We start from the raw sequence: 57671 nt of genomic DNA, 5'->3' as shown, positions 1-57671 counted from the left end.
TCGAACACCACCTGCGTGGCGCCGGCCGCGAGTGGGCCGTAGGCCACATAGGTGTGGCCGGTGATCCAGCCGATGTCGGCGGTACACCAGAACACGTCTTCAGGCTTGATGTCGAAGGTCCAGTCCATCGTCATCTTCGCCCATAGCAGGTAGCCGCCGGTGGCGTGCTGCACGCCCTTGGGCTTGCCGGTGGAGCCCGAGGTGTAGAGGATGAAAAGCGGATGCTCGGCGTTCACCGGCACGGGCGGGCAGTCGGTGCTCTGGCCCTTCAGCGCCTCGGCAAAGGTCTTGTCGCGGCCTTCGACGCGGTTCCATGCGGATGGCGTGCGCTCGTACACGAACACGGTCTTGATCGACTCGCAACCGCCCATCGCAATGCCGTCGTCCACGATGGCCTTGAGCGGCAGTTCCTTGCCCCCGCGCAGCTGGTAGTTGGCGGTAATGACGGCCACCGCACCCGCGTCGATGATGCGTTCCTGCAGCGCCTTGGCCGAGAAGCCGCCGAACACCACGCTGTGCGTGGCGCCGATGCGCGCGCACGCCTGCATGGCGATCACGCCCTCGATCGTCATCGGCATGTAGATGATGACGCGGTCGCCCTTCTGGATGCCCGCGGCCTTGAGCGCGTTGGCGAACTGGCTCACACGGCCGAGCAGTTCCTTGTAGGTGACATTGGTAACGGTGCCGTCGTCGGCCTCGAAGACGATGGCGGTCTTGTTCTCGACCGGCGTGCCGATGTGCTTGTCGAGGCAGTTGGCACTGGCATTGAGCTCGCCGTCGCCGAACCATTCGTAGAACGGAGCCTTCGATTCGTCGAGCGTGCGGGTGAAGGGCTTGGTCCAGGTCAGGTTGGCCTGGGCCTGGCGGGTCCAGAAACCTTCGAAATCCTGCTCGGCTTCCTTGCACAGCGCATCGTAGGCGGCCATGCTGGCAATGCGGGCGCCTTCGGTGGCGCGGGTGTCGGGCGGGAACACACGGTTCTCGACCAGAACGGATTCGATGTTCTTGGATGCGCTGCTGCTCATTCTTGTCTCCTGGGTAGGTGCGGCCGTAATGTCGGCGGACCCACTTACGGGTCACTGACGGATCGCTGATGGTCCGATATTAGTTCGCAGGGTTATCACGAGTCGGACATGGGGGCACCCTAGAATCGCCGGTCGTTCCCAATCTCCCTCCCGATGTCCGCTCCAGACCCTTTCGATACCCGGAACCCGCCCGTACCAGCCCGTGGCTCGCCGCTTCGGCCGCTGCCCAAGCTGATTTTTGCCAGCCGCTGGCTGCAGCTGCCGCTGTACCTGGGCCTGATCGTGGCGCAGGCGGTGTACGTGGTGCACTTCCTGGTCGAGCTGCTGCACCTTGTCGAAGCCGCCTTCGGCAACAAGGAGGCGCTGCAGGCGCTGATCACCAGCATCGGCTACAAGACCGCCGCGCCGGTGGGCACGCTCAACGAAACGGTGATCATGCTGGTGGTGCTGGCGCTGATCGACGTGGTGATGATCTCCAACCTGCTCATCATGGTGATCGTGGGCGGCTACGAGACCTTCGTGAGCCGCATGGACCTGCAAGGCCACCGCGACCAGCCCGAATGGCTGAGCCACGTGAACGCCTCGGTGCTCAAGGTGAAGCTGGCCACGGCCATCATCGGCATCAGCTCGATCCACCTGCTGAAGACTTTCATCAACGCGGACAACTACACCGACCGCGTGCTGATTGCGCAGACGGTGATCCACATCACCTTCCTGCTGTCGGCCATCGCCATCGCCTATACCGACAAGCTGATGACCGGAAACGCCTCCAAGCCCGGCGCTCCCCACTGAAGAACAGGCCCGCGCCCTACCCGGCGCGCGGCGCGTCCCAGGCCGGCACCTCGGTGAATCGCCCGGCCAGAAAATCGAGCATCGTGCGCAGCGTGGCCGGCATGTGCTTGCGCGAGGCGTACACCGCATACATGCCCACCACCTGCGGCTCGAATTCCGGAAACAACCGAACCAGTTCGCCTGACTTCAAAAGGCATGACGTCAGGTAGGTCGGCAACATCGTGATGCCCGCCCCTGCCCGCGCAAGCTGCATCAGGCTCGCGGCATCGTTGGTCGACACGTTGCCGCCGACGGCCACCGCGACCGGCGTGCCGTCGTCCTTGCGCGTGAAGTTCCAGAGGCTGCGTCCGAAGTACGAATGCGTGAGGCAGTTGCGCTGGGCCAGTTCCTCCACGCGCAGCGGTTCGCCGTGCTCCTTCAGATAGGCCGGCGAGGCGCACACCACCGAGCGGCAATCGGTGAGCCGCCGCGCGATGAGATTGGGATCGAGCTCTACCGCCACCCGAATCGCGAGGTCGATGCGCTCGTCCACCAGGTTCACCGCCCGGTCCAGCAGCACCAAGTCGACCGCCACGCCCGGATAGAGGCGCACGTAGTCGGCCACGGCATCGGCCAACTGCGCCTGTGCGAACGAGGTGCTCGCCGTGATGCGCAACTGGCCGCGCGGCGCCTCGGCCGGGTGCCGCACCGCCGCCTGCATGTCGCCCGCCAGTTCGAGCACCTGGCGGCAGCGCGGCAGCAGTTCCTCGCCCGCCGCCGTCAGGCTCAGCCGGCGCGTGGTGCGGTGCAAGAGGCGTGCGCCGGTCCATTGCTCGAGCTCGGCCACGTAGCGCGTCACCACCGGCCGGGAGAGGTCGAGCTTGTCGGCTGCAGCCGAAAGGCTGCCCGAGTCCACCACGGTCACGAAGACCCGCATTGCGTTCAAACGATCCATTTGAACGATTTTAGGAATAAAGAAGCGCGGAAATCGAGGTATTTCTTTCGAAACCAGAAACCTAAGATGCGTTTCATCGCCTCAACCATTCAGGAGCATTCATGAGCCACATCGCCATCATCGGCGCCACCGGACGCGCCGGCGGCCGCCTTCTCGAAGAAGCATTGCGCCGCGGCCACACGGTAACGGGCATTGCGCGCAAGGCCAGCGAAAAGCTGTCGGGCCGCGCCAATGTGAAGGCTGTCGACGTGGACGTGCTCGACGCGCCCGCGCTCGAAAAGGCACTGGCCGGCCATGACGCCGTGTTCAGCGCCGCCCACTTCTCCACCGTGCCGCCCGCAGCGATCGTCGAGCCCGTCAAGCGCGCAGGCGTGAAGCGCCTGCTGGTGGTCGGCGGCGCCGGCAGCCTGTTCGCGGCACCCGGCCTGAAGGTGATCGACACGCCGAACTTCCCCGATGCCTATCGGGCCGAAGCCACGGCCGGCGGCGTGTTCCTCGACGCGCTGCGCAATGAGAAGGAACTCGACTGGACCTTTCTCTCGCCCTCCGCCGAGTTCGTCGAAGGCGAGCGCACCGGCAAATTCCGCCTCGGCAAGGACGACCTGCTGGTGAGCGCCGAAGGCCGCAGTTGGATCACCTTCGAGGACTACGCGATCGCGTTCATCGACGAGCTCGAAAAGCCCGCGCACTCACGCCAGCGCTACACCATCGGCTACTGAAAACAAAAAGGACCCTCGGGTCCTTTTTTCATGGGGCGGCCCAAATCAATGGCCCGTCATGTTTTCCGGAATCACCCACTGGTCGAACTGTTCGGCCGTGAGGTGCCCCGAAGCAATCGCGGCTTCCCGCAGGCTCGTGCCCTCCTTGTGCGCCTTCTTCGCGATGTAGGCCGACTTGTCGTAGCCGATGTGCGTGTTGAGCGCCGTCACCAGCATCAGCGAGCGCTGCACCAGCTCCGTGATGCGCTCGCGGTTCGGCTCGATGCCCACCGCGCAGTGGTCGTTGAAGCTCACCATGCCGTCGGCCAGGAGGCGCACGCTCTGCAGAAAGTTGTGCGCCACCATCGGGCGGAACACATTCAGCTCGAAGTTGCCAGAAGCGCCGCCGATGTTGATGGCCACGTCGTTGCCGAACACCTGCGCGGCCAGCATCGTGACGGCTTCGCTCTGGGTCGGGTTGACCTTGCCCGGCATGATCGACGAGCCGGGCTCGTTCTCGGGAATGCTCAGTTCGCCGATGCCGCTGCGCGGGCCGCTCGCGAGCCAGCGCACGTCGTTGGCGATCTTGTTCATGCTGGCGGCGAGCGTCTTGAGCGCGCCGTGGGCGTGCACCAGCGCATCGACGCTGGCCATGGCTTCGAACTTGTTCGGAGCGGTGACGAACGGCAGGCCCGTGATCTTCGCCAGTTCGGCGGCCACCTGCTCCGCATAGCCCTTCGGCGCGTTGAGGCCGGTGCCCACGGCCGTTCCGCCCAGCGCCAGTTCGCTCAGGTGCGGCAGCGCGGCGCGCACATGCGCCTCGCCGTGCGCCAGTTGCGCCACGTAGCCCGAGAACTCCTGGCCCAGCGTGAGGGGCGTGGCGTCTTGCAAGTGGGTGCGGCCGATCTTCACGATGTCGGCGAAGTCCTTCGACTTCTGTTCCAGCGTGCCGCGCAGCTTGGCAATGGCCGGCAGCAGCTTGTGCGTGATGGCCTCGACGGCCGCCACGTGCATGGCGGTGGGGAACACGTCATTGCTCGACTGGCTGCGGTTCACGTCGTCGTTCGGGTGCACGAGGCGCCCTTCCCCGCGCTCGCCGCCGAGCAGTTCGCTCGCGCGGTTGGCCAGCACCTCGTTGACGTTCATGTTGGTCTGCGTGCCCGAGCCGGTCTGCCACACCACCAGCGGAAACTCGCCCGGGTGCTTGCCCGCGATGACTTCATCGGCCGCAGCCACGATGGCCTTGGTTTTCTTCTCGTCCTGCAGGCCCAGGGCATGGTTGACCACGGCCGAAGCGCGCTTGACCTGCGCCAGCGCCTTGATGATCTCGCGCGGCTGCTGCTCGCCGGAGATGTCGAAGTTTTGCAGCGAACGCTGGGTCTGCGCACCCCACAGCTTGTCGGCCGGCACGTCGATCGGTCCGAAGGTGTCGCGCTCGGCGCGCGTGGCATTGGTGGTCATGCGGTTGCTGTGTCGGAGTACAAGGAGCCGGCAGTATGGCCTAGATGAGAGGCACTATCATTTGGGTGGAATTCGGCGCACCTGGGAGGAAGGACGCAAGAGGACGCAAGCCGACGCGCCAAAGAATTAAATCCAAAGAAAACAAATATTCGAATAAATTAAATACAAATATTTAATTTCGAAATTCCCGAACCTTTAGCCTTCCCGAGTCCTGCTCCGAATCGTTAAAGATTGTGGCAAAGTGCGCCGGAAAAGCAGCGCTTTGATTGCCAATTCGAGGTTGACAGGGAGGATCGCAATGACTCGAAGTTTCGTCGCCCATAGCGCGATGAACGACCGTCTTTTGTTCCGTGCCATGAGCGGCGAGGAACGGATTTCCACACTTTTCGAATACAGGGTCCGCTTGGTCGGCGACGCCGCCGTTTCCGCCAAGGCCATGCTCGGCCAGGACATGAGCGTCGAAGTGAACCTGGCCAGTGCGTCGGGCGACTCGGGCGCGCGATTCGTCAGCGGACAGGTCACTCAATTCAGCTACGTCGGCAAGGACGACGGCGACATGCATGTGCACGAGGCCGTGCTGCGCCCCTGGCTCTGGTACGCAAGCCGCCGGTCCAACTTCAAGATCTTCCAGTTCAGGACGGTGCCGGAAATCCTGCAGGAAGTGCTGGCGCCCTACGGTTTCGACATCGACGTGAAGCTCGTCGGCAGCTACCGCAACTGGGACTACTGCGTGCAGTACGGGGAGACCGACTTCAACTTCGTCAGCCGCCTGATGGAGCTCGAGGGCATTTACTACTTCTTCTCGCACCGCAAGGGCAGCCACAGCCTCGTTTTGTGCGACGCCATGGATTCGCATGCCAACCTGCCTGCCGGGCCTGCGCGCATCCCTTATCACGCGGGTGTGCTGGCCGCGCAGATTCCGGAGCAGGACTTCATCGACACCCTGAGCCACAGCGAGGACATCGCCTCGGGTCATTTCGCGGCCGACGACTACGACTTCATGAAGCCGAACGCCGAGATCGACACGCTGCGGCAGTCGCCCGCCGGCCACAGCCGCGACAGCTACGAGATGTACGAATGGCCCGGCGGTTACACCGAGGTGGGCGACGGCGAAAACTACGCCCGCGTGCGGGTCGAGCAGCAAGCCGCCCGGCGCGAACTGCTGCAGGGCCGTGGCAACCTGCGCCACATGGCGCCCGGCTATTTTTTCGAACTCACCCGCCACCCGCTCGAAGCGGAAAACCGGCGCCACCTGATCGAAGCCGTCACTTGCGACTTCCAGGAAAACGCGCTGCGCACCGATGGAGCCGACGGCGCCGCCTATGCGGAAGCCACCGGCAACACCAGCTACCGCCAGACCTTCGAAGTGCTGCCCGACAGCGCCATTTACCGCACCCCGCGCGTAACGCCCAAGCCGCGCACCACCGGCCCGCAAACCGCCGTGGTCGTCGGGCCCGCGGGAGAAGAGATCTACACCGACCAGTACGGCCGCATCAAGGTGCAGTTCCAGTGGGACCGCTACGGCAAGATGGACGAGAACTCGTCCTGCTGGATCCGCGTGTCGCAAACCTGGGCGGGCGGCAACTTCGGAACGATGCACGTGCCGCGCATCGGGCAGGAGGTGATCGTCGATTTCATCAACGGCGACCCCGACCGCCCCATCGTCACCGGCCGCGTCTACAACGCCATGCAGATGCCGCCGTGGGACCTGCCCGCCAACAAGACGCAGAGCGGCACCCTCACCCGCTCTTCGCAGGGCGGCTCGCCGGACGCTGCCAACGCGATCCGCTTCGAGGACAAGGCCGGTGCCGAGCAACTGTGGCTGCATGCGCAGAAAGACCAGCTCACCGAGGTCGAGAACGACGAGACCAAGTGGGTCGGCAACGACCGCACCAAGACCATCGACGGCAACGAGACCAGCACCATCCACAAGAACCGGACCGAAACGGTGGACATGGCCGAGACCATCACCATCGGCGGCAGCCGCACACGCACCGTGAAGGGCAGCGACACCGTGCTGGTGGGCGCGAGCAAGTCCGACTCGGCCACCACCACCTACACCATGGAGGCGGGCCAGCAGATCCGCCTGGTGTGCGGCGAGAGCGTGATCGAGCTCAACGCGAGCGGCCAGGTCAACCTGACGTGCAAGGCCTTCAACATCACGGCCTCCGAGAGCGGGCAGATCAACACGCTCGCGCAGATCCTCGACCTGAACATGCCCGGCGGCGGCGCAGGCACCGCACCCGGCGGCGAAGGCCAGCAAGGAACGATCCGCGGCAAGGTCGACGCCCAGTTTCCGCCGGAGGCCTGAGCCATGGACTACCTCACCCACGATTTCCGCGTCGCGCTGCCCGACACCGGGCACCAGGACATGACGGTCAACATCGTCAAGTTTCCCGCCCTCGCGAGCACGCTCGTCATCACGCGCGGCGCGCTCGAGGCGAGCACGCTCGAGCAGAGCTTCGACCAGCAGATGAAGCGGCTGTCGCAACAGGTCAAGAACTTTCACTTTCACGACCGGCAGGCTGTCACGGTCGGGCCCGATTCGGACATCCCGGGCATCGAGATTCGCAACCAGTTCGTGCGTGGGCCCGAGAAGGTCTTCCAGTACCAGCTGGCCTGCACCCTGCCGGGCACGGCGGTGATGCTGGCGCTGAGCTACGTGAAGGCCGAGCCGCTCACCAACGCCGACCTGGCGCACTGGACGGCGATCAAGGCGAGCCTGGTCTTCACCGCGCCCGAACCCACTGCCGCCTGAAGCGATGAGCGACGCACTCTGGGCGGCGCGCGAAGGCGATCCGCTGCTGCACACGAGCTTCTGGGCCGACCTGGTCTCGGGAGCGCTCGAATTCACCGCCTACGCCGCCGCAGGCGCATTGGCCTGCGCGATCACCGGCCTGACCTGCGGGGTCGGTGCGGTCGTGCTCGGCGCCGTCGTGGGGGCGGCGCTCGCCTACGGCGCGGGCGACCAGATCACAGCCGTCTGCGACGACATAGGCAACGCGCTCTTCCCACCCTCCGAGCAGGCGTGGATACGCACCGGCTCGCCCGACACCCACACCAACGACAAGCCGGCCGCGCGCGCCGCCGGCATGATCGACCACAGCGCCAGCGTGGAGCCCTCGCCCGCGCCGGAGCCGGGCTTTCTGGACAAGGTCGGCAACTTCTTCTCGCAGATGTGGAAGCCCACGGTCGCCGCGCCCGACCCGCGCGCCGTGCCCTGCGACGACGACAAGATCGACTGCGAGAAGCATCCGCCGATGGAGGAGCAGTACCTCGCGGAAGGCTCCAGCAAGGTCTACATTAACAGCCAGCCCGCGGTGCGCAGCAAGGACCGCAGCACCTGCGAGGCCACCGTGAGCGACAACGCCGCCGGGCGGCGCGTGTCGCACAACGTGCGCATTGGCGGACCGCCGGTGGTGGTGCGCGAGATCCGCAGCGGCAAGACGCCCGGCGTCGCGCTGGCCATCACCGCGCTCATGCTCCTGCGCGGCAATCCGCGCAACCTGCTCAGGCAACTGCCCTGCATGGCCCTTGGCATGGGGGCGTCGGTGGTGGCGGGCCAGGCGATGAATGCGGCTTTCGGGTCGCCGCGGCCGGTGCATGCGCCCACCGGCGCGAAGGTGCTGGGCGAGGAAGACGATCTCGACTTCAGCCTGCCGGGCGTGCTGCCCATCGAGTGGCAACGCTTCTACAACAGCCGCGACGCGCGCACAGGCGGGCTCTTCGGCGCGGGCTGGAGCGTGCCGTTCGAAGTCGAAATCGTGCTGGACGCGCACCCCGACGGCGGCCAGCAGCTTGTCTACGTTGACGAGCAGGGCCGACGCCTGGGACTGGGCCCGGTCGCCGCGCCCGACGCCTTCTTCAACGCCGGCGAGGGCCTCGCGTTCCGCCGCGCGGAAGACGGCCGCATGGTGGTCGAGAGCATGGACGGCCTCTACCGCCTGTTCGAACAGGACCCGCACGACACCGCGCGCCTGCGCCTGGCGATGCTGGGGGACCGCAACGAGAACATCCTGCACCTGCGGTATGACGAACAGGGGCGGCTGTGCGGCATCGAGGAGCAGGAAGGCCCGACGCGCATCGCCCTCTTTCACTCCGCCGTCCACCCGCAGCGCGTGGAACGTATCGAGCGCGTCGAGACGGCGCAGCACGAGCGCGCGGTGCTTGCGCGCTACGCGTACGACGCCGCGGGCGACCTTGCGCAGGTCATCGACGCCACCGGCCAGGTGGTGCGTCGCTTCGCCTACGACAGCGGCCGCCGCATGGTGATGCACGAGTTGCCTACCGGCCTTCAGAGCCACTACGCGTGGAGCGAGCTCATCGGGCCGAGGGGCACCGAGTGGCGCGTGACGCGCTACCGCAGCGATCTCGGCGACGAATACCGCTTCGACTACGACCTGGCCGCCGGCCTCACCGTCGCCATCGACGGCCTGGGCCGCCGCGTCGAACGCGAATGGGACGCCGGCTACCAGGTCACCCGCCACACCGATGCGCTCGGCCACACCTGGCGCTTCGAGTGGAACGATGACGGGCAAGTGCTGGGCGCCGTCGACCCGAAAGGCGGCATCTGGCGCTGCAGCTACGACGCCTCGGGCAATCTGGCGGGCGAGACCGATCCGCTGGGCCTCACCGCGTCGACCACTTGGCTCGAGTTCGCGGCGCTGCCGCTCGCCGAAGTGGACGCCGCCGGCCGCGCCTGGCGCTACGTGTACGACGCGCACGGCAACTGCGTGGCCGAAGTCGACCCGCTGGGCCAGCGCACCGTGTACGCGCACGGCACGCGCGGCGAAATCGTGCGCATCACCGACGCCACCGGCAAGCACAAGCACCTGCGCTGGGACGAACGCGGCCTGCTGCGGGAACACATCGATTGCTCCGGCCAGCGCACCCGCTTCGCCTGGGACGCCATGGGCCACATGCAGTCGGTGACCGACGCCCTCGGCGAAAGCACGCACTACCGGCACGACGCGCGTGGCCGCCTGTTGCAGGTGCAGTTGCCCGACGGCCGCACCGAAAGCTACGCGCGCGACCGTGCGGGCCTCCTGCAAGCCTTCACCAACCCCGCCGGGCAGAGCACCGCCTACCAGCGCGACGCCGGCGGCGAGGTGCGCGAACGCCGCGACCCGATGGGCCGGCACGTGCGCTTCGACTACGACGCCTACGGCCGGCTCACCGCCCTGCACAACGAGAACGGCCAGGCCTACCGCTTCGACTGGGACGAGGGCGACCGGCTGCGCGCGCAGACCGATATCGACGGCGGCGCGCGCCGCTATGGGTACGACGCATTGGGCGAAGTCACCGAGGTGGCCTGGGTCCCGGCACCGGCCGATGCGGCCGATGAACCGCCGACCGGATCCGGCGCCGCCAACGAAGCGCTGGCCGCGCCTGGCGATGACGCGCCCATCGTCCACCGCCTCGAGCGCGACGCCGTCGGCCGCCTGCTCGCCAAGAACACCGGCGACGCCACCACCCGCTACCAATGGGACGCGGCGGACCAGTTGCTGGCCATCGAGCGCACCGATGCGCAAGGCGCCCGGCAGCGCCTCGCCTTCACGTACGACGCCGTGGGCCGGCTTACGCAGGAAAGCAATGCAGGCGGCGCGCTGCAGCATGCCTACGACGAACTCGGCAACCTGCTGAGCACCCGCCTGCCGGACGGCCGCCGCATCAACCGGCTGTACTACGGCTCGGGCCACCTGCACCAGATCAACCTCGACGGCGAGGTCGTCAGCGACTTCGAGCGCGACGGCCTGCACCGCGAGGTCTTGCGCAGCCAGGGCCGCATTGCCACCGCCACCGGGTACGACCGCGCCGGCCGCCTCACCCACCGCCGGCAGCGGCTGACCGGCAATGCCAACGGACGGGCCCCGGCCAGCGGCTTGCTCGACAAGACCTACAGCTACGACTTCGCCGACAACCTGATCGTGCGCGCCCGCAGCCGCCACGGCGGCCATGCAGGCCTGGTCGACCTGCAGGGCCGCGGCGTGGGCGCCGGCGGCACCCTGCCCCCCGAGCGCCGCCAGTCGCTGCGCTACGACGCCACCGGTCGCATCCTGCAGGCCCAGTACCACCAGGCCAACCCCGGCGTGCCTGCCGAGACCTTCCGCTACGACCAGGCCGCAAACCTGCTCGACGGCGACGGTTCCACCGCCACGGGCGAAGGCGGCAGCGCCGGCTACGTGCAAAACAACCGCCTGCGCGTCTATCAGGACAAGCGCTTCGACTGGGACCGCTTCGGCCGCCTGCGCTGCAAGCGCATCGGGCACCACACAGTGCAGCGCTTCCGCTACGACAGCGAGCACCGGCTGGTGGCGGTCGACATCCAGGACCGCAACGGCGCGAGCACCGTGCGCTTCGACTACGACCCGATCGGCCGACGCATCGGCAAGACGCACGTGCGCGCCGACGGCCGCATCGTGGGCACAACAGAGTTTCTCTGGGACGGCATGCGCCTCGCGGGGGAGCGCAGCGCGAGCCAGCAGAGCCTGTACCTTTACGTCGACGAAGACAGCTACGAGCCTCTTGCGCGGGTGGACGGCATCGGCGCGCACCAGCACATCCTGCACTTCCATGTCGACGCCAACGGCGCACCGGAGGAAATGACCGACGCACAGGGCCAGCTGCTATGGCAAGCGCGCTACCGGGTGTGGGGCAATACGGTTCAGGAGGAATACCACCCGGCGCAGCTGGCGCCGCAGAACCTGCGGTTCCAGGGGCAGTACCTTGATCGCGAGACAGGGTTGCACTACAACACCTTTCGGTTCTTTGATCCGGATGTGGGGAGGTTTACGACAACCGATCCCATTGGATTGAGTGGCAGCTCTAATCTATATCAGTACGCACCCAACCCCATTGGATGGACGGATCCGTGGGGCTGGGTCTGCGGGAAGGCATTTAATCGGCGAAATGGCATAGCCAAGCGATGGGTCAAAACGCTCAGTGGAAAGAAGCCGAATCAGGTCGATGCCTATTTGCGTCAGAAGGGCTTCACACCAAATGTGCACAGGACCAGCCCCAATGCGACACCCCATACTCGATATACGCGTATGACCAAGAGCGGAAACAAGGATGTCCTTGATTACCACCCAGGTGGCCCCAACGCGACTCATAAGTCAGACTACTGGAAAGTGTATAGGAACGGCGAAGTTCAAGGACGAATCGGCCACGGCGGCTTTACGAAATACGACAAAATCGTTGACAGCCCAGTATATGTCGACGGCGTACTTATGAATTCACCTATTTAGATCATAAAATGAAATTGACACCCGAAATCATCCCCGGAAAATCTCTCGGAGGAATCCTGCTGAACACCTCCGTTGATCAAGTTATTTCGAAATTCTCCTCGGACTATACTGTGGATTTCTCAGATAACATCGTGACGCTTGATGCCGGACTCATCACCATCGGTCATGATGAAAATCGGCTGATCTATTCCGTAATGTGCAATTCCAAATTTAAAGGAAGTTATCTTGACAAACTCTGGGCTGGCATGACGGTGAGGGATGTACTCAAGCACTCCAGCACCCAGATCGCATGGGGTGGTGCGGTGGTTGTGGATGGGATCGAGGGAATTGGTTTACCACTCCCAGACGGTTTCGATGATTTCGATCAACTCACGGATTACTTGCAACTGGATCACGTCTTCGAACATCTTTCGGTCTTCCTGATTTGAAGAAATCAGCCTCCAATGACTCGAGCCCATCTGATCGAATTACAAAAAAAACTCTGGAGTGCGCGGGTTGGTCCGCTACTAGGCATTCAAATGAGGATGAACTTTTCTTCGTGGAAGAAGAGAAAATCATCTGGAAATTGCTGCACGCAAAGCAGGCGCTGCACGTAGAGTTGTTGTTTTTTCTATTCGATCACCTCGGACGAAGAACAGAGAAATTGGCAGATATTTCCCGAGTGGATGCGACACAAAAAGGCATCGGCCTTCATTTCGGCAAAATAAATTCGCAGGAATGGAAATTGGACTTGAAGGATTTCGTGCAAAAACTGCGATGTCTCCGGTCGAAATTCATCGAATCAGCCATGCGAAAATATGGAAACCACCTCGTCCTGCACGATATGTTTTCGACGATGACCGACCCACTCGACCAGTGGCGTCCCAGGACGCTCGAGGACACCTATACCGCGATCGATCTCAGCATCGGAATGAGCGATGGGGAAAAAGGCTCGAACCTTTTCTATGTGAAGGTCGCAACGCCTGAAGCCTTGCGACGCAGGGCAAAGGGCTTCTTGATCGTGGACCGTCGGGTCATGGTTATCGAGAAATTCGACTACGAGCTTCTAAGAAGCAGCATCGAGGGCATTCTCGAGAAATGCGACCGAGATAACTGGGACGATTCGTGCCTCGCATTGCAGCGCTATTTCGCCTGGGAATACGAAGACTACATTCATGAGAATTCATGAGCGCACTTCTTTCCTGATTGATCCTGAAATCTTCAGAGGTCTCAAGACCCTGCGATAGGAATGAATGCCGCCAACCCTTCCGTAAATCGCTGAAATTCGCAGGGTTGTCAGTTCTCCCGCCGATTCCATTGCAGATGGCAGGCTTGACCCCTTCATACCAAAAAGTTATAATCCAAAGCTAACGACGATCAGCAAGTCATGATGACTTCGCAGATCTGACCTGCACTACTCGCGGATCTCCGAATCCCGTCGCGGTGCAGGGTTGCCTCGCCGGGCCCTGCCCGGCCAACCGGCCGGATCTTTCCGGTCCCACTGCCACGCCACCATTCGGCGGGCACTGGTTTCGTCGCCACGTCGTCTTCAGTGCCTGTCGGCAGCCCCGAAGGCTCGCCGGGCCATTGCACGCGTTTTTCTCGCGCTCTGTGTTCAGCCTGCCCATCGGCTGATGGCGTGGCCGTTGCCGCTCTTCGGGGCGGCGCTGTGTCCAACCATCACACAAGGAGCCCCGGCGTATGGCCAAAGGAATTCTCATCGACCATGTTTTCAAGGTGTTCGGCGATTCGCCCGAGCAGGCGCTCGAGCTGGTCCGGCAAGGTTTTTCGAAGAAGGAAATCCTTGCGCAAACGGGCCAGTCGATCGGCGTGTTCGATGCCACCTTCGAGATCCAGGCTGGCGAGATTTTCGTCATCATGGGTCTCTCGGGGTCGGGCAAGTCGACGCTGGTGCGTTTGCTGAACCGGCTGATCGAGCCGACCGCGGGCCGGATCGTGATCGACGGCGCCGACATCAACGAGCACTCCGACGCCAAGCTGCGCGCGCTGCGCCGCAAGGACATCAGCATGGTGTTCCAGTCGTTCGCGCTGATGCCGCACATGACGGTGCGCGAGAACACCGCGTTCGGCCTCGAACTGTCGGGCACGAACAAGAAGGAGCGTCTCGCGCAGGCCGACCTGGCGCTCGCGCAGGTGGGCCTCGCGGGCTGGGGCGACAGCTACCCCGACGAGCTCTCCGGCGGCATGCAGCAGCGTGTGGGCCTGGCCCGCGCGCTGGCCTCCGACCCGTCGATCCTCTTGATGGACGAGGCCTTCTCGGCGCTCGACCCGATCATCCGCACCGAGATGCAGTCGGAGCTGTTGCGGCTGCAGCAGGAACAGCGCCGCACCATCGTCTTCATCTCGCACGACCTCGACGAAGCCATGCGCATCGGCGACCGCATCGCGATCATGAAAGACGGCCAGGTGATCCAGGTCGGCACGCCCGACGAGATTCTGCGCAGCCCCGCCGACGACTACGTGCGCAGCTTCGTGCGCGGCGTGGATGCGGCGGCCGTGTTCAAGGCGGCGGACATCGCGCGCAAGTCGCTCACCGTCGTGTGCGAGCACCCCGAGCGCGGTGCGCGCGCGGCACTCAAGGTGCTGGAAGACCAGGACCGCGACTTCGCCTATGTCACCAGCCCGAACAAGCGCTACCTGGGCACCGTGTCGGCCGACACGCTGCGCGCGGCGCTCGACGGGCATTCGGGCCCGCTGGGCCTGCGCCACGCGTACCTGAGCGACCTGGGCGTGATCGAAGCCGATGCGCCCGTGGCCGGGCTGATCGGCCAAGTGGGCCAGGCACCGTGCGCGGTGCCGGTGGTGGCCGGCGACGGCCGCTTTTGCGGTGCGATCAGCAAGACGACGCTGCTGAAGTTCCTCGACCGCGACACGCCGCCGATCGACCCGACTCACCAGCCTCAGCAACCCATCCCTGCTGCGGCCGTCGTGGCCGTTGCCTGACCGATTTCGAAGGATCCATTGATGAACGACACCGCACTGCCCTCCGAATTCACGCCCTTGAACGATGCCGCCACCGCAGTGGCCCCGCAGGCGACCGCGCCGGTCGACCCGTGGGCCGCACTGTCCGCCGCACCCGACGCCTCCGCAACGAGCGCCTGGCTCGACGCGCCCGTCGACGTAACCCACCAGCTCGCCGGATCGGGCGACGCCACCACCAGCGGCCTCCAGCTGCACCGCCTCTGGGACGGTTCCCTGCCCGTCGAATCCTGGATCAACCAGGGTCTCGGCTGGGTGGTCGCGCATTTCCGCCCGTTCTTCCAGACCGTGCGCCTGCCCATCGACAGCACGCTGAACTGGGTGCAGAGCCTGCTGACCGGCCTGCCGACGCTGGCCATGATCGCCCTCATCGGCCTGTTCGCCTGGCAGTTCGCCGGCCGCGCGCTCGCCATCGGCACCACGGTGGCGCTGCTGCTCGTGGCCATGCTGGGCATCTGGCCCGAGGCCATGGTGACCTTGTCGCTGGTGCTGACCTCGCTCGTGTTCTGCATGGTCATCGGCCTGCCGCTCGGCGTGCTGCTGGCCAGCAGCGACCGCGCCCAGCGCCTCACGCGCCCGGTGCTCGATGCGATGCAGACCACGCCGGCCTTCGTCTACCTCGTGCCGGTGGTGATGCTGTTCGGCATCGGCAACGTGCCGGGCGTGATCGTGACGATCATCTTCGCGCTGGCACCGCTGGTGCGGCTGACCAACCTGGGCCTGCGCCAGGTGCGGCCCGACCTGATCGAGGCCGCGCGCGCCTACGGAGCCTCGCCCTGGCAGATGCTCGTGAAGGTGCAGCTTCCGCTGGCCATGCCGTCGATCATGGCGGGCATCAACCAGGCGCTGATGCTGTCGCTGTCGATGGTGGTGATCGCCTCGATGATCGCCGTGGGCGGCCTCGGCCAGATGGTGCTGCGCGGCATCGGGCGCCTCGACATGGGCCTGGCGACCGTGGGCGGACTGGGCATCGTGCTGCTGGCGATCTCGCTCGACCGGCTGACGCAGGCGATGGGCAAGTCGCGCCGCAGCGCCGGGCGGCGCTGGTGGCACACCGGTCCGGCCGGCTTTGCGCTGCATCTGTTGCAGCGCCTGGTGAGCTCGCCGTCGCACAACGCGAACGAGCCCGTACCTGCCCTGTCCACCCAAGCGCAATGAGCGCCCACGAAGGAATCCAACGCATGAAGAAAACCCCTCTCATCGCACGAAGTCTTCTGGCCCTCGGTTTCGTGGCCTGCGGCATGGCCGCGCAGGCGGCCAACGACCTGCCCGGCAAGGGCGTGACCGTGCAGCCGCTCAAGAGCTCGCTCGCCGAAGAGGCGTTCCAGACACTGCTGGTGATGCGCGCGCTCGAAAAGCTCGGCTACACCGCTCTGCCCATGAAAGACCTGGAGCCCGCCACCGAGCACCTGGCCATCGCCAACGGCGACGCCACTTTCATGGCCAACCACTGGAGCCTGCTGCACGCCGATTTCTACAAGAACAGCGGCGGCGACGCCAAGCTCTCGCGCAAGGGCGTGTACTCGGACGGCGCCGTGCAGGGCTACCTCATCGACCGCAAGACGGCCGAGCAATACAACATCACGAACATCGCACAGCTGAAGGACCCGGCCATCGCCAAGCTGTTCGACGCAGACGGCGACGGCAAGGCCGACCTGACGGGCTGCAACCCCGGCTGGGGCTGCGAGCTGGCCATCGAGAACCACCTGGCGGCCTACCAGCTGCGCGAAACCGTCACCCACAAGCAGGGCAGCTACGCCGCGCTGATGGCCGACACCATCGCCCGCTTCAAGCAGGACAAGCCGGTGCTGTACTACACGTGGACGCCGTACTGGGTGAGCGCCGTGCTGCGCCCGGGCAAGGACGTGGTGTGGCTGCAGGTGCCCTTCTCGTCCTCCCAGGGCGGAAACGCGGACACGCAGCTCCCCAACGGCAGGAACTACGGCTTCCAGGCCAACCAGGAGCAGATCGTCGCCAACAAGGCCTTCGTCGAGAAAAACCCGGCCGCGGGGAGGCTGTTCGAGGTGATGAAACTGCCGATCGGCGACATCAACGCCCAGAACCTGCGCATGAGCCAGGGCGCCAACACCCAGCAAGACCTGGAACGCCACACCGACGGCTGGATCCGGGTGCACCGGCCGCTGTTCGACGGCTGGATCGAGGAAGCCCGGGCCGCCGCAAGGTAGAACGCGGCGGCTGAGATAATCGGGGGGCGTTTCCACACTCCAGAAAACACCCCCCACCATGACGACCACGATCCAGCAGGCCGACCTGATCGAATCGATCAGCGCCGCGCTGCAGTACATCAGCTACTACCACCCCGCCGACTACATTGCCCACCTGGCCCGTGCCTACGAGCGCGAGCAGAGTCCCGCCGCCAAGGACGCCATTGCGCAGATCCTCACCAACAGCAAGATGAGCGCCACGGGCCACCGCCCGATCTGCCAGGACACCGGCATCGTCAACGTGTTCCTCAAGGTAGGCATGGACGTGCGCTGGGGCGGCTTTACCGGCTCGCTGGACGACGCCATCAACGAAGGCGTGCGCCGCGGCTACAACCACCCCGACAACACGCTGCGCGCCTCGGTCGTGGCCGACCCGCAGTTCGACCGCAAGAACACCAAGGACAATACGCCCGCGGTGATCTTCACCGAAATCGTTCCGGGCAACACCGTCGAAGTGACCGTCGCGGCCAAGGGCGGCGGCAGCGAGAACAAGAGCAAGCTCGTGATGCTAAACCCCGGCGACAGCGTGGTCGACTGGGTGCTCAAGACGGTGCCGACCATGGGCGCCGGCTGGTGCCCGCCGGGCATGCTGGGCATCGGCATCGGCGGCACCGCCGAGAAGGCCGCGCTGATGGCCAAGGAAAGCCTGATGGACGACCTCGACATGCACGAGTTGCAGGCCAAGAAGGCCTCGGGCGCCGAACTCAGCAAGGTCGAGGCGCTGCGCATCGAGCTGTACGAGAAGGTCAACGCCCTGGGCATCGGCGCGCAGGGCCTGGGCGGCCTGGCCACCGTGCTCGACATCAAGATCAAGATGTACCCGACGCACGCGGCCAGCAAGCCCGTGGCGATGATTCCCAACTGCGCGGCCACCCGCCATGCGCACTTCGTGATGGACGGCAGCGGCGCGGTCTATCTCGACCCGCCCTCGCTCGACCTCTGGCCCGACGTGAACTGGGCGCCCGACGAAAAGAAGAGCAAGCGCGTGGACCTCGACAAGCTCACGCCCGCCGAAGTGGCGAGCTGGAAGCCGGGCGACACGCTGCTGCTCAACGGCAAGATGCTCACCGGCCGCGACGCCGCGCACAAGCGCATCCAGGACATGCTGGCCAAGGGCGAGAAGCTGCCGGTGGACTTCACCAACCGCGTCATCTACTACGTCGGCCCGGTCGACCCGGTCGGCGACGAGGCCGTGGGCCCCGCCGGCCCGACCACCGCCACGCGCATGGACGGCTTCACCGAGATGATGCTGGCCCAGACCGGCCTGATCGCGATGATCGGCAAGGCCGAGCGTGGCCCGGTCGCCATCGAGGCCATCAAGAAGCACAAGAGCGCCTACCTCATGGCCGTGGGCGGCGCCGCCTACCTTGTGAGCAAGGCCATCAAGACCGCCAAGGTGGTGGGCTTCGAGGACCTGGGTATGGAAGCCATCTACGAATTCGACGTGGTCGACATGCCGGTGACGGTGGCGGTCGACGCGGGCGGCACCAGCGCGCACATCACCGGCCCGGCCGAGTGGCAAAAGCGCATCGCCAGCGGCGAGTTCAAGACCATCATGATGGAAGAAGCTTGAACCTGGTTGGCGTCTTCGACAGCGGTGTCGGCGGGCTCAGCGTGCTGGCCGCGCTGCGCGCCGAGCTGCCGCACGAACGCTTCGTGTATTTCGCCGACACGGCGTTCGCGCCGTACGGCGAGCGCGGCGATGCCTACGTGATCGAGCGCTCGCGCAAGGTGACCGAACAATTGATCGCCGAGCATGGGATCAAGGCATTGGTCGTGGCCTGCAACACGGCCACGACGGCGGCCATCCACCTTCTGCGCGCCGAACACCCGGCGCTGCCCATCGTGGGGCTGGAGCCCGCGCTCAAGCCGGCCGTGGCAACCAGCCGCACGGGCCACATCTCGGTGATGGCCACGCGCGGAACGCTGGCCAGTGCCAAGTACGCCGCCCTGCGCGATTCGTTTGCGGGCTCCGCGACCGTTCGCGCTGTGCCCTGCGACGGGCTCGTGAAGGCCATCGAAGGCTTCGACACTGAGGCCATTGCCGTACTGTGCGAACGGTACATGACCGAGGCCGGGCCTTTTGGCCATGCCTCCGGCGAAGTCGACACCGTGGTGCTCGGCTGCACGCACTACCCGCTTGTGAAGAGCGAGCTTCAGCGCCATGCACCGCCCGCACTGCGCTTCATCGACACCGGCGCTCCGGTCGCGCAGCAGACCCGGCGCGTGCTGGCTTCGCTCGGCCGCCTCGCGGACGGCGGCGAGGGAGGGCTGGTCCTGCAAGGCAGCGGCGACCTGGCCGTGCTCGAGGCTGCGGCCGCGCACTGGCTGCAACAGCCTCGACAACAACAAGGTGCGGCGGCGCCTGCCGCAACCGCCGCTTGAAGCCGTTCGGCATGCCTCTCCTTTTGCGCCACGCCCTGCTCCTGTTCTTCTGCCTCTCGGCGGCGGGCCTGAGCCATGCAGCCTGCGAGAGCGGCCTTGCCGAGCGCATGCATGCCAAGCTCTATCCGAACCGCTCGCTCGATGAGCGCTTGGCGGCATGCAAGCCTTGGCCCGCCTTTCCGGGGCGCAGCATCGTGGTGCTGCCCGTGCCGCGCGAGACCAGCAGCACGGGCGCCAAGGTGTTCGACCTCGAACTATTGCTCATTCAGCGGCCCGACAACGGCAACACCGAGCGGGACACGGTCATCGGCCGCATCTTCCAGCCCGAGGCGCTCGACGAAGACAGCGCGACCGCCATCCAGGACATTCGCATCGACACCTCGCGCTATGTGCTGTCTTCCGACACGCGTGCCTTCGGGCTGCGCGTACGCTACAGGAGCACGGCGCCGGGCAGCTCCGCCGCGAGCGAAACCGTTCGCCTTTACGTGCACCACGGCAGCAAGCTGCGCCAAGTGCTGCAGGAGGTCGAGCTGGACCACGACAGCGGCGAATGGGACAGCACCTGCACCGGCCGCTTCGAGAAACTGCGCACCATGCTTTCGGTGGGCAAGTCGGCAAGCAACGGCTACGCCGATCTGCAGCTCTCACGCACGCTGGTCCGGAGCCACGCGCAAATGCAGGAAGACCAGGGCTGCACTGAGAAGGCCCTGCCCGCGCGGTTCAGCAACGTGACGCTGCGCTACGACGGAGAGCGCTACCGGGTGCCGAAGTCACTGCAGCAACAGCAGATGCCCTGAGCCGCGGGGTTCTACCGGCTGCGCAGAGCGGCGGCCCGCCCACGCGCCATATCGATGGGCAGCAACAGCAGCAATCCCGCCACGAACAGCGCCGCCGTCGAAAGAATGGCAATGCGCTGGTTGCCGCCCGCGGCCCACGTGATGGCACCGAACATCAGCGGGCCGATGATGCTCGCCAGCCGCGTGGCAAACGTCCATAGCCCGAAGAATTCGGCAAGTTGCTGCGGGGGCGCCAGGTAGCCGGTCATCGCACGGCCGGCCGACTGGCTCGAACCCATGGCCAGACCCGCAATGGCCGCGGCCCACCAGAAGGCGCCCTTGGTGGTCGCCATGGCGGCAATCACGCAAACGGCAATCCACGCCACCAGCGTGGCGGCCAGCGAGATCTTGTGGCCGATGCGGTCTTGCACGTAGCCGAAGCCGAAGGCACCGAGCGCGGCCGCCAGGTTGAGCACGAAGATCAGCACCATGGTCTCGCTCGCAACGAAGCCGATGACCTGTTCGGCATAGATGGCCGCGAGCGTGATGGCAACCGCCACGCCGCCCTGGTAGAAGACGGTGCAGATCAACAGCTGCATGAAATCGCGGTGCGCGCGAGCCTGCCGGAAGGTTGCGCGCAGCTGCTGCCATGTGCCCATCGCCTTGCTGGCAGCTTGGGGCAGCGCGCGCTCGGGCAGCAATACAAAAGTGACGCAGGCTGCTGCGCCATAGATGGCCGCCGTGATCAGCATCGTGACCGGAACGAAGTGCGACGCCGGCAGCCCTTTCGCCTGGGCCGACAGCACATAGGCCAGGCACAGGCCGAGTGCGAGCATGCCGCCGATATAGCCGAAACCCCAGCCCCAACCGCTGACCTTGCCCATTCCCTCGGCTGTCGCGAGCTCGGGCAGGAAGGCGCCGGTCAATGACTCGCCGTACGAATAAAAAGTGTTCGAGACAATCACCAGCGCCATGGCCAAGGCGACACCCTCGGCGCCCGAGAACCCTGGTGTGAGCGCGAGCGCGGCGGTCGCGACTACACAGCCCAGCGTCGCAACGGCGAGCACGCGCTTCTTGGCTGCGCGCCGGTCGGCCCAGGCACCGATGGCGGGCATCGAAAGCATGACGATGGCGTAGGAGATGCTGAGTGCCGCCGTCCATGCGAAGGCCGCCCAAGGCGCCCCCTTGGCGATGCCGCCCACGAAGTACGCGGCAAACACGGCCGTGATGACCACCGTGGTGTAGCCCGAATTCGCAAAGTCGTACATCGCCCAGCCGAACACCTCGCGCTTGCGCACGCCGGGGTTCAGGGCGGAGGACGGGAACAGCGCCATGCGGCAGTCGATCAGGGCGCCGGACGTTCCGCGAACTGCGTCAGTGCAGGTGGCGCGGACGGCGGCCGCCGCCATGCCCGCCGCCGCTGCCACTGCCGCCGGTGCCGCGCGGGCGCTTGCCGATTTCGAGCGAGTTCACGAGCGCATCGAAGCGGTCGCTGAACAGGCGGTCGATTTCGGAAACCACGCCGCCCAGCTCGGCGCCGTCGAAATGGCGCTCCATCAGGTTGACGACGTCTTCCACGAGCAAATCGCGCTGCACCTGCATGATCGCGGCCGGATTGGGGCCGACGAACAGCATCAGGAAATCGTCGCGGGATTCTTCGTCGGGGTCGCCCTCTTCCTCGTCGAAGTCGGTGTCGTAGAACGTGACCTCGATGGCCGCGCCGCGCTCCGACAGCTCGTTGAGCGCCATGCACATCTCGTCGAGCGCCTGGCGGAAGTCTTCGTCGCCCGGCACCGTCCAGCACATCTGGAGCATGTGGTCCTTCTGCTCGAAACGGATGCCGGGCTCTTCCTCGTAGGTGCTCGTGGCGCCGTCGGCCAGCGATTTGGCACCCGCGTAGACCCAGAGCGGTTTGAGCGCTTCCTGGATCTGGTCGAAGTTGACGTCGGACCGCAGCGGCACGTCGCCGTGCACATGAATTTCAAATGGAGCGTTGTAACGAGGCATTGTGTGCTCCCTTGTCTAAATGTGGTGCCCGGAACGGGGGTCGAACCCGTATGCCCCGATTAAGGAAGCGGCGGATTTTAAGTCCGATGTGTCTACCAATTTCACCATCCGGGCCTCGGGTTGAACATCGACGATAACCCAAACAAAACGAGCCCCGGCAACGCAGGTTGGCGGGGCTATTTTCGATGGAGGGTGGATCGGACTGATCAGAGAGGTGGAGGCGCGACCCGGAGTCGAACCGGGCTAGACGGATTTGCAATCCGTTGCATAACCGCTTTGCTATCGCGCCACGCTGCTAAAACGAAATCGAACTCGCGAAAAAAAGGGAAGCATTGCTTCCCTTTTTCAAAAACTGGAGCGGGAAAAGAGTCTCGAACTCTCGACCTCAACCTTGGCAAGGTTGCGCTCTACCAACTGAGCTATTCCCGCGTTTCGAGCCTCGAATTATAGAACACTTTTTCGGGGCCCGGCAAGTTTTGCCGATCAATGTTTGACGGAGCCCTCGGAAGGCCGCGCTTCGCGCTGCTTGGCCAACTCGGCCACCGCAGCGGCGGAGGCCGCAACTTCCTCGTCGGACAGCGGTTCCGGCATTTTCTCGAGCGCGATCTCCAGGACCTTGTCGATCCACTTCACCGGCACGATCTCGAGGCCGTTCTTCACGTTCTCGGGAATGTCCTGCAGGTCTTTCGCGTTCTCTTCGGGAATGAGCACGGTCTTGATGCCGCCGCGCAATGCCGCCAGCAACTTTTCCTTCAGCCCGCCGATGGCCGTGACCTCGCCTCGCAGCGTGATCTCGCCGGTCATTGCGACGTCGGCGCGCACGGGAATGCCCGTGAGCGCCGACACGAAGGCCGTCGTCATCGCGGCACCCGCGCTCGGGCCGTCCTTGGGCGTTGCGCCGTCAGGCACGTGGATGTGGATGTCGCGCTTCTCGAACACCTCGTCCTTGATGCCCAGGCGGCGCGAGCGGCTGCGCACTACGGTGCGCGCGGCCTCGACCGATTCCTTCATCACGTCGCCGAGCGAACCCGTGCGGCTGATCACGCCCTTGCCGGGCATGGTGACGGCTTCGATGGTGAGCAGGTCGCCGCCGACTTCAGTCCACGCCAAGCCAACCACCTGGCCGACCTGGTTCTGCTTCTCGGCCAGGCCGAAGCTGTACTTGCGCACGCCGAGGAAGTCGTTGAGATTGCTGCCGTCGACCGTGACCTTCGGCGTCATTTTCTTGAGCAGCAAACCCTTCACCACCTTGCGGCAGATCTTGGAGAGCTCGCGCTCCAGCGAACGCACGCCGGCTTCACGCGTGTAGTAGCGCACGATGTCGCGCACCGCTTCTTCGGTGACCAGCAACTCGTCTTCCTTGACGCCGTTGTTCTTCAGCTGCTTCGGCAACAGGTACTTGAGCGCGATGTGCGTCTTCTCGTCCTCGGTATAGCCCGAGAGGCGAATGACCTCCATCCGGTCGAGCAGTGCCGGCGGGATGTTCATCGAGTTCGAGGTGGCGACGAACATCACGTCGGAGAGGTCGAAGTCGACCTCGACGTAGTGGTCGCCGAATGTGTGGTTCTGCTCCGGGTCGAGCACCTCGAGCAGCGCGCTCGAAGGATCGCCGCGGAAGTCGGTACCCAGCTTGTCGATTTCGTCGAGCAGGAACAGCGGATTGCGCGTGCCGATCTTGTTCAGCCCCTGCAGCACCTTGCCCGGCAGCGCGCCGATGTAGGTACGGCGGTGGCCGCGGATCTCGGCTTCGTCGCGCATGCCGCCGAGCGCCATGCGGGTGTACTTGCGGCCGGTCGCCTTGGCGATCGACTGCCCGAGCGAGGTCTTGCCCACACCCGGCGGGCCCACGAGGCACAGGATGGGCGCCTTGACCTTGTCGACGCGCTGCTGCACCGCGAGATATTCAAGGATGCGGTCCTTGACCTTCTCGAGGCCGTAGTGGTCGGCATTGAGCACCGCCTCGGCATTGGCCAGGTCGTGCTTGATCTTGGTCTTCTTGCTCCAGGGCAGGCCCACCAGCACGTCGATGTAGTTGCGCACCACGGTGGCCTCGGCCGACATGGGCGACATCAGCTTGAGCTTCTTGAGCTCGCCCTCGGCCTTCTTGAGGGCTTCCTTGGGCATCTTGGCGAGCTTGATCTTTTTCTCGATCTCCTCGATGTCCGCGCCCTCTTCGCCTTCGCCGAGCTCCTTCTGGATCGCCTTGACCTGCTCGTTGAGATAGAAGTCGCGCTGGTTCTTTTCCATCTGGCGCTTCACGCGGCCACGGATCTTCTTGTCGACATTGAGAATGTCGACTTCACGCTCGAGCTGGCCGAACAGGTTCTCGAGCCGCGACTTGACGTCGTCCAGGTCGAGCACGGCCTGCTTGTTGTCGAGCTTGAGCGGCAGGTGCGCTGCAATGGTGTCGGCCAGGCGGCCCGGATCGTCGATGCTCGAGATCGAGGTGAGGATCTCGGGCGGGATCTTCTTGTTCAGTTTGACGTACTGGTCGAACTGCTGCATCACCGCGCGGCGCAGCGCCTCGACCTCGGTGCCCTTCTCCCCGCCTTCGGCCGCCTCGACGGGCGTCACGTTGGCCGTGAAGTGGGTTTCGCCGTCGTCGATGCGGTTCACGCGGGCGCGCTGCTGGCCCTCGACCAGCACCTTCACGGTGCCGTCAGGCAGCTTGAGCATCTGCAAAATGGTGGAAACGCAGCCCACCTCGAACATGTCCTCGACCGAGGGCTCGTCCTTGGCGGCGGCTTTCTGCGCCACCAGCATGATGCGGCGCTCTGCTTCCATGGCCAGCTCGAGCGCCTTGATGCTCTTGGGGCGACCCACGAACAGCGGAATCACCATGTGGGGGAACACGACGACATCGCGCAGCGGCAGCAGCGGCAGGTCGATCGCGTCGGCAGGCAGGGGGGTATGACCGGACATGAATATCCTTTGATTGATCAGGCAAAGATGGATGGGTGTTCGGGCATTTCAAGCCCGCGCACCCAGTCTTTGTCGAAGGCGCCGGAAGCCTTGGTGGAAAGAGCCGGCGCCGCGTTCACTCAGGCCTTCTTGGCCGCTTCGCGGTACACGAGCAGCGGCGGCTTGTTTTCGTCGATTGTGGATTCTTCGACCACAACCTTGTCGACGTTGGTGGCATTCGGCAGCTCGAACATGGTGTCGATGAGCGACTGTTCGAGGATCGAACGCAAGCCCCGTGCCCCGGTCTTGCGGGCCAGCGCCTTGCGGGCAATGGCCTTGAGCGCCGCGGGACGGATCTCGAGGTCGACGCCTTCCATTTGCAGCAGCTTGGTGAACTGCTTGACCACCGCGTTCTTGGGCTCGGTCAGGATCTGCACCAGCGCGTCTTCGCTGAGTTCGGCCAGCGAAGCCACCACGGGCATGCGGCCCACGAGCTCGGGAATCAGGCCGAACTTGATCAGGTCTTCGGGCTCGACTTCGCGGAACACCTCGGTGATGCTGCGCTGCGCCTTGCTCTTGACCGAAGCGCCGAAGCCGATGCCCGAGGCCTCTGTGCGGTTTTCGATGACCTTCTCGAGGCCGGCAAAGGCCCCGCCGCAGATGAACAGGATGTTGGTCGTGTCGATCTGCAGGAAGTCCTGGTTCGGGTGCTTGCGCCCGCCCTGCGGCGGCACGCTGGCCATGGTGCCTTCGATGAGCTTCAGAAGCGCCTGCTGAACGCCCTCGCCCGAAACGTCGCGCGTGATGGAGGGGTTGTCCGACTTGCGCGAGATCTTGTCGATTTCGTCGATGTAGACGATGCCGCGCTGGGCGCGCTCGACTTCGTAGTTGCAGCTCTGCAGCAGCTTCTGGATGATGTTTTCGACGTCTTCGCCCACGTAGCCCGCTTCGGTCAGCGTGGTGGCGTCGGCCATGACGAAAGGCACGTCGAGCATGCGCGCCAGGGTTTGGGCGAGCAGCGTCTTGCCCGAGCCCGTGGGCCCGATCAGCAAGATGTTGCTCTTGCTGAGTTCGACGTCGTCGCCCTTGGCCTTTTCCTTGTGGCGCAGGCGCTTGTAGTGGTTGTAGACCGCCACCGACAGCATGCGCTTGGCCGGCTCCTGGCCGATCACGTAGTTGTCGAGGTTGGTCTTGATCTCCAGCGGCGTGGGCAGGTCGTTGCGCGACTCGCGCGCTTCTTCACCGGCCGGGAGCTCGTCGCGGATGATTTCGTTGCAAAGGTCGATGCACTCGTCGCAAATGAAGACCGAAGGGCCCGCGATCAGCTTCTTGACCTCATGCTGGCTCTTGCCGCAGAACGAGCAATAAAGCGTTTTTTCGCTGGAAGAGCCTTTTTTTTCGGCCATGGACAGGTGCCTCGTTACGGGGTAGGACAATGATAACTAAACAAAAACGGCGTTTCCCTCGTGGAAAACGCCGCTTTTTGCCTTTTGGCGACGCCAGCAGCGCCGCGGCGGGGCTTAACTGCGCTTGGCAATGACCTGATCGACCAGCCCGTAGTCCTTGGCTTCGTCAGCGGTCAGGAAATAGTCGCGTTCGGTGTCCGACTTGACTTTTTCCAGCGGTTGGCCCGTGCGCTCGGCCAGGATGCGGTTCATCTGGTCCTTGGTGCGCAGGATGTCGCGGGCGTGGATTTCGATGTCCGTGGCCTGGCCGCGCGCGCCGCCGAGCACCTGGTGAATCATGATCTTCGAATTGGGGAGCGAGAAGCGCTTGCCCTTTTCGCCGGCCGCCAGCAAAAAGGCGCCCATGCTGGCCGCGAAGCCGATGCACATGGTGGAAACGTCGGGCTTGATGAACTGCATGGTGTCGTAAATGGCCATGCCGGCGCTCACGCTGCCGCCCGGGGAATTGATGTAGAACGAAATGTCCTTGTCCGGGTTCTCGCTCTCGAGGAACAGCAACTGCGCCACCACGAGGTTGGCGGTCTGGTCGTTCACTTCGCCCACCAGGAAAATGATGCGTTCCTTGAGGAGACGCGAATAGATGTCGTAAGACCGCTCGCCGCGACCCGACTGCTCGATGACCATCGGGATCATGCCGAGGCCTTTAATATCCTGTGCGCTCATTGATTTGCTCTCCGGAAAGGGTTCGTTCGCTGTTCGAATTTAACTGTACGCCTGAGTGAAATGGGGCTCGTGCCGTAAAGCACAAGCCCCATTGGCGTTGCGGGCGGCGGGCAGGCCCGGCGCTCAGCCTTGCTGCTGCGCCATCAACTCGTCGAACGACACCGACTTTTCGTTGACCTTGGCCTTGGCGAGCACGAATTCGGTCACGTTGTTCTCGATGACGACCGCCTCGACCTCGGCCAGGCGGTTGTTGTCGCTGAAATACCAGCGCACCACATCGGTCGGCTTTTCGTAGCTGGCGGCCAGCTCGTCGATGTGGGCCTTGATCTGCTCGGGCTTGGCCTGCAGGCTGTTGGCACGCACCAGTTCGGCCACCACCAGGCCCAGGCGCACGCGGCGCTCGGCTTGCGGGCGGAACACTTCTTCGGGAATCGGTGCCTTGTCGGCGTCCTTGATGCCACGCTGCTTGAGCTCGGCGCGGGCGCCTTCGATCATGCGGCTCACTTCGGACTGCACGCTGGCGTTCGGCAGGTCGAGCTCGGCGTTGGCCACCAGGGCGTCCATCACGGCGTTCTTGTTGCGGGCCAGCAGGCGGAACTTCACTTCGCGCTCGAGGTTCTTCTTGATGTCGGCGCGCAGGCCCTCGACCGTGGCTTCGGCAATGCCGAGCGACTTGGCGAGCTGTTCGTTGACTTCAGGCAGGTGCGAGGCTTCGATCTTCTTCACGGTGACCATGAAGTCGGCTTGCTTGCCGGCCACGTCCTTGCCGTGGTAATCAGCCGGGAACGACAGCGGGAAGGTGCGGCTGTCGCCGGACTTCATGCCGCGCACGGCGTCTTCGAATTCCTTCAGCATCTGGCCTTCGCCGACGATGAACTGGAAGTCTTCGGCCTTGCCGCCCTGGAAGGGCTCGCCGTCGATCTTGCCTTCGAAGTCGACCGTCACGCGGTCGTTGTCTTGTGCGACGGCGTCTTGCGCGCGCTGCGCGAAGGTGCGGCGCTGCTTGCGCAGGATGTCGAGCGTCTTGTCGATGGCGTCGTCACCCACTTCGGCCGAGAGCTTCTCGACTTCGGCGCCCGCCAGGTCCTTGATCTTGACTTCGGGGAACACCTCGAACACCGCATCGAAGGCCAGCTGCCCTTCGGGCGACTCTTCCTTCTCGGTGATGCGGGGCTGGCCGGCCACGCGCAGCTTGGCTTCGTTGGCGGCTTGCGAGAAGGCTTCGCCGACCTTGTCGTTCATGACCTCGTAGTGCACCGAGTAGCCATAGCGCTGGGCCACGACGTTCATCGGCACCTTGCCGGGACGGAAGCCGTCCATCTTGACGGTGCGCGCGAGCTTCTTGAGGCGCGAATCGACTTCAGACTGGATGGTGCCGACCGGCAGGGTCAGCGTGATCTTGCGTTCGAGCTTCTCGAGAGTTTCAACGGTCACGGTCATGGTGTCTTCCTTGTGAGGGGTGTGGCTGGTGCGCGGGGCCGGACTCGAACCGGCACGTTCTTGCGAACGTCAGGACCTAAACCTGGTGCGTCTACCAATTTCGCCACCCGCGCTATTGCCATTTTTCAGGTGAATGCAAAAGCGGACGGCCCTGGTGCCGCGGGCATCCGATACCGTTGATATCGAATACTCCGCCGCCCAAAGACCGTCCGCCTGAAATCGGTCAACCGCGTATTTTAAACGCTAATCAGACCCTCTTTTGGCTCCCGCTTGATGCGGAATGCAGCGGCATACATTGCCGGCAGCGCCAGCAGGGTCAATACCGTGGCCACGATCAGCCCACCCATGATGGCCACGGCCATCGGGCCCCAGAACACGCTGCGGGAGAGCGGGATCATCGCCAGCACGGCCGCCGCCGCAGTCAGCACGATCGGGCGCAGGCGCCGGACGGCCGATTCGACGATGGCGTCCCACGCCGGCACGCCCGCGGCCCGGTCGCTCTCGATCTGGTCGATCAGGATCACCGCGTTGCGCTGAATCATGCCCATCAGCGCGATCACGCCCAGGAGCGCCACGAAGCCGAAGGGCCGGTTCAGCAGCAGCAGCGCACCGGCGACCCCGGCAATGCCCATGGGGCCGGTAATGAACACCAGCAGCGAGCGGCTGAAGCTGTGCAGCTGGAGCATCAGCAGCGTGAACACCAGGAACAGCATGATCGGCACGCCCGCGACGATGGAAGCCGAGCCCTTGCTGCTTTCCTCGACCGCGCCCGCCACCTCGATGCGGTAGCCACCCTCGCCGGCCGCATGCCAGCCGGCTTCGAGCTTGCGCAGTTGCGGGAGCAACTGCTCGGTGACCGTGGCGCCTTGCAGCCCTTCGACCACGTCGCCCTGCACCGTGATGGCGTAGTCGCGGTTCTCGCGCCACATCACGCCCGGCTCCCAGCTGAACACCGGCCGGGCTATCTGCGTGAGCGGAATCGAGCGCCCCGAGGCCGTCGGCAAATAGGCATTGCCGATGTCCGAGATGGCCTCGCGCTCGTCGGCCGACTGGCGCAGCACGATGTCGATCAGCAGGTCGTTTTCGCGGTACTGGCCCACCGTGGTGCCGGAGAACATCGTCTTGGAAGCCTGGGCGATCGCCTGGCTGGTGACGCCGAGTGCGCGTGCCTTGGCCTGGTCGACCTCGAGGCGGATCACCTTGACCGATTCGTTCCAGTTGTCGTTCACGCCGCGCATGTTGGCGTTCTCGCGCAGCACGGCCTTGACCTCGTCGGCATGCGTGCGCAGTTGCGCCGGGTCGGTACCGATCACGCGGAACTGCACCGGGTACGGCACCGGCGGCCCGTTGGGCAGCAACTTCACACGGCCGCGCACTTCCGGAAACTCCTGCGCCAGCAGCGCGGGCAGCTTGATGCGCAAGCTTTCCCGCACCTTCAGGTCCTTGGCCAGCACGATGAGCTGCGACACGTTGGTCTGCGGAAAGACCTGGTCCAGCGGCAGGTAGAAGCGCGGCACGCCGGAACCGATCCAGGTGCTGACCGTCTTCACGCCCTCTTCCTTCATGATGCGCTGCTCGACGCGTTTGGCGACCTCTTCGTTCGCGGGGAACGAGGTGCCTTCGGGGAACCAGATGTCCACCATGATTTCGGGGCGGCTCGAATCCGGGAAGAACTGCTGCTGCACCTTGCCCATGCCGAAGATGCCGAGCGCAAAGATCAGCACGGTGGCGCCGATGGTCAGCCAGCGGTGCTCCACGCACCAGTTCACCGTGCGCCGGAAGCTGTTGTAGAACCGGGTGTCGAACAGTTCGTGCGGCGGCGCATCGGGGTCGTGCGGCTTCACCTTGAGCAGCAGCGTGCCGAGGTAAGGCACAAAGTAGACCGACACGATCCACGACAGCACCAGCGCGATCACCGTTACCGCAAAGATCGCGAAGGTGTACTCACCCGTCACCGACTTGGCGATGCCAATCGGCAAGAAGCCCGCGGCAGTAATAAGCGTGCCGGTCAGCATCGGCTTGGCCGTCACGTCGTAGGCGAAGGTGGCGGCGCGCACCTTGTCGTAGCCCTCTTCCATCTTCCGCACCATCATCTCGACCGCGATGATGGCGTCGTCCACCAGCAGGCCGAGCGCAATGATCAGCGAGCCCAGCGATATCTTGTGCAGCCCGATGCCGAAGTAGTTCATGGCCAGGAAAGTCACGGCCAGCACCAGCGGAATGGTGATAGCTACCACCAGCCCCGGGCGCATGTCGATGTACCAGCCGAAGCGCCCACCCTTGTGCAGGCCGAGCGCGATGATGCTCACGGCCAGCACGATGGCCACCGCCTCGATCAGCACGCCGACGAATTCATTGACCGAACTGGCCACCGACACCGGCTGGTCCTGCACCTGCGCCAGTTTCACGCCGGCCGGCAGGCGCTGGTCGATTTGCCTGGTGGTGGCGCGCAATGCCTCGCCCAGCGCAATGATGTCGCCGCCCTTGGTCATGGAGACGCCCAGGGCAATGACTTCCTTGCCCTGGTGATGCACCTTCACGGCCGGCGGGTCGACGTAGCCGCGGCGAATTTCGGCGATGTCGCCGAGCTTCAGCTGGTTGCCCGAACTGCCGCGGATGGGCATTTCGCGCAGCTGCTCCACGTTCGTGAACTGCCCGCCCACGCGCACCTGCACCACGTCGAGCGGCGACTGGATCGTGCCCGCGCTTTCCACCGCGTTTTGCGAACCGAGCTGGGCGAGCACCGCGTTGAAGTCGAGCCCCAGCTGCGCAACGCGCTTCTGCGAGATCTCGACATAGACCTTTTCGTCCTGCACGCCGAACTGGTCGACCTTGGCAACATCCTTCACGCGCAGCAATTGCTGGCGCACATCGTCGGCCAGGGTCTTGAGCTCGGCATAGCTGAAGCCTTCGCTCTCCAGGGCGTAGATCACACCATAGACATCGCCGAAATCGTCATTGAAGAACGGGCCCTGCACGCCGGGCGGCAGCGTGTTGCGCATGTCGCCGATCTTCTTGCGCACCGTGTACCAGACGTTGGCAACGTCGGCGGCCTTGGACGAATCCTTGATCTGGAAAATGATCTGCGACTCGCCGGGCTTCGAGTAGCTGCGGATCTTGTCGGCGTACGGTGCTTCCTGCAGCGTGCGCTCGAGCTTGTCGGTGACCTGCTCGGCCACCTGCTGCGCAGTGGCGCCGGGCCAGTAGGTGCGCACCACCATGGCACGGAAGGTGAACGGCGGGTCTTCGTCCTGGCCGAGCTGAAAATAGGCAAAGGCTCCCAGCACCATCAGCACCACCATCAGGTAGCGCGTGAGGGGCGCGTGGTCCAGCGCCCATTTGGAGAGGTTGAAGCCTGCGGGCTTGTCGGTGGTTGCTGCGCCTTCCGTCATTTGGAAGCACCTGCAGCGATCTCCTTCTTCGTGGCCGCCACGGCCGCGACGGGCGGCGCCGATTCCTTCGCATTGGCGGCTGCGGCTGCAGCCTCCTTCGACTGGTAGATGGTGACCTTCTGTCCCGGCGAGAGCACATGCACGCCCGCGGCGACGACCATCATGCCGGGCGTGAGCCCGGCGCCGATGACGGCCTCATTGCCGTCGGCCGTGGCCACTTGCACCGGCTGCGAACGCACCGTCATGGTGGCCTTGTCCAGCACCCAGACCGACGTGCCCTTGCCTTCCTGGCGCAGCGCGCTCGTCGGCAGCTTCATGACCGCGCCACCCGCGCGCGCCAATGCCTGCGGGCGCGCATAGACGGTGGCACCCAGCGCCGGCGAGGTGGCCGCGTCGATGGCGACCTTGACCGCGTAGGTGCGCGTGACCGCGTCGGCGCTGGCCGCCACTTCGCGCACCTGCCCCTGCAGTTCGTTGCCGCCCGACCAGCCGCGCACCGTCACCGGCGAGCCCGGCTTGATCAGCGCGGCCCGGTCTTCGGGCACCGCAAACACCACGTCGCGTGCGCCATCCTGCGCAATGCGCACGACGGGCGTGCCTGCCTGCACCACCTGCCCCGGCTCGGCCTCGATGGCAGTGATGATTCCGGCCACGTCCGCGACCAGTGTGGTGTAGCTGGCCTGGTTGCCTTGCGACGAAAGCTGGGCTTGCGCCTGTTCGAGCTGTGCCTGCGCGGCTTTCCAGGTGGATTCACGGCGCTCGAGTTCGGCGCCGCTGATGAAGTTCTGCGTGCGCAATTCGGTATAGCGCTTGAGATCGGCCGCCGCGAGATCGCGGTTGGTCTGCGCCGCGGCGAGTTGGGCACGCGCCGCCTCGGCGGCCAGCCGGTAATCCTGCGGATCGAGCTGGGCCAGCACCTGCCCGGCCTGCACATGCTGGCCGAGTTCGGCCTGGCGCTTGGTGATCTTGCCCGCCACGCGGAACCCGAGGCGCGATTCGACACGGGCCCGAACCTCGGCCGAGAACTCGGGCTGGGCGTCGAAATCGCTGGTGCCCACGGTCACGAGCTTGACGGCGCGCACAGGTTCCTCGGCTGGCTTCGACTGCGAACAGCCGGCCAGGAACAAGGCGGGAAGCAGTAGCCAGGCGGCACCGCGGGCAAGAGGAGAAAAGCCGGAAGAGGCGGTCATGAGACACCCTAGAAAGGTCGAACCGGGTCAATTACTGACCCACCGGTTAGTAATCTAGGGTAAACCTCAGGCACTGTCAATCACGGCGTGACAGTCGAGCCAGCTTCGGTCTACGTTCTCTGCCCCATTTCCACCAGCCGGTTGCCCGGAATCTCGAAATAGTCGGACGCACGGCCTGCGTTGCGCTGCAGCCAGCCGAAGAGCGCACGCCGCACCGGGTTCATGCCCGGAAGGTTTCCTTCACCGACCGAAGCGCGCGAGACGAAATACGAGGTCTTCATCGAATCGATGGCCAGTGCCTTCTGGTAGGCCAGGATCCGGATGAATTCGGGCACGTCAGGTCGCTCCATGAACCCATGGCGCACCGTGACCACCCAGATGCCTTCCATCAGGGATTCAGCCTCGATGCGCATGCGTGCCTCCACGCGAGGCGTGTCGCAGGCCAACACCCGCAGCACGATCACCTGCTCGTGCAGCACCTGGTTGTGCTTGAGGTTGTGAAGCAAGGCATGCGGCACCGAGGTCGCATCGGCATTCAGGAATACCGCCGTGCCACTCACGCGGTGCGGCATGTGCAGCGCCAGCGATTCGAAAAAGGCCTTGAGCGGCAGGCTTTCGGCCGCGGCGGCCTCCAGCCCCAGCCGGCGCCCCTTCGCCCAGGTCGTGAAAAGCACCATCACCCCGGCCGCCACGGCCAGCGTGAGCCAGCCGCCCTCCGCCACCTTGAGGCTGTTGGCAATCACGAAAGTCAGGTCGACCACTGCAAAGGCCACCACCCCGAGCACCACCGCTATCCGATTCCAGCGCCAGAGGCCCCAGGCCACGACGCCCGCCAGCAACGTGGTGGTCACCATCGTGATCGACACCGCAATGCCGTAGGCCGCCGACAGCGCCCCCGAACTGCGAAAGCCCAGCACCAGCAGCAGCACCCCCACCATGAGCAACCAGTTGACGGCGGGCACGTAGATCTGGCCGATGGCCGAGCCCGAGGTCTGCACCACGCGCATGCGCGGCAGGTAACCCATGCGCATGGCATGGGCCGTGAGGGAAAAGGCGCCGGAGATCACGGCCTGGGAGGCAATCACGGTTGCCATGGCGGCAAGCACCACCATCGGCAAGACGCCCCAGGAAGGAAAGAGCCGGAAGAACGGGTTGTCGACGGCCGCCGGGTTTGCCAGCACCAGCGCGCCCTGGCCGAAATAGTTCAGCACCAGCCCCGGCAGCGCGATGAAAAGCCACGCCAGCCGGATCGGCCTGGCGCCGAAATGCCCCATGTCTGCATACAGTGCCTCGCCACCGGTGAAGGCAAGAAATACCGCACCCAGAACCGCCAGCGACTGGACCCGATGCTCGACCAGAAAGCCGACCGCCCGCCCCGGGTGAAGCGCCGCCAGCACCTGCGGGTGCTGCAGCACCTGCCAACCACCCGCGAGCGCCAGCACCAGGAACCACAGCAGCATGACGGGGCCAAACACCTTGCCCACCACGCCGGTCCCTTTGCGCTGCACCGCAAAGAGCCCGACCAAGATGACGATGGTGATCGGAATCACCACTCGCTGCAGAACCGGTGCCTGCACCTCCAGCCCCTCGACCGCCGACAGCACCGAGATGGCCGGTGTGATCAGGGTGTCGCCATAGAACATGGCCGCTCCCACCAGGCCGAGCACTCCGATCGCGTTCCACACCCACGGCCGGGCGCGGGGACCCGCCGTCGCGCTGCGTGCAAGGGCCTGCAGCGCGAGGATGCCGCCCTCGCCGTCGTGGTCGGCGCGCAGCACGAACACCACGTACTTGAGCGTGACCACGAACATCAGGCCCCAGAAGATGAGCGAGAGCAGGCCCAGCACCGCATCGGGCGTGAACGCCACGCCATGCTCGGGATTCAGCGTTTCCTTGAAGGCATAGAGCGGCGAAGTGCCGATGTCGCCGAACACCACGCCCAGCGCGGCAATCATCAGGCCCGGCCCTGCCGGATGAGGCGCCTCGCCGGGCGCTGGTGTCGGGGCAGAGGGAACCGGTGCCGATGCGTTCATGAAAGCAGGTACTTGGGTGATGGCGACGCCACGAGCATAGTCCGCCGCCTCGGTCGTCGCGGACAATCGCCGCGTGTCCGCACCATCTCACATTGCCGCGCCGCCGGCGCACTACGAAAATTTCCCCGTGGCTTCCTGGCTGTGCCCGCCGCACCTGCGCCCGCCAATTGCCGCCATTTACCACTTCGCCCGGACCGCCGACGACATCGCGGACGAAGGCGACGCCTCGCCCGACCAACGGCTGGCCGACCTGTGCGCCTACCGCGAAGAGCTCCGCGCCGCCGCAAGCCAAAGCGTGCCGCCCTCCTCGCGCTGGCCGCAGGTGTTCGGCCCGCTCGCCCACAGCATCGCGCAGTTCGCCTTGCCCGAAGACTTGCTGGCCGACCTGCTGAGCGCTTTCATACAAGACATCGAGAAGACCCGCGACGGCGGAACCTACGCCGATCGCGCCGAACTGCTCGACTATTGCCGCCGCTCGGCCAATCCGGTCGGCCGCCTGCTGCTGCACCTCTACGGCGTGAACGATGCGCAGGCGCTGGCGCAGAGCGATGCCATCTGCAGCGCGCTGCAACTCATCAATTTCTGGCAGGACCCGAGCGTGGACCTGCCGCGCGGCCGCTTTTACTTTCCGCTCACCGATTGCGCCCGGCGCGGCCTGACGCGCGAGAGCTTCAAGGTCTTCGCCCCCCTGGCCGACTCGCCGCCTCCGCAGGAAGCCATCAACCTGATCGCCGTCGAAAGCGCTTGGGCCCGGGAGCTCATGACCGAAGGCGCGCCCCTGGTCCATCGCCTGCCCGGCCGCGCGGGCTGGGAGTTGCGCTTCGTCGTGCAAGGCGGCCTGCGCATTCTCGACAAGATCGAAGACCTGGGCTTCGACACCTTTTCGCAGCGCCCCAAGATCGGCAAGACCGATGCGCCCTTGCTGCTCTGGCGAGCCCTGCGGATGCGGAGACAATTGCCGCCCATGAAAGCGCTCCCCCGATGACTCCCGAGCAATACGTACAAGACAAGGCCGCCGCCTCGGGCAGCAGCTTCTATTACGCCTTCCTGTTCCTGCCCAAGCCGCGCCGTGCCGCCATCACGGCGTTCTATGCCTTCTGCCGCGAGATCGACGACGTGGTCGACGAGGTCAGCGACCCCGGCGTGGCCGCCACCAAGCTCGCCTGGTGGCGCACCGAGGTGGCGCAATCGTTCGCAGGCCCGCCGCGCCACCCCGTGATGCAGGCGCTGGTGCCGCATGCCGGCGCGTACGGCATCGAGCCCAGGCTGCTCAACGAGGTGATCGACGGCTGCCAGATGGACCTCGACCAGACCCGGTATCTCGACTTTCCGGGCCTCGCGCGCTACTGCCACCTGGTGGCCGGCGTGGTCGGCGAAGTCGCGGCCCGCATCTTCGGCCAGACCGATCCGCAGACCACCGCCTATGCGCACAAGCTCGGCCTGGCGCTGCAGCTCACCAACATCATTCGCGACGTGGGAGAAGACGCGCTGCGCGGGCGCATCTACCTGCCCGTGAACGAGCTGCAGAAGTTCGACGTGAAGGCGCATGAAATTCTCAACCGCGTGCATTCGGAGCGCTTCATCGCGCTGATGAAGTTCCAGGCCGAGCGCGCCCATGCTGCCTACGACGAAGCCTTGGCCCTCCTGCCCGCCGCGGACCGTCGCACCCAGAAGCCCGGCCTCATGATGGCCAGCATCTACCGCACGTTGCTGCGCGAAATCGAGCGCGACAACTTCCAGGTGCTGAACCAGCGCGTGAGCCTGACACCGGTGCGCAAGTTCTGGCTGGCGTGGAAGGTTCAGGCGCTGGGGCGCATTTGAAAACGGCCGTCATCGGTGCCGGCTGGGCCGGGTTTGCCTGTGCCGTCGAAGCCACCCGCCTCGGCCATGCCGTGACACTGCTCGAGGCGGCGCACATGCCCGGCGGGCGGGCGCGCCGGGTCGACCACATGCATGGGCTGACGCTGGACAACGGGCAGCACATCCTGATTGGCGCCTACACCGCCACCTTGCAGCTGATGCGCGAGGTGGGTGTCGATGTCGACCGGGCCCTGCTCCGGCTGCCGCTCTCGCTGCGCTTTGCCGATGGCGGCGGCCTGAAGCTGCCGCGGCTGCCGGCGCCGCTCGATCTGCTGGCCGGCATCTTCACGGCGCGCGGCTGGACGTGGCGGGACAAGTCCACGCTGCTGCGCACCGCCATCGGATGGCGCCTCGCCGGATTCCGCTGCGCCGCCGGCACCACCGTTGCCACGCTCAGCAAAGGCCTCACGCCGCGCGTGATGGAGGAACTGATCGAACCGCTGTGCGTCTCGGCGCTCAACACACCGGTCGACCAATCGAGCGGAGAGGTGTTTCTGCGGGTGCTGCACGACGCGCTCTTCAGCGGCAGCGGCGGCGCCGACCTGTTGCTGCCGCGCGTGGATCTGGGTGCGCTCTTTCCCGATGCAGCCATGGCATGGCTGGAGCGGCACTGCGCAACGCTACGCATCGGCACGCGCGTGCACGCCATATCGCCCGAAGGCGCGGCGTGGCGGGTCGACGGCGAGCGCTTCGACCGTGTCGTGCTCGCCTGTGCGCCATGGGATGCCGCGCGGCTCGTGCGCGCCTCGGGTCTGCCGGCGGCCCGCTGGTGCGAGATCACCGAAGCGCTGCGCTTCGAAGCCATTGCCACGGTCTATGTGCGCGGCGCCTTGCCGCTTGCGGAACCGATGCTGGCGCTGCGCAGCCATCCCACCACCGCACCGGCGCAATTCGTGTTCGATCGCGGCCAGCTCGGCGGACCTGAAGGCGTGCTTGCCATGGTCGTCAGCGCGAACGAAACTTCGCGCGATGCGCTGGAACAGCAGGTGATGGCACAGGCCGCAATCCAACTGGGCCAGACCGCGCTGCAGATCGTGCAGACTGTCGTCGAGAAGCGCGCCACCTTCGCCTGCCTGCCCGGGCTGGCGCGGCCGCCCGCAGCCATTGCGCCCGGCCTGCAGGCCTGCGGCGACTACATCGAAGGCCCCTACCCCGCCACACTCGAAGGCGCGGTCCGGAGCGGACTGGCCGCCGCCAAGGCATTGACAACACCATGACCGAACTGCGCTACCTGGATTTCGACTACAGCGAAGACACCGAAGGCCACGGCACCTTCGACGCGATGGCCACGACTGCGCCCGCGAAAACGTGCGAGGTGCTTGCCGAAGTCGCAGAGGTGCTGGCCTGGGCGAACGCCACTTTCCCTGATATGCAGGGCGCCCTGGAAAACGGGGCGATGTGGGATTTCGACCTGCAGCAGACCCGCGAAGCACCGGACCTCGACACCGTGACCTTCTCGCTCAGCGGCACGGCCGATTTCTGCGCGGCGCTGCGCGAGCAATTCAAGCTGGACTGAAAAACCCGATCGCCGACCCCCACTCGTTCACGGAAAAAGAACCATGGTCACCTGCTATCTCCGCTACATCGTCGACCCCTACAAGCTCAAGGAATTCGAGCACTACGGCAAGCTGTGGATCCCGCTGGTCGAGAAGTTCGGCGGGCAGCACCATGGCTACTTCCTGCCGTCGGAAGGCACGAACAATGTGGCGCTGGCGATGTTCAGCTTTCCGAGCCTGGCGGCGTACGAGCAGTACCGGGCCGATTCGATGCAAGACGCCGAATGCCAGGCCGCGTTCAAGTACGCCGAAGACACCCGGTGCATCGTGAGCTACGAGCGCAGCTTCTTCCGGCCGGTGTTCTCGTAGCGACTGAGTTCAGGCGCCGAGTGCCACGCACAAGGCGTGCAGGTTCGGCACGATCAGCTGCGGCCGCGCGCCGTGAACCCAGGGGCGCTCGTCACGCACCAGCCAGGCCGCCTGCATGCCGGCGTTGAGTGCGCCGACCACGTCCAGTTCCGCGTCGTCGCCCACGTGCAGCACGTCTTTCGGCAGCAGGCCGACCGAAGCGGCCGCGGCGCGGAAGATGGGCGCATGCGGCTTGCCGCTGCCGAATGCGCGTGCGTTGAACGCGGTGCGAAACCAGCGGCTCACACCGGTCAGGTGAATGTCCGCATTGCCGTTCGACACCGCCACCAGCGGATAGCGTTCGCTCAGCCACTTGAGCGCGGGCAGCGCGTCTTCGTACAGCGTCACGCGCTGGCGTTCTGCAAAGAAGGCATCGAAGGCGGGGTCGGCCAACGCAGGGTCTTCGCCCACGCGCTTCAGTGCCGTGCGAATCGATTCGCGGCGCAGCGCGCTCAGGTCGTGCGCCAGGTCCGAACGCTCCTTGGCGGTGGCTTCGCGCAACTCGCGCAGGACGCCCGGGGTCAGCAGCAGCGACGCGGTCTTGGGTGCCTCGCGCAGCAGCCACTGCTGCAGCACGGTCTCGGCGCGCACGATGGTCGGCCAGATCGGCCACAGGGTGTCGTCCAGGTCGAGCGAGATGGCCGAGATGCGCTTGATGTCGAGTGGCGCGGCGCCTGCCGGCGCCGTGGAAGCGGAAGTCATGCCCCAGAATATCGCATGCCTCAAGACAACACGCACGACAGTTCCATCGGCGGACGCACCGCCGTACTCTGGTGCAACCTGGGCTCGCCCGACACCCCCACCGCAGCCGCCGTTCGGCCCTATCTTGCGGAGTTTCTCGGTGACCCGCGCGTGGTCGAAATTCCCAGGGTGATCTGGGCGTTGATCCTGCACGGCATCATCCTGCGCGTTCGGCCCGCCAAGTCGGCCGCCAAGTACGCGAGCATCTGGATGCCCGAGGGCTCGCCGCTCAAGGTGTGGACGCAAAAGCAGGCCACGTTGCTCGGCGGCTGGCTCGGCGAACGCGGCCACCGCGTGACGGTGCGCGATGCGATGCGCTATGCCAGCCCATCGATCGCCTCGCGTCTCGATGCATTGCAAGCCGAAGGCGCGGCGCGCGTGCTGGTGCTGCAGGCCTACCCGCAGTATTCGGCCACCACCACGGCCAGCGTGATCGATGCGGTGAACGATTGGAGCCGCCGCCAGCGGCGCATTCCGGAGTTCCGTTTCGTCAACCAGTACCACGACGACCCGGCCTACATCGAGGCGCTTGCGCTGGGTATCGAGCAGCACTGGAAGAAAGAAGGCCGCGGCGAGGTGCTGCTGATGAGCTTCCATGGCATTCCGGCGCGCAACATCGCGCTGGGCGATCCATACCAGGCGCAGTGCCTCGAAACCGCGCGCCTGCTTGCGGCACGGCTCGGCCTTTCTGCCGCCCAACATCGCGTGACGTTCCAGTCGCGCTTCGGTCGGGCCAAATGGCTCGAGCCCTACACCGAACCCACACTGCGCGAACTCGGCGCGAGCGGCGTCAAGCGGGTCGATGTGGTGTGCCCGGGTTTTCCGGCCGACTGCCTCGAAACGCTGGAAGAAATTGCCATGGAGGGCCGCGAGGCCTTCATGCATGCCGGCGGCGAGGCCTTCAGCTACATCCCCTGCCTCAACGACAGTCCGGCATGGATCACCGCACTGGCGGGTATTGCCGAACGCAATCTCGCGGGCTGGCCGACCCTGCGGCCGGCCGGCACCTGGAAGGCTCGTGCTTAGAACCTGCCCAGATAGTCCATCTTGCCGATCGGCATGCCCTTGTGGCGCAGCACGCCGTAGGCCGTGGTCACGTGGAAGAAGAAGTTGGGCAGCGCGAACTGCAGCAGGTAGCGCTGCGCGGTGAAACGCTCCTCGCCTTCGCGTGCCTTGATGGTCACGGGGCGCTCTTCCTGGCCGTCGATCAGCGCACGATCCACGCTTGCGAGGAAATCCTGCGTCTTCACGATGCGGGCCAGCAATTCGTCGTACGTCTTTTCCTCGTCGGGAAAGCTCGGCGCCGTGATGCCGGCAATGCGGGCCACCCCGAGCTTCGAGGCATCGCTTGCGCGCTGGATCTGGCCGGCCAGCGTGAGCATGTCCGGCGCGAGCCTCGCATCCACGAGCACCCCGGGATCGATGTCGTTGGCCTTGGCGTGCGCCAGGCTCTTCTCGAGCAGATGGGTGAGCTGGCCGAGTCCGCGGGAGAAGACCGGCACGGACAGGTCGTACATCGAAAGCGCCATGGCATAAATCCTTGTGGTTGGAAACGGCGGCGATTGTCTCGCCGACTCGCCACTAGCGGCCGGCGGCCCGAATAAACCCTTCAATGAGCCCCAGTTGTTCCGGCACGTTGAGCGCGGGCGCGTGGCCGCACCCCTGAATTTCGACCACCTTCAGCAGCCCTGAAACGCCCGGCCCCCTCTGCTGCATCTGTTGCGTGACCTCGGGCAGCACCAGGTCCGATTCGGCGCCGCGCAAGCACAGCACCGGCACCTCGATGACGTCGTAGTGCGGCCAGATCAGGTAGTCGTTGTCGTGCGCGCTGAACTGCCGGACCATGGCCGGGTCGTAGTGCGGCGTCACGCGGCCGTCGGGCAGGCGGCGCGTGGAGCTCTCGGTGAGCCGGCGCCACTGTGCATCGCTGAGCCAGCCGTAGGGCTTGTAGACGGTGCGGAAGAAAAGCTCGAGCTCGGCCACGGTGTCGAATGCGGGCGGCTCGCCGGCATAGGAGCGGATGCGCTCGATGGCCGACTGCGCCAGCTGCGGCGCGTTGTCGTTGAGCACCAGGCTCGCGATGCGCGCCTTCATGCGCGGCTCGAACAGGCCCGAAGCGCACACCGTTCCAATGGCGCCGCCCATCGAGGTGCCGACCCAATGCACGCGGCCCAGCCGCAACTCGTCGCACAGCGCACTGGCGATGCGGGCATAGAACGAAAGCTGGTATTCCTCGTCGGGCACCGGGCTCCACTGGCTGAGGCCGCGGCCGATGGTGTCGGGGCAGATCACGCGAAAGCCGCGTGCGGCAAAGTGCTGCGCCAGCTCGTCCATGTCGCGGCAGGTGCGCGCCAAGCCGTGCCAGGCAATGACCACGGGCGCATCGGGCGCGCCCCAGTCGAGCCAGTGAACTTCGCGGCCCGCGAGTTGGGCGTAGCGGGACGCCGGAACGGGAAGATCGTTGTTGCTCATCGCGCAGCCCTCGCCCGCAGCTTGCCGACGATGCCGGTCGGAAAGTAGTACACCGAGAGCACGAACAGCACGCCCAGCCACAACAGCCAGCGGTCGGGCGACAGCAGCGCGGCAAGCCACGGCATTCCGCTCGCCGCCTCGCTGCCGACACGCAGCAGGTCTTGCAGGTAGCTTTGCGCCAGCACGAACAGCACCGCGCCGATGGCCGCGCCGTACATGGTGCCCATGCCGCCGATCACCACGATCAGCAGCACGTCGATCATGATCTCGAAGCTCAGCGACGTATCGGGCCCGTTGTAGCGCAGCCAGATCGCGAGCATCGCGCCGGCCAGCGTCGCGAAGAGTGCCGACAGCACCGCCGCCGTGGTGCGGTACACCACCACGCGGTAGCCGATGGCTTCGGCGCGGAACTCGTTTTCGCGGATGGCCTGCAGCACGCGGCCGAACGGCGAATTCACGATGCGCAGCAATGCCAGCACCAGCACCACCGCGGCCACGAAGAGCAGGTAGTAGCACAGCAGCCGGCCGTCGAGCGAGACGCCCAGGAACGGCTCTTCGGAGAATTCGAAGCTCGGCGAAATCAGCTCAGGCAGCTTGAAGGTCAGGCCGTCTTCGCCGCCGGTGAAATCCGACAGTTGCGACGCCAGCGTCTGGAAGGCCGAGGCCACGGCCAGCGTGATCATCGCGAAGAAGATCGCGCGCACCCTGAGCGAGAACAGACCGATGGCGAACGAGAGCGCCAGCGATATCGCCAGCGATGCCGCGAGCCCCAGCAGCACCGCGCCCCAGCTGGGCCCGAGCCGCGACGCCGAGATGGCGATGCCATAGGCGCCGATGCCGAAGAACATGGTGTGCGCAAAGCTCACGATGCCGGTGTAGCCCAGCAGCAGGTCGAAGCTCGCGACCAGCACCACGAACACCAGGATCTTGGCCGCGACGCTGAGCGCCTTCACGCCCGGGAAGATGAACGGCGCGAAAGCCAGCGCGATGAACAGCGCCACCAGCAGCAGCGCCAGCAGGCGGCTTCGGGGCATGTCGTTGGAGAGAAGTCGTTTCAGGAACATGTCGTCTTCTTCCTCAACGGTTTGCCACGGGGTACACGCCCTGCGGGCTCCAGAGCAGCACAGCGACCATCAACAGGATGCTTGCGAACTGCGTCAGCGTGGGCAGCAGGAAACCGATGTAGTTGGTCATGAGCCCCACCAGCAGCGCGCCGATGAGCGCGCCGCCCGTCGAACCGAGCCCGCCGATGATGATCACGATGAAGATCAGCACGTTGACCTGCGCGCCCATCTGCGGCACCAAGTTCTGCTGGAACAGCCCCCACATCACGCCGCCCAGGCCGGCCAGCGCACTGCCCACCACGAACACGCCGACGAACAGCCGGCCGATGCGGTAGCCGAGCGACTCGACCATCTCGCGGTCTTGCACGCCAGCACGGATCAACAGGCCGATCTTGGTGCGGCCGAGCGTCCATGCGAGCAGGCCGAACACCACCACGCCCACCGCCACCGCGAGCAGCCGGTACTTGCTGATGGCCGCATCGCCGATCAGCAGCGAGCCGCGCAGGGCTTCGGGCAATGGCAGCGGCACTTGCGCCGGCCCCCAGATCACTTTGATGAGCTCCTCGCCGATGATCATGCCGCCCATGGTGATGAGAATCTGCTTCAGGTGCTGGCCGTACACGGGCCGCACAATGAAGCGCTCGAAGGCGAGGCCGACCGCGCCGGCCACCGCCATCGCGACCAGCATCGCGGGGAACACCGCGACGAGGTTGCGCCACAGCTCTTGCGAACCCGTCCAGTCGCCCATCAGGCCGAGCACGCTGCTCGCCACGAAGGCGCCGAGCGCAATGAACACGCCGTGGCCGAAGTTGAGTACGTCCATCAGCCCGAACACCAGCGTGAGGCCCGAGGCGATGATGAAGATGATCATGCCCATCGCCAGGCCCGCCACCGTGAGCGTGAGCCAGGTCGAGAACGAGCCGGTGAGCGGCAGCGCCACCGCCGCGAGGATGGGGGCGAGAAGCAACGGCTTCCAGTCGAAGTCGAATTTCATAGAGCCAGTCCAAGCAGCGATTGCTGCAGTTGCGCGTCCGCGGAAAACGCCGCCATGCCGCCGCTGTGCACTACACGGCCGTTGTCCATCACCGCGACGGTGTCGCCCAGGCGCTGGGCGAAGTTGATGTTCTGCTCCACCAGCAGAATCGTCACGCCGCTGCGCTTGAGTTCGCCGAACGCATCGATCATGTTGTTGATGATGGCCGGCGCGAGCCCCTTGCTGGGCTCGTCGACGATCAGCAGCTCGCGCGGCTCGACGATGGCGCGCGACACGGCCAGCATCTGCTTCTGCCCGCCCGAAAGCTTGCCCGCGGGATGGTTCCAGAACTTCTCGACCGCCGGGAAGAGCTTGAAGATCCACTTCAGGCGCGTGTCGTCCATTTGCTCGGCGTTCTTGGCGCCGCGCGCGGCCAGCAGCATGTTCTCCTTCACCGTGAGGTCGGAGAAGATGCCCATGTTCTCGGGCACGTAGGCAATGCCGAGCCCCGCGATCTGCGGCGTGTGCATGGCCGTGATGTCCTTGTCGCCAAAGCGCACCCTGCCCTCCGACGCGTGCCACAGGCCCATGATGGTCCGCAGCGTCGTCGTCTTGCCCGCGCCGTTGCGGCCCAGCAGCATGGTGAGCTGGCCCTTGGGCACTTGCAGGTCGACGCCGTGGAGGATGTGATAAGCCCCGATGTGCGTTTGCACGCCTTGTAGTTCGAGCAGGTTCATGCGGCCTCCTTCGCGATGCCCAGGTAGGCCTCCTGCACCACCGGCGAGGCAATCACCTCGGCCGGTTCTCCATCGGCCACGAGCGTGCCGTTGTGCAGCACGATGATGCGGTCCGCGAGCTCGCGCACCACGTCCATCTTGTGTTCGACCAGGAGAATGGTCTTGCTCTTGTCCTGCTTGAGCTTGCGGATCAGATCGAGGATGACCGGCGCCTCGGCCGCATTCATGCCGGCCGTGGGTTCGTCGAACATGAAGACCTTGGGTTCGAGCGCCATCAAGAGCGCCACCTCCAGCTTGCGCTGGTCGCCATGCGGCAGGCTGGCCACCGTGGCGTGCTCGCGCGACTTCAGGGCCACGTCGGCCAGGATCTGGTCGGCGCGCTCGGTCAGGCCCTTGTGGTCGCTCCAGATGCTCCACAAATTGAGCCCGCGCCGGTGCGCACCTTCACGCGTAGCCTGCACCGCAAGACGCACGTTCTCCAGCACCGTGAGGTTCGGGAACAGGTTGGTGAGCTGAAAGGCCCGCCCCAACCCCGCGTGCGTGCGCGCCGACGGCGACAGCCCCGAGAGCAGTTGCCCATCGAGCGACACCGTGCCCGCACTCGCCTTGAGCTGGCCCGAGATCAGGTTGAAATAAGTGGTCTTGCCCGCGCCGTTGGGGCCGACGATGGCCGTCAGCGTGCCCGGCGCGAAGGCGCAGCTCACGTTGTTGACGGCCACGTGCCCGCCGAAGCGGATGGTCAGATCTCGGGTCTCAAGCATCGTTGGTCATTTGCAAATGGAAAAGTCGGTACCGGTCGGGCTCAACAGCTGCCGATCACGTAGTAATTGGGCCCGGTCTGCTTCAGCGTGGTGGTGACGTAGATGTTCCACAGCCCCATGGCTTGCGCCGAGCCATAGGCATAGGTGAGGCCCCACAGCGCGTAGGCGCGCCCGGCCACGGTGTGCGCGTAGTTGCTGGCGGTGTAGCAGGTGCCGCCACCACCGCTGCCGGCAAGCGTGGTGCCCGTGGCCGCGCCCGACATCGCACCCTGCGCGTTGCTGGCGTCCAGCGCCGCCACGGTCCAGCTGTAGGTGGTGGATGCCGCCAGGCCGGTGTCCGTGTAGTTGGTGCCGGCAACGGGCGCGGCGTTGACCTTGCTGCCGCCGCGGTAGACGTTGTAGCCGCTCGCACCCGAAACGCCGGCCCAACCGATCACCATGCTGCTGCTGGTCGCGCCCGACGTGCCAACGCCGGTGGGCGCCGGCAGCGACGAGCCGCCGCCCGAACCCGTCACGCGGTCGACCATGGCCTTGAGCGCCGCCATCTGCGGGCCCGACTTCTTCGCGTAGTTCGCGTTGTCGTAGCCCCACCAGTCCCAGCAGCTGTTGGTCGCCGCGGTGCTGGTCTGCGGATAGATCAGCACGATATTGTTGGTGTCGGCCCAGCGGTTGTAGCCGGTCTTGCGCACGTACTGGTCGGAGACGTCGGTGTAGTTCTGCTTGCAGCCGTGCAGCACCATGTGCACGCGGCATGAAGCTGTGGTGCAGGCCTGCGGCACGTAGATCCACCCGGTCGCGGCCACGCCATGGCCGGTGATGAATTCCGACTGGTTGAACTCGGTGAACGTGCCTCCCAGCGTGCCGTTGTTGCGCGGGTTCAGCGGCCCGTACAGATGCTGCAGGATGTCGCCCGCAAGATCGAAGCCGCAGTTGTTGATGTAGGGCGCGGCGGTGGTGCTGCAGGCGCCGCCGTAGTCGTCGGTCACCATGGCGTGGCCGGCGCCGATGTTGCTCTTGTAGACCGTGTTGGCGGCGGGCACGAAGCTCTGGTAATAGGTCTTCAGGTCGTTCATCACCGCCGGCTTCACGGTGTTGTCCGAGGTGCCGGAGAACAGGTACACCTTCGAGGCGGTCATGTTCGACACCGGGTCGATCGCGCCGCTGGCGGCCCAGCTGTTGGTGGTGCTCACGAGCGTCGACACCGGGATGCTGGTGCTGTGCGTCATGCAGCGCCCGGTGGCGTTGAGCACCGAGCCCTCGGCGCAGTAATACGGCCCGCCGGCAACCACGCCGGCACCGCGTTTGAAGGTGGCCGAATAGGCCACGTGCAGTTGCACGGCCATGAAGCCGCCCGCCGAGAGGCCGGACACGCTCACTTCCGCCGGGTTCGCGCCCAGAGACGGCAGCGGCACCGCCGCAGTTGCCGTGCAGGCATACGCGCCGAACGCCGTTGCCGCAGCCGCGGCCAGTCCCTTCCAGTTCCATCGCATCGCTGCCATCGCTGTCTCCTTCTGTTGTAGGTGTGTCGAACGCTTGCTTGCTGACGAATCGGCCATTGGTGGCGCCGCGCTTGCGCCGCAAGGGCGCAGGCTGGCGCTTCGCCCGGCGGCCATTCCGGGGCGAAGGGAGTGCGGCCTCAGGGCCGCGGTTGTGCGTTTGCGCTCAGTTCAGCGCTTGTTCTTGATGGGGATGTCCATCTCTTCAGGCTTGATCTCGCGCACCAGCTCGGGCACGCCCCACGCGAACGCCGGGTCGACCTTGATCTTGAAGTGGTACATCGACTGCATCGCCTGGTGGTCTTCCTTGCGGAAGGTCATCTTGCCCTTGGGCGTGTCGAAGCTCATGCCTTCCATGGCGCCGATGAGCTTGTTGGTGTTGGTGTCGCCGCCCGTTTTCTTGAGCGCCGTGACCACCGCCATGGCGGCGGAGAAACCGCCGGCCGTGAAGAAATCAGGCGGCGTCTTGAACTCCTTGTAGTGGGCCGACACCAGCGCTTCGTTGACGGGGTTCTTCGGAATGCCGAAGTAGTAGTACGCCGCGCCTTCCATGCCCGGAAGGTTCTTGTAGGCCGCCATGGCCGGCAGGATGTTGCCGCCGGTGGCAATCTCGATGCCGTAGCGCTTCAGGTCCAGGTCGACGATCTTGAACGGGTTGCCCGCGCCGGCCCAGACGATCCAGATGATCTTGCGGCCCGGCTGGTCCTTGAGCTTGTCGATCAGGCGCTGGGCACCGGCCGTGAAGTCGGTGGTGGCAGGCGGCAGGTACTCCTCGTGCACCAGCTTCGCTTTCTTGAGCGCGGCGCCGAAAGCCTTCACGCCATCGCGGCCGAAGGCGTTGTCCTGCGCGAGCGTGGCCACGGTCACACCACCCTTGTCGATGGCCACCGCGTTGGAAATCGCGTCCTGGCTCGAGTTGCGGCCGGTGCGGAAGATGTACTTGTTCCACTTGTCGCCGGTGATCGAATCGGCAACCGCAGGCTCCACGATCAGGATCTTCTTGTACTCCTCGGCCACCGGCAGCATGGCCAGCGCCACGCCCGAAGCCGTGGGGCCCACCGCCAGCGCGGCCTTGTCGTCGGAATAGGCGGCAGCCAGCAACGACTTGCCGAGGTCGGGCTTGCCCTGGTCGTCCTTCTCGATGACCACGAGCTTCTTGCCGTTGACGGTCATCGTGCCGCCGGTGGCGTAGTCCAGGCCCATGGTGAAGCCGGTCTGCGTCTGCTTGCCGTAGGCCTCGAGCGGGCCGGTCTTGCTGTAGATGTGCGCGATGCGGATTTCGTTGGACTGGGCCCAGGCGGGTGCTGCGGCGGTGCAGGCAGTGAGTGCGGCCAAGGCAACGAGGTGGCGACGGTTCATTCTTTGTCTCCTTATTAGGTGCCTGAATATTGCACACTTCGTGCCAACGGTTAACCCGTTGATAACAAACACATCTTCATTTGGAAGAAGTGCCTTTCGACTGAATTCAGAACAATTGATGTGTCTGATATTCAGGCATATGTCTGTCAATCAGTCAGGGTTTTCGCGAGGATTTCGGACTTGCGTACGGCGGGCCGAAGCTTCACTCCGGCCGCTCCTGGCTCGTCATCCGCTCATACAAGGTTGCACGCGAAATGCCGAGCAACCGCGCGGTCGCCAGCTTGTTGCCGCCGGTGGTCCCCAGCGCCGCCGCGATCGCCTTGCGCTCCAGTTCGGCCACCTGCTGCGCAAGCGGGCGCAGCAGCGCCGCCTGCTCGTCGGCGTCATGCGCACTCTGCAGCGTGGCGGGCAGTTCGATCTGCTCCAGCCCGGCTTCGCGCAGGATGCTTTCGAGCTGCGCTGCGTCGATGCGCTGCGAATCGCTGCGCATGGTCACTTGCTCCAGCACGTTGCGCAGCTCGCGGATGTTGCCTCGCCAATGCTGGCCCGCGAGCAGCGCGAGCGCATCGGGCGTGAGTTCGGGCGGGGCCTCGCCGCTGCGCAGCGCCATGTCTTCGCCCAGCGCTTCGACCAACGCCGGAATATCGCTGCGGCGCTCGCGCAGCGGCGGCACGCGCAACGGCAGCACATTGAGACGGTAATACAGGTCTTCGCGAAACTGGCCGCGGCGCACCAGCTCGGGCAGGTCGCGCGAGGTGGCGGCGATCACGCGCGCATCGAAGGGCACGAGCTTGTTGGAGCCGAGCGGCTCGATCTCGCCCTCCTGCAGCGCGCGCAGCAGCTTGGCCTGCAGGCCGAGCGGCATGTCGCCGATCTCGTCGAGGAACAGGCTGCCCCCATCCGCGAGCTTGAACTTGCCTTCGCGACCGCGCCGGTCGGCGCCGGTGAACGCGCCAGGCGCAAAGCCGAAGAATTCGGCCTCCAGCAGCGTGTCGGGCACGGCCGCGATGTTTACGCTGACGAACTGCCCCTTGGCCCGTGCCGACGCCGCATGGATCGCATGCGCGAGCAGTTCCTTGCCGGTGCCGGTTTCGCCCAGCAGCAGCACCGGGCTCGTCGACTGCGCGGCGCGCCGCGCATGGCGCTTCACCTCCACCGCCGCGGGGCTGCTGCCGATGAAGCTCGCAAAGGTGTATTTCGAGCGGCGCTGTCCGTCGGCGGCATGCTGGTAGAGCGGGTTGTTGCGCTGGCTCGCCAGTTCGCGCCTCGCATCGTCGAGGTCGCGCTGCAGCAGAGCAAACTTGCTGATGAGCGGCTGTAGCGTGGTTTCCGGCTGGTCGAACAACACGATGCCGATGGCTCCGATAACCTGCCCCGCCTCGCCCTCGCGCCCATCGTGCTCGGCGCGCAGCGGAATGCGGCTGACAACGAAAGTTCCTGCTTTGTTGGTGAGCAGGTCGACCAATATCGGCTCACCGGTTTCGAGCACGCGCCGCATCTGCGTGTTGGGAATCACGTCTTCGACCATGTGTCCCATGAACTGGTCGATCGACGAAAAACCCAGCGCCGGCAAGAAGCGCCGGTAGCCTTCGTTGACCCACACGATGCGCCCGCTGCGGTCCACCAGGAACATGCCCTGGCTGATGCTCGAGAACAGATGGAACATCGAGCGCGCGGCGAGCGCGAGGATGCCCTCGGCGTCGAGGGGCAATGCGGGCGGTGCGGCAACGGGCGGGACGTCAGACATGGGCGGATCGTAGCGTGCATCAATCCGCAACAAATCGGACATCAATGCGGCGCGGGAATTGTCCAGAATTCACATTCGGCCGACGAGTGCGACTAAAGCCCTCATCCGGCCTTAAGTAAATCAATCGTTTGATTGCTCGCATGGTCTAATCGCCGGCATGAGCGCCTCCGCACTTCAAGCCATTACAGCCCGTGCCCCCCGAAGCGACGGCGTTGAAGCGCGCCAGCGTCTTCTCTACGCCGCGCTCGCCCTCTTTGCCGCCAACGGCTTCGCCAAGACCTCGACCCGCGAAATTGCGCGTACCGCCGGTGTGAACATTTCGGCCATCAGCTACTACTTCGGCGACAAGGCCGGCTTGTACGCCGCCACGTTCGGCGAGCCGATGGGCGGCAATGCCGGCGACTTCGTGCAGCTCTACGATGCCCCCGACATGCCGATGGAAGAAGCGCTGCGCATCTTCTTCACGCACATGATCGAGCCGCTCAAGCAGGGCGAGATCGTGCGGCAATGCATTCAACTGCATCTGCGCGAAATGCTCGAGCCGACCAGCCAGTGGGCCGAAGAGATGGAGCGCGACATCAAGGCGCCGCACAAGGCCATTGCGGGCGTGCTGTGCCGCCGCCTCGGCCTTGCGCGGCCCGACGACGACGTACATCGCCTGACCTTCGCCATCACCGGCCTTGCCATGCAGCTTTTCGTGAGCCAGGACCTGGTCGAAGCGATACGCCCCTCTTTGCTGAACACGCCGCGCAGCGTCGACACCTGGGCGCAGCGCCTCACCGGCTATGCGCTTGCACTGGTCGAGGCCGAAGCCTTGCGCCGCCAGGCGGCCGCCAAGCCTGCAGCTGCGGCCGCATCCGCCCGATCCGGGAGAAAGAAGACATGAGACGACTTCGATTGATCTACACGCTGTGCCTGCCGCTCGGCCTGGGGCTCGGGCTCACCGGCTGCGGGTTCATGAGGCCGCCCGCCGCTGTCGAAGCGCCGATGCCCGCGCAGTGGCACGCGCCGCTGCCGCACGGCGGTTCGCTCGCGTCGCTGGCCGACTGGTGGCGCCAGCTCGACGACCCGTTGCTGGTCGAGCTCATCGCCGCGGCCGAAGCCGCGAGCCCCAACGTCGCGAGTGCCGCGGCGCGCGTGGCCGAGGCGCGCTCCACGCGCATTGCGGCCGGTGCGGCGCTGCTGCCCAACCTGGACGGCACGCTGTCGGCCAGCCGCGGCGTCTCGGGATCTTCGCTCGGCTCAGGCGGTTCCAGCGGCTCGTCCGGCGGCAGCAGTCTCTCCGCGATCGCGCCGGTAACCACGTTGCAGGCGGGCCTTCAATCGCAGTGGGAAATCGACCTGTTCGGCCGGCTGCGTGCCGACCGCGATGCGGCGCGCAACCGGCAGGAAAGCGCCGATGCCAAGTGGCATGACGCGCGCGTTGCGGTGGCAGCCGAAACCGCCAACGCCTACTTCGCCGAGCGCGCCTGCCAGCAGCAGTTGCGCGTGTCCGAATCCGACGCCCGCTCGCGCGGCGAAACCGCGCGGCTCACCGACCTTTCAGCGCGTGCCGGCTTTACTGCGCCGGCCGATGCCGCGCTCGCACGCGCCAGCGCATCCGATGCTTCCGGCCGCCTGACCCAGCAGCGCGCCCTGTGCGCCGTGCAGCGCAAGGCGCTGGTGGCGCTCAGCGGCGTCGACGAAACGACGCTGGAGCAAAAGCTCGCCGCTTCGCCGGCACAACGCGCCCTGCCTGTCGTGGGCAGCATTGCCAGCGTGCCGGCACAAGCCATCTCGCAGCGGCCCGATGTCTATTCCGCCGAACTGGGTGTGGCCGCCGCAAGCGCCGACGTGGGCTCGGCCGAGGCTGCGCGCTATCCGCGCCTGTCGCTCTCGGGCTCCATCGGCCGCATGCAGATTCGCACCAGCGGGTTCCGCGAAACGCTCGACACCTGGACCGTAGGGCCGGTGTCGCTGACGGTGCCCCTGTTCGATGGCGGCACGCGCGCCGCCAATGCCGAAGCGGCGAAGGCGCGCTACACCGAAGCCGTCTCGCTCTACCGGGCCAACGTGCGCCAGGCGGTGCGCGAGGTGGAAGAAGCCCTGGTCAACCTCGACAGCACCAACGCACGCGCCACCGATGCCGACACGGCCGTGCAGAACTACCAGGCCTCGTTCGATGCCACCCAGGCGCGCTACCAGAGCGGCCTGGCCAGCCTGTTCGAACTCGAGGATTCGCGCCGCACGCTCTTCGCGGCGCAAACCGCGCGCGTCTCGCTGCAACGCGAGCGCACCGAAGCCTGGGTTGCGCTCTATCGCTCGATGGGCGGCGGCTGGGCCCGTCCCGAATCGCCCTCTATGACCTCCAACCCGACCACCAAGGTCGCGACGTCGCCATGAAAAGAATCAAACGCTCTACCCTCGTCATCGCGCTGCTGGCGCTCGTTGTGGTCGTTGCCGCGGCCGTGTGGCTGACGCGCGGCAAGCCCGCGAACGAACCCGGCGCCGCGCCCGCGGCCGCCAAGGGCAAGGACGGCGCACCGCCTCCCCGGCCGACGTTGACGGTCACCGTCGCCAAGGTCGAACCTACGGAGCTGACCATCACGCTGGCGGCCAACGGCAACGTGGCGGCCTGGCAAGAGGCCAGCGTGGGCTCCGAGTCGAGCGGACTCAAGCTCGCCGAGGTGCGCGTGAACGTGGGTGACGTGGTGAAGAAGGGCCAGTTGCTTGCAGTGTTCTCGCCCGAGACGGTGCGCGCGGACATCGCGCAATCGCGCGCCTCGCTCGCCGAAGCCAGGGCCACGGCGGCCGATGCCGCGGGCAACGCGGCGCGCGCCCGCACGCTGCAGGCCACGGGTGCGCTGAGCCAGCAACAGATCAACCAATACCAGACGGCCGAACAGACCGCCAAGGCGCGCGTCGAAGCCGCCGAAGCCGTGCTGGCTGCGCAGGAAGTGCGCGGGCGCAATACGCAAGTGCTGGCACCCGACGACGGCGTGATCTCTTCGCGCACCGCGACGGTCGGCAGCGTGGTGGCCGCCGGCACCGAGCTGTTCCGGCTGATCCGCCAGGGCCGGCTCGAATGGCGCGCCGAGGTGACCTCCGCCGAACTCAGCCGCATCGCGGTGGGCACCACAGCTTTCGTGGTCAGCGCAAGCGGCGCGCAAGTGCGCGGCAAGGTGCGCAGCATCGCACCCACGGTCGACCCGCAAACGCGCGCGGCGCTGGTCTATGTCGATCTGCCGAACGTACAGCAGAACACCGGCATCAAGGCCGGCATGTTCGCGCGCGGCGACTTCGAACTCGGACGCAGCTCGGCACCCACGGTGCCGCAGAGCTCCATCGTTCCGCGCGACGGCTTCAACAACGTCTTCATGCTGCTGCCCGACAACCGCGTGGCGCAGCTCAAGGTGCAGACCGGCCGCCGCGTCGGCGAGCGCGTCGAAATCACCAGTGCGCTGCCCGAAGGCGCGCAAATCGTGGTGCAAGGCGCGGGCTTCCTGAACGACGGCGACCTGGTGCGCGTCGTGGCGGCGACCGCACCGGCAGCAGCCGGAGCCCAGCCTGCCGCAGCGCCTGCATCGGCCCCCGCGGGCAACGCGGGCACCAACGAAACGAAGGCACGCCCATGAACGTTTCCGCATGGTCCATCCGCAACCCGATTCCGGCGGTGATGCTGTTCGTGCTGCTCACCTTCGGTGGGCTGCTGTCGTTCAACGCAATGAAGGTGCAGAACTTTCCGGACATCGACCTGCCGACCGTAACGGTCTCGGCAGCGCTGCCCGGCGCCGCGCCTTCGCAGCTGGAGACCGACGTCGCGCGCAAGCTCGAGAACTCCATTGCCACGGTGCAGGGCCTGAAGCACATCACCACCAAGGTGCAGGACGGCGCTGCCACGCTGATCGTCGAGTTCCGCCTCGAGAAGCCGGTGCAGGAAGCCGTGGACGACGTGCGCTCCGCAGTGCAGCGCGTGCGCGCCGACCTGCCCGCGGACGTGCGCGACCCGGTCGTCACCAAGCTCGACTTCGCGGCCCAGCCGGTGCTGGCCTTCACCATCGCCTCGTCGCGCATGGACATCGAGGCGCTGAGCTGGTTCGTCGACAACGACGTGACCAAGAAGCTGCTCGCACTGCCCGGCGTGGGCGCGGTCAATCGCGTGGGCGGCGTCACGCGACAGGTGCATGTCGATCTCGATCCGGCGAAGCTGCAGGCGCTGGGCGCCTCGGCGGCCGACATCTCGCGCCAGCTGCGGCAAGTGCAAACCGAAAGCGCGGGCGGCCGCATCGACCTGGGCGGCAGCGAACAGCCGGTGCGCACGCTGGCCACGGTGCAGTCGGCCGACCAGCTCGCCGACATGCAGATTGCTCTTTCGGACGGCCGCCGCATCCGGCTCGACCAGGTGGCACGCATCAGCGACACCATTGCCGAGCCGCGCGCCGCGGCGCTGCTCAACGGCAAGCCCGTGGTCGGCTTCGAAGTGGCGCGCAGCCGCGGCGCCAGCGAGGTGGAGGTGGGCCACGCCATTCAAAAGGCGCTGACCGACCTGCGCGCGCAGCGCCCCGACATCGAGCTGACCGAAGCCTTCAACTTCGTCGAGCCGGTGGAAGAAGAGTACGAGGGCTCGCTGCACCTGCTGTACGAGGGTGCGATCCTGGCCGTGATCGTGGTGTGGCTGTTCCTGCGCGACTGGCGCGCCACTTTCGTCTCGGCCGTGGCATTGCCAATGTCCGTGATTCCGGCCTTCATCGGCATGCACCTGCTGGGCTTTTCGGTCAACGTGATTTCGCTGCTTGCGCTCTCGCTGGTGGTCGGGATATTGGTGGACGACGCCATCGTGGAGGTGGAAAACATCGTGCGCCATTTGCGCATGGGCAAGTCGCCTTACGAGGCGGCCATGGAGGCGGCCGACGAAATCGGCCTGGCAGTGATCGCCACCACCTTCACGCTGATTGCGGTGTTCCTGCCGACGGCCTTCATGAGCGGCGTGGCCGGCAAGTTCTTCAAGCAGTTCGGGTGGACGGCTTCGCTGGCGGTGTTCGCGTCGCTGGTGGTGGCGCGGGTGCTCACGCCGATGATGGCAGCCTACATCCTGAAGCCGGTCGTCGGCGCCGAGAAGGAGCCGCGCTGGCTCACGGCCTACATGCGCGCGGTGGAGTGGAGCACGCACCACCGCTTCAAGACGATGGTGTTCGCCACCCTCTTCTTCTTCGGTTCGCTGGCGATGATTCCGCTGCTGAAGACCGGTTTCATTCCGCCGGACGACAACTCGCAGACGCAGATCTATCTCTCGCTCGCCCCCGGTTCCACGCTCGCGCAAACCACTGCGGCCGCGGAAGAAACGCGAAACCGCGTGATGAAGATCAAGCACGTGAGAAGCGTCTACACCACGGTGGCCGGGGGCAGCGCGGGCGGCGACCCGTTCGCCAACTTCGGAACGCCCGAAACGCGCAAGGCCACGCTCACCATCAAGCTCGACGATCGCGGTGACCGGCCCCGCAAGCAGGTGATCGAAAACGAGATTCGCGCAACGCTCGAAACGCTGCCCGGCGTGCGCAGCACCGTGGGCCTCGGCGGCTCGGGCGAAAAGTACATCCTCGCGCTCACCGGCGAAGACCCGGCGGCATTGGCCACCGCGGCCAGCGCGGTCGAGAAAGACCTGCGCACGGTGCCCGGCCTTGGCAACATCACCTCCACCGCGAGCCTGATCCGTCCCGAGATTGCCGTGCGCCCCGACTTCGCGCGCGCCGCCGATCTGGGTGTGACCAGTTCGGCCATTGCCGAGACCTTGCGCGTGGCCACGCTGGGCGACTACGACCAGGCGCTGGCCAAGCTCAACCTCGCGCAGCGGCAGGTGCCCATCGTGGTGAAGCTCGAAGATTCGGCTCGCAAGAATCTGGACCTGCTCGGCCGCCTCTCGGTGCCCGGTACACGCGGCCCGGTCATGCTGAGCCAGGTGGCCTCGCTGACGATGGAAGGCGGCCCCGCGGTCATCGACCGCTACGACCGCTCGCGCAACGTCAACTTCGAAATCGAACTCTCTGGCGTGGGCCTCGGCGATGCCAAGGCCGCGGTCACGGCGCTGCCCTCGATCCAGAAGCTGCCGCCCGGCGTGCGCGTGACCGAGATCGGCGACGCGGAAGTGATGACCGAACTGTTCGCGAGCTTCGGCCTTGCGATGCTCACGGGCGTGCTGTGCATCTACATCGTGCTGGTGCTGCTGTTCAAGGACTTCCTGCACCCGGTGACGATTCTTTGCGCATTGCCCTTGGCACTCGGCGGAGCATTCGTGGGCCTGCTCATCGGGCAGAAGGCGCTTTCAATGCCGTCGCTGATCGGGTTGATCATGCTGATGGGCGTTGCCACCAAGAACTCGATCCTGCTGGTGGAATACGCCATCGTGGCGCGGCGCGACCACGGCATGAGCCGCTGGGATGCGCTGCGTGATGCTTGCCACAAGCGCGCACGCCCCATCATCATGACCACGCTGGCGATGGGCGCGGGCATGCTGCCGATTGCCGTGGGCATCGGCACCGCCGATTCGAGCTTCCGCTCGCCGATGGCCATGGCGGTGATTGGTGGACTGATTACCTCTACCGTGCTGAGTCTGCTGGTGGTGCCGGCTGTGTTCACTTATGTGGACGACATCGAGCATTGGATACGGCGCACTGTGCGCAGGCTGCGTGGGCAGCCGGCTGATCCGCATATTGATGATGACTTGGTTGAGCGACCGGCTAATTGACCTTGCTCCCTCTGGGAGGGTTCCGGGGCCGGGTCTCGCCCCGGCGGGCGACTCACTTTCTTTGCTTCGCCAAAGAAAGTAAGCAAAGAAAGGCGACCCCTACTGTCTGCGTCCCTCCGCTTCGCTGCGGGCAACCTGCGGTGCTCGACTCCGGCGGGGGTCCGCAGAACTCGCTTCGCTCAAACAGCTGCGGCCCTGATCCCGCCTCCATCTGCGCTCCTC

General features: G+C 65.6%; 45 protein-coding genes and 4 tRNA genes (1 of these 49 running past the window's edge). 23 read left to right on the top strand and 26 right to left on the bottom strand.

All coding sequences use genetic code 11. The features are described 5' to 3' along the window. A protein-coding gene (acs, locus tag ABIC94_RS03980) for an acetate--CoA ligase (RefSeq protein WP_354371476.1) crosses the window boundary here: on the bottom strand, positions 1-1025 show its 5' portion. 976 nt of this gene lie to the left of the window's left edge; the window shows 1025 of its 2001 coding nt (coding positions 1-1025); its start codon is at positions 1023-1025; its stop codon lies off the left edge, out of view. Between the two features lie 153 nt (positions 1026-1178). Between acs and ABIC94_RS03975 the strand changes: the two genes are divergently transcribed. After that, positions 1179-1817, top strand: coding sequence for a YqhA family protein (locus ABIC94_RS03975; RefSeq protein ID WP_354371475.1), 639 nt, complete (start codon positions 1179-1181; stop codon positions 1815-1817). A 16-nt stretch (positions 1818-1833) separates the two neighbouring features. Here the strand turns inward: ABIC94_RS03975 and ABIC94_RS03970 are convergent, their stop codons facing one another. Beyond that, positions 1834-2751: a LysR family transcriptional regulator gene (locus ABIC94_RS03970; RefSeq protein WP_354371474.1), complete on the bottom strand. Its 918-nt coding sequence runs from the start codon at positions 2749-2751 to the stop codon at positions 1834-1836. Between the two features lie 101 nt (positions 2752-2852). On the opposite strand from ABIC94_RS03970, the gene ABIC94_RS03965 reads away from it, so the two are divergent. Continuing rightward, positions 2853-3470 (top strand): NAD(P)-dependent oxidoreductase, encoded by a 618-nt coding sequence (locus ABIC94_RS03965; protein ID WP_354371473.1) that lies wholly within the window; start codon positions 2853-2855, stop codon positions 3468-3470. 45 nt (positions 3471-3515) lie between these two features. Here the strand turns inward: ABIC94_RS03965 and fumC are convergent, their stop codons facing one another. Beyond that, entirely contained in the window at positions 3516-4910 is a 1395-nt protein-coding gene (gene fumC, locus ABIC94_RS03960) for a class II fumarate hydratase (RefSeq protein WP_354371472.1), read from the bottom strand. Between the two features lie 328 nt (positions 4911-5238). Here fumC and ABIC94_RS03955 point away from each other — a divergent pair, with 328 nt between their 5' ends. From ABIC94_RS03955 to ABIC94_RS03905, 11 genes are all read left to right on the top strand, one after another. Beyond that, a complete protein-coding gene (locus ABIC94_RS03955; protein WP_354371471.1) occupies positions 5239-7221 on the top strand; it encodes a type VI secretion system Vgr family protein in 1983 nt (660 codons plus the stop codon). A gap of 3 nt (positions 7222-7224) precedes the next feature. Continuing rightward, on the top strand, positions 7225-7668 hold the full coding sequence (locus ABIC94_RS03950) for a DcrB-related protein (RefSeq protein ID WP_354371470.1): 444 nt from the start codon (positions 7225-7227) through the stop codon (positions 7666-7668). Between the two features lie 4 nt (positions 7669-7672). Continuing rightward, entirely contained in the window at positions 7673-12157 is a 4485-nt protein-coding gene (locus ABIC94_RS03945) for an RHS repeat-associated core domain-containing protein (RefSeq protein WP_354371469.1), read from the top strand. Between the two features lie 8 nt (positions 12158-12165). Continuing rightward, the gene (locus ABIC94_RS03940) at positions 12166-12585 is read left to right on the top strand and encodes a hypothetical protein (protein ID WP_354371468.1); all 420 of its coding nucleotides are present in this window, start codon (positions 12166-12168) and stop codon (positions 12583-12585) included. Positions 12586-12695: 110 nt separating this feature from the next. Further along, positions 12696-13325 (top strand): Imm8 family immunity protein, encoded by a 630-nt coding sequence (locus tag ABIC94_RS03935; RefSeq protein WP_354371466.1) that lies wholly within the window; start codon positions 12696-12698, stop codon positions 13323-13325. A 512-nt stretch (positions 13326-13837) separates the two neighbouring features. Beyond that, positions 13838-15100, top strand: coding sequence for a glycine betaine/L-proline ABC transporter ATP-binding protein ProV (gene proV / locus ABIC94_RS03930; protein WP_354371465.1), 1263 nt, complete (start codon positions 13838-13840; stop codon positions 15098-15100). A 21-nt stretch (positions 15101-15121) separates the two neighbouring features. After that, on the top strand, positions 15122-16294 hold the full coding sequence (gene proW, locus ABIC94_RS03925; protein WP_354371464.1) for a glycine betaine/L-proline ABC transporter permease ProW: 1173 nt from the start codon (positions 15122-15124) through the stop codon (positions 16292-16294). Between the two features lie 23 nt (positions 16295-16317). Continuing rightward, positions 16318-17322 carry a glycine betaine/L-proline ABC transporter substrate-binding protein ProX gene (proX, locus tag ABIC94_RS03920; protein ID WP_354371463.1) on the top strand — a complete coding sequence of 335 codons (1005 nt, stop codon included), beginning with the start codon at positions 16318-16320 and terminating at the stop codon, positions 17320-17322. A 58-nt stretch (positions 17323-17380) separates the two neighbouring features. Then, a complete protein-coding gene (locus tag ABIC94_RS03915) occupies positions 17381-18934 on the top strand; it encodes a fumarate hydratase (RefSeq protein WP_354371461.1) in 1554 nt (517 codons plus the stop codon). Continuing rightward, entirely contained in the window at positions 18931-19746 is an 816-nt protein-coding gene (gene murI / locus ABIC94_RS03910) for a glutamate racemase (protein ID WP_354371460.1), read from the top strand. The genes ABIC94_RS03915 and murI overlap by 4 nt, the downstream gene beginning before the upstream one ends. Before the next feature lie 11 nt (positions 19747-19757). Then, entirely contained in the window at positions 19758-20543 is a 786-nt protein-coding gene (locus tag ABIC94_RS03905; protein ID WP_354371459.1) for a hypothetical protein, read from the top strand. An 11-nt stretch (positions 20544-20554) separates the two neighbouring features. Here the strand turns inward: ABIC94_RS03905 and ABIC94_RS03900 are convergent, their stop codons facing one another. The 13 genes from ABIC94_RS03900 to ABIC94_RS03840 form a co-directional block, all read right to left on the bottom strand. After that, complete coding sequence (locus ABIC94_RS03900; RefSeq protein ID WP_354372020.1) at positions 20555-21856, bottom strand: MFS transporter; 1302 nt, start codon at positions 21854-21856, stop codon at positions 20555-20557. Between the two features lie 40 nt (positions 21857-21896). After that, entirely contained in the window at positions 21897-22529 is a 633-nt protein-coding gene (locus tag ABIC94_RS03895; RefSeq protein WP_354371458.1) for a DUF6806 family protein, read from the bottom strand. Between the two features lie 22 nt (positions 22530-22551). Further along, positions 22552-22643, bottom strand: a tRNA-Leu gene (locus ABIC94_RS03890). Between the two features lie 101 nt (positions 22644-22744). Beyond that, a tRNA-Cys gene (locus ABIC94_RS03885) sits at positions 22745-22818 on the bottom strand. Between the two features lie 64 nt (positions 22819-22882). Further along, positions 22883-22958 (bottom strand) — tRNA-Gly (locus ABIC94_RS03880). A gap of 54 nt (positions 22959-23012) precedes the next feature. Continuing rightward, complete coding sequence (gene lon, locus ABIC94_RS03875) at positions 23013-25451, bottom strand: endopeptidase La (protein ID WP_354371457.1); 2439 nt, start codon at positions 25449-25451, stop codon at positions 23013-23015. A 119-nt stretch (positions 25452-25570) separates the two neighbouring features. After that, entirely contained in the window at positions 25571-26836 is a 1266-nt protein-coding gene (gene clpX, locus ABIC94_RS03870) for an ATP-dependent Clp protease ATP-binding subunit ClpX (protein WP_354371456.1), read from the bottom strand. A 114-nt stretch (positions 26837-26950) separates the two neighbouring features. Further along, the gene (gene clpP / locus ABIC94_RS03865) at positions 26951-27559 is read right to left on the bottom strand and encodes an ATP-dependent Clp endopeptidase proteolytic subunit ClpP (RefSeq protein ID WP_354371455.1); all 609 of its coding nucleotides are present in this window, start codon (positions 27557-27559) and stop codon (positions 26951-26953) included. Between the two features lie 123 nt (positions 27560-27682). After that, entirely contained in the window at positions 27683-28999 is a 1317-nt protein-coding gene (gene tig / locus ABIC94_RS03860; protein WP_354371454.1) for a trigger factor, read from the bottom strand. 26 nt (positions 29000-29025) lie between these two features. Beyond that, positions 29026-29112: transfer RNA gene (locus ABIC94_RS03855), tRNA-Leu, on the bottom strand. A gap of 123 nt (positions 29113-29235) precedes the next feature. After that, positions 29236-32391, bottom strand: coding sequence for an efflux RND transporter permease subunit (locus tag ABIC94_RS03850; protein ID WP_354371452.1), 3156 nt, complete (start codon positions 32389-32391; stop codon positions 29236-29238). Beyond that, positions 32388-33581, bottom strand: a complete 1194-nt coding sequence (locus tag ABIC94_RS03845; RefSeq protein ID WP_354371450.1) for an efflux RND transporter periplasmic adaptor subunit — start codon at positions 33579-33581, stop codon at positions 32388-32390. The genes ABIC94_RS03850 and ABIC94_RS03845 overlap by 4 nt, the downstream gene beginning before the upstream one ends. Positions 33582-33691: 110 nt before the next feature. Beyond that, entirely contained in the window at positions 33692-35536 is a 1845-nt protein-coding gene (locus ABIC94_RS03840; RefSeq protein ID WP_354372019.1) for a potassium transporter Kup, read from the bottom strand. Positions 35537-35741: 205 nt separating this feature from the next. Between ABIC94_RS03840 and hpnC the strand changes: the two genes are divergently transcribed. Genes hpnC through ABIC94_RS03815 form a run of 5 tightly spaced genes read left to right on the top strand, consistent with a single transcriptional unit; the run spans position 35742 to position 39339 of the window. Beyond that, the gene (gene hpnC, locus ABIC94_RS03835; protein ID WP_354372017.1) at positions 35742-36599 is read left to right on the top strand and encodes a squalene synthase HpnC; all 858 of its coding nucleotides are present in this window, start codon (positions 35742-35744) and stop codon (positions 36597-36599) included. After that, complete coding sequence (hpnD, locus tag ABIC94_RS03830; RefSeq protein ID WP_354371449.1) at positions 36596-37435, top strand: presqualene diphosphate synthase HpnD; 840 nt, start codon at positions 36596-36598, stop codon at positions 37433-37435. The genes hpnC and hpnD overlap by 4 nt, the downstream gene beginning before the upstream one ends. After that, positions 37432-38691, top strand: coding sequence for a hydroxysqualene dehydroxylase HpnE (gene hpnE / locus ABIC94_RS03825; protein ID WP_354371447.1), 1260 nt, complete (start codon positions 37432-37434; stop codon positions 38689-38691). The genes hpnD and hpnE overlap by 4 nt, the downstream gene beginning before the upstream one ends. After that, positions 38688-38990: a hypothetical protein gene (locus ABIC94_RS03820; RefSeq protein ID WP_354371446.1), complete on the top strand. Its 303-nt coding sequence runs from the start codon at positions 38688-38690 to the stop codon at positions 38988-38990. The genes hpnE and ABIC94_RS03820 overlap by 4 nt, the downstream gene beginning before the upstream one ends. A 43-nt stretch (positions 38991-39033) precedes the next feature. Further along, positions 39034-39339, top strand: coding sequence for an NIPSNAP family protein (locus ABIC94_RS03815; protein ID WP_354371444.1), 306 nt, complete (start codon positions 39034-39036; stop codon positions 39337-39339). Positions 39340-39348: 9 nt separating this feature from the next. Here ABIC94_RS03815 and ABIC94_RS03810 read toward each other — a convergent pair whose 3' ends face one another. After that, positions 39349-40080: an HAD family hydrolase gene (locus ABIC94_RS03810; protein WP_354371443.1), complete on the bottom strand. Its 732-nt coding sequence runs from the start codon at positions 40078-40080 to the stop codon at positions 39349-39351. Between the two features lie 15 nt (positions 40081-40095). On the opposite strand from ABIC94_RS03810, the gene hemH reads away from it, so the two are divergent. Beyond that, a complete protein-coding gene (gene hemH, locus ABIC94_RS03805; RefSeq protein WP_354371442.1) occupies positions 40096-41145 on the top strand; it encodes a ferrochelatase in 1050 nt (349 codons plus the stop codon). Here hemH and ABIC94_RS03800 read toward each other — a convergent pair. The 9 genes from ABIC94_RS03800 to ABIC94_RS03760 all read right to left on the bottom strand — a co-directional run bounded on the left by ABIC94_RS03800 (position 41142) and on the right by ABIC94_RS03760 (position 50728). Next, positions 41142-41648 (bottom strand): DUF1993 domain-containing protein, encoded by a 507-nt coding sequence (locus tag ABIC94_RS03800; protein WP_354371441.1) that lies wholly within the window; start codon positions 41646-41648, stop codon positions 41142-41144. The two genes, hemH and ABIC94_RS03800, sit on opposite strands and share 4 nt — an antisense overlap. A 52-nt stretch (positions 41649-41700) precedes the next feature. After that, a complete protein-coding gene (locus ABIC94_RS03795) occupies positions 41701-42591 on the bottom strand; it encodes an alpha/beta fold hydrolase (protein ID WP_354371440.1) in 891 nt (296 codons plus the stop codon). Next, the gene (locus ABIC94_RS03790) at positions 42588-43655 is read right to left on the bottom strand and encodes a branched-chain amino acid ABC transporter permease (RefSeq protein WP_354371438.1); all 1068 of its coding nucleotides are present in this window, start codon (positions 43653-43655) and stop codon (positions 42588-42590) included. Before ABIC94_RS03790 ends, ABIC94_RS03795 begins: the two co-directional genes overlap by 4 nt. 13 nt (positions 43656-43668) lie before the next feature. Next, positions 43669-44649: a branched-chain amino acid ABC transporter permease gene (locus ABIC94_RS03785; RefSeq protein ID WP_354371436.1), complete on the bottom strand. Its 981-nt coding sequence runs from the start codon at positions 44647-44649 to the stop codon at positions 43669-43671. Then, positions 44646-45365: an ABC transporter ATP-binding protein gene (locus ABIC94_RS03780; RefSeq protein WP_354371435.1), complete on the bottom strand. Its 720-nt coding sequence runs from the start codon at positions 45363-45365 to the stop codon at positions 44646-44648. The genes ABIC94_RS03785 and ABIC94_RS03780 overlap by 4 nt, the downstream gene beginning before the upstream one ends. Then, positions 45362-46126 carry an ABC transporter ATP-binding protein gene (locus ABIC94_RS03775; protein WP_354371434.1) on the bottom strand — a complete coding sequence of 255 codons (765 nt, stop codon included), beginning with the start codon at positions 46124-46126 and terminating at the stop codon, positions 45362-45364. The genes ABIC94_RS03780 and ABIC94_RS03775 overlap by 4 nt, the downstream gene beginning before the upstream one ends. 41 nt (positions 46127-46167) lie before the next feature. Then, entirely contained in the window at positions 46168-47625 is a 1458-nt protein-coding gene (locus ABIC94_RS03770) for an extracellular catalytic domain type 2 short-chain-length polyhydroxyalkanoate depolymerase (RefSeq protein WP_354371433.1), read from the bottom strand. 168 nt (positions 47626-47793) lie between these two features. Beyond that, positions 47794-48981, bottom strand: coding sequence for a substrate-binding domain-containing protein (locus ABIC94_RS03765; protein WP_354371432.1), 1188 nt, complete (start codon positions 48979-48981; stop codon positions 47794-47796). 202 nt (positions 48982-49183) lie between these two features. Continuing rightward, complete coding sequence (locus ABIC94_RS03760; protein ID WP_354371431.1) at positions 49184-50728, bottom strand: sigma-54 interaction domain-containing protein; 1545 nt, start codon at positions 50726-50728, stop codon at positions 49184-49186. Positions 50729-50885: 157 nt separating this feature from the next. Here ABIC94_RS03760 and ABIC94_RS03755 point away from each other — a divergent pair, with 157 nt between their 5' ends. From ABIC94_RS03755 to ABIC94_RS03740, 4 genes are read left to right on the top strand one after another with little or no spacing between them, the layout of a single operon-like run. Further along, positions 50886-51614 (top strand): CerR family C-terminal domain-containing protein, encoded by a 729-nt coding sequence (locus ABIC94_RS03755; protein WP_354371430.1) that lies wholly within the window; start codon positions 50886-50888, stop codon positions 51612-51614. Next, positions 51611-53110: an efflux transporter outer membrane subunit gene (locus ABIC94_RS03750; RefSeq protein WP_354371429.1), complete on the top strand. Its 1500-nt coding sequence runs from the start codon at positions 51611-51613 to the stop codon at positions 53108-53110. The genes ABIC94_RS03755 and ABIC94_RS03750 overlap by 4 nt, the downstream gene beginning before the upstream one ends. Next, on the top strand, positions 53107-54342 hold the full coding sequence (locus ABIC94_RS03745; protein WP_354371427.1) for an efflux RND transporter periplasmic adaptor subunit: 1236 nt from the start codon (positions 53107-53109) through the stop codon (positions 54340-54342). Before ABIC94_RS03750 ends, ABIC94_RS03745 begins: the two co-directional genes overlap by 4 nt. Further along, a complete protein-coding gene (locus ABIC94_RS03740) occupies positions 54339-57449 on the top strand; it encodes an efflux RND transporter permease subunit (RefSeq protein ID WP_354371426.1) in 3111 nt (1036 codons plus the stop codon). The genes ABIC94_RS03745 and ABIC94_RS03740 overlap by 4 nt, the downstream gene beginning before the upstream one ends. Positions 57450-57671: the final 222 nt, after the last annotated feature.

Source organism: Variovorax paradoxus (assembly GCF_040544635.1).
Classification (GTDB): Bacteria; Pseudomonadota; Gammaproteobacteria; order Burkholderiales; family Burkholderiaceae_C; genus Variovorax; species Variovorax paradoxus_R.
This window is presented reverse-complemented; position numbering and strand designations above follow the sequence as displayed.

Excerpts from the sequence above, each read along its gene's own strand:
- ABIC94_RS03795 (WP_354371440.1), bottom strand. The coding sequence starts at position 42,591 with ATGAGCAACAACGATCTTCCCGTTCCGGCGTCCCGCTACGCCCAACTC.
- ABIC94_RS03745 (WP_354371427.1), top strand. The coding sequence starts at position 53,107 with ATGAAAAGAATCAAACGCTCTACCCTCGTCATCGCGCTGCTGGCGCTC.
- ABIC94_RS03950 (WP_354371470.1), top strand. The coding sequence starts at position 7,225 with ATGGACTACCTCACCCACGATTTCCGCGTCGCGCTGCCCGACACCGGG.
- ABIC94_RS03740 (WP_354371426.1), top strand. The coding sequence starts at position 54,339 with ATGAACGTTTCCGCATGGTCCATCCGCAACCCGATTCCGGCGGTGATG.
- ABIC94_RS03845 (WP_354371450.1), bottom strand. The coding sequence starts at position 33,581 with ATGACCGCCTCTTCCGGCTTTTCTCCTCTTGCCCGCGGTGCCGCCTGG.
- tig (WP_354371454.1), bottom strand. The coding sequence starts at position 28,999 with ATGACCGTGACCGTTGAAACTCTCGAGAAGCTCGAACGCAAGATCACG.
- hpnD (WP_354371449.1), top strand. The coding sequence starts at position 36,596 with ATGACTCCCGAGCAATACGTACAAGACAAGGCCGCCGCCTCGGGCAGC.
- ABIC94_RS03770 (WP_354371433.1), bottom strand. The coding sequence starts at position 47,625 with ATGGCAGCGATGCGATGGAACTGGAAGGGACTGGCCGCGGCTGCGGCA.
- ABIC94_RS03970 (WP_354371474.1), bottom strand. The coding sequence starts at position 2,751 with ATGGATCGTTTGAACGCAATGCGGGTCTTCGTGACCGTGGTGGACTCG.
- ABIC94_RS03945 (WP_354371469.1), top strand. The coding sequence starts at position 7,673 with ATGAGCGACGCACTCTGGGCGGCGCGCGAAGGCGATCCGCTGCTGCAC.
- ABIC94_RS03815 (WP_354371444.1), top strand. The coding sequence starts at position 39,034 with ATGGTCACCTGCTATCTCCGCTACATCGTCGACCCCTACAAGCTCAAG.
- proX (WP_354371463.1), top strand. The coding sequence starts at position 16,318 with ATGAAGAAAACCCCTCTCATCGCACGAAGTCTTCTGGCCCTCGGTTTC.
- ABIC94_RS03800 (WP_354371441.1), bottom strand. The coding sequence starts at position 41,648 with ATGGCGCTTTCGATGTACGACCTGTCCGTGCCGGTCTTCTCCCGCGGA.
- fumC (WP_354371472.1), bottom strand. The coding sequence starts at position 4,910 with ATGACCACCAATGCCACGCGCGCCGAGCGCGACACCTTCGGACCGATC.
- ABIC94_RS03965 (WP_354371473.1), top strand. The coding sequence starts at position 2,853 with ATGAGCCACATCGCCATCATCGGCGCCACCGGACGCGCCGGCGGCCGC.
- ABIC94_RS03785 (WP_354371436.1), bottom strand. The coding sequence starts at position 44,649 with ATGAAATTCGACTTCGACTGGAAGCCGTTGCTTCTCGCCCCCATCCTC.
- ABIC94_RS03780 (WP_354371435.1), bottom strand. The coding sequence starts at position 45,365 with ATGAACCTGCTCGAACTACAAGGCGTGCAAACGCACATCGGGGCTTAT.
- ABIC94_RS03905 (WP_354371459.1), top strand. The coding sequence starts at position 19,758 with ATGCCTCTCCTTTTGCGCCACGCCCTGCTCCTGTTCTTCTGCCTCTCG.
- ABIC94_RS03790 (WP_354371438.1), bottom strand. The coding sequence starts at position 43,655 with ATGTTCCTGAAACGACTTCTCTCCAACGACATGCCCCGAAGCCGCCTG.
- ABIC94_RS03810 (WP_354371443.1), bottom strand. The coding sequence starts at position 40,080 with ATGACTTCCGCTTCCACGGCGCCGGCAGGCGCCGCGCCACTCGACATC.
- ABIC94_RS03755 (WP_354371430.1), top strand. The coding sequence starts at position 50,886 with ATGAGCGCCTCCGCACTTCAAGCCATTACAGCCCGTGCCCCCCGAAGC.
- lon (WP_354371457.1), bottom strand. The coding sequence starts at position 25,451 with ATGTCCGGTCATACCCCCCTGCCTGCCGACGCGATCGACCTGCCGCTG.
- ABIC94_RS03840 (WP_354372019.1), bottom strand. The coding sequence starts at position 35,536 with ATGATTGCCGCGCTGGGCGTGGTGTTCGGCGACATCGGCACTTCGCCG.
- ABIC94_RS03765 (WP_354371432.1), bottom strand. The coding sequence starts at position 48,981 with ATGAACCGTCGCCACCTCGTTGCCTTGGCCGCACTCACTGCCTGCACC.
- proV (WP_354371465.1), top strand. The coding sequence starts at position 13,838 with ATGGCCAAAGGAATTCTCATCGACCATGTTTTCAAGGTGTTCGGCGAT.
- ABIC94_RS03775 (WP_354371434.1), bottom strand. The coding sequence starts at position 46,126 with ATGCTTGAGACCCGAGATCTGACCATCCGCTTCGGCGGGCACGTGGCC.
- ABIC94_RS03820 (WP_354371446.1), top strand. The coding sequence starts at position 38,688 with ATGACCGAACTGCGCTACCTGGATTTCGACTACAGCGAAGACACCGAA.
- clpP (WP_354371455.1), bottom strand. The coding sequence starts at position 27,559 with ATGAGCGCACAGGATATTAAAGGCCTCGGCATGATCCCGATGGTCATC.
- ABIC94_RS03975 (WP_354371475.1), top strand. The coding sequence starts at position 1,179 with ATGTCCGCTCCAGACCCTTTCGATACCCGGAACCCGCCCGTACCAGCC.
- ABIC94_RS03850 (WP_354371452.1), bottom strand. The coding sequence starts at position 32,391 with ATGACGGAAGGCGCAGCAACCACCGACAAGCCCGCAGGCTTCAACCTC.
- ABIC94_RS03955 (WP_354371471.1), top strand. The coding sequence starts at position 5,239 with ATGAACGACCGTCTTTTGTTCCGTGCCATGAGCGGCGAGGAACGGATT.
- ABIC94_RS03750 (WP_354371429.1), top strand. The coding sequence starts at position 51,611 with ATGAGACGACTTCGATTGATCTACACGCTGTGCCTGCCGCTCGGCCTG.
- ABIC94_RS03940 (WP_354371468.1), top strand. The coding sequence starts at position 12,166 with ATGAAATTGACACCCGAAATCATCCCCGGAAAATCTCTCGGAGGAATC.
- proW (WP_354371464.1), top strand. The coding sequence starts at position 15,122 with ATGAACGACACCGCACTGCCCTCCGAATTCACGCCCTTGAACGATGCC.
- hemH (WP_354371442.1), top strand. The coding sequence starts at position 40,096 with ATGCCTCAAGACAACACGCACGACAGTTCCATCGGCGGACGCACCGCC.
- ABIC94_RS03760 (WP_354371431.1), bottom strand. The coding sequence starts at position 50,728 with ATGTCTGACGTCCCGCCCGTTGCCGCACCGCCCGCATTGCCCCTCGAC.
- ABIC94_RS03900 (WP_354372020.1), bottom strand. The coding sequence starts at position 21,856 with ATGGCGCTGTTCCCGTCCTCCGCCCTGAACCCCGGCGTGCGCAAGCGC.
- ABIC94_RS03895 (WP_354371458.1), bottom strand. The coding sequence starts at position 22,529 with ATGCCTCGTTACAACGCTCCATTTGAAATTCATGTGCACGGCGACGTG.
- clpX (WP_354371456.1), bottom strand. The coding sequence starts at position 26,836 with ATGGCCGAAAAAAAAGGCTCTTCCAGCGAAAAAACGCTTTATTGCTCG.
- ABIC94_RS03915 (WP_354371461.1), top strand. The coding sequence starts at position 17,381 with ATGACGACCACGATCCAGCAGGCCGACCTGATCGAATCGATCAGCGCC.